The organism is Bacteroides sp. ET336 (genome assembly GCF_024733815.1).
Taxonomy (GTDB): Bacteria; Bacteroidota; Bacteroidia; order Bacteroidales; family Bacteroidaceae; genus Phocaeicola; species Phocaeicola cellulolyticus.
This window is the reverse complement of record NZ_JANRHK010000014.1, coordinates 1-57,671: the sequence shown is the minus strand read 5'-3', so window position 1 is coordinate 57,671 and position 57,671 is coordinate 1. Positions and strand designations below refer to the sequence as shown.

General features: G+C 39.3%; 48 protein-coding genes (1 of these 48 running past the window's edge). 18 read left to right on the top strand and 30 right to left on the bottom strand.

Features of this window, described 5'->3' with window-relative positions; translation table 11 throughout:
- On the top strand, window positions 1–975 hold the 3' portion of the coding sequence (gene glmM / locus NW213_RS12290; protein ID WP_154044627.1) for a phosphoglucosamine mutase. It extends 414 nt beyond the left edge of the window; only the last 975 of its 1,389 coding nucleotides appear in the window; the start codon falls outside the window, past its left edge; the stop codon is at window positions 973–975.
- Window positions 976–1,038: 63 nt separating this feature from the next.
- Here the strand turns inward: glmM and hemW are convergent, their stop codons facing one another.
- Window positions 1,039–2,169: a radical SAM family heme chaperone HemW gene (hemW, locus tag NW213_RS12285; RefSeq protein WP_258322950.1), complete on the bottom strand. Its 1,131-nt coding sequence runs from the start codon at window positions 2,167–2,169 to the stop codon at window positions 1,039–1,041.
- A gap of 463 nt (window positions 2,170–2,632) precedes the next feature.
- Between hemW and NW213_RS12280 the strand changes: the two genes are divergently transcribed.
- From NW213_RS12280 to NW213_RS12270, 3 genes are all read left to right on the top strand, one after another.
- Window positions 2,633–4,792, top strand: coding sequence for a translation factor GTPase family protein (locus tag NW213_RS12280; RefSeq protein WP_204390763.1), 2,160 nt, complete (start codon window positions 2,633–2,635; stop codon window positions 4,790–4,792).
- A gap of 265 nt (window positions 4,793–5,057) precedes the next feature.
- The gene (locus NW213_RS12275; protein ID WP_154044624.1) at window positions 5,058–6,614 is read left to right on the top strand and encodes a sensor histidine kinase KdpD; all 1,557 of its coding nucleotides are present in this window, start codon (window positions 5,058–5,060) and stop codon (window positions 6,612–6,614) included.
- 1 nt (window position 6,615) lies between these two features.
- Window positions 6,616–7,326 (top strand): response regulator transcription factor, encoded by a 711-nt coding sequence (locus tag NW213_RS12270; protein WP_154044623.1) that lies wholly within the window; start codon window positions 6,616–6,618, stop codon window positions 7,324–7,326.
- A 70-nt stretch (window positions 7,327–7,396) separates the two neighbouring features.
- Here the strand turns inward: NW213_RS12270 and NW213_RS12265 are convergent, their stop codons facing one another.
- Together NW213_RS12265 and NW213_RS12260 are read right to left on the bottom strand one after the other, a co-directional pair.
- Entirely contained in the window at window positions 7,397–7,573 is a 177-nt protein-coding gene (locus NW213_RS12265; protein ID WP_204390761.1) for a hypothetical protein, read from the bottom strand.
- A gap of 124 nt (window positions 7,574–7,697) precedes the next feature.
- Window positions 7,698–8,144, bottom strand: coding sequence for a MarR family winged helix-turn-helix transcriptional regulator (locus tag NW213_RS12260; RefSeq protein WP_154044622.1), 447 nt, complete (start codon window positions 8,142–8,144; stop codon window positions 7,698–7,700).
- A gap of 202 nt (window positions 8,145–8,346) precedes the next feature.
- On the opposite strand from NW213_RS12260, the gene rpsF reads away from it, so the two are divergent.
- Genes rpsF through rplI form a run of 3 tightly spaced genes read left to right on the top strand, consistent with a single transcriptional unit; the run spans window position 8,347 to window position 9,427 of the window.
- The gene (rpsF, locus tag NW213_RS12255) at window positions 8,347–8,694 is read left to right on the top strand and encodes a 30S ribosomal protein S6 (protein WP_154044621.1); all 348 of its coding nucleotides are present in this window, start codon (window positions 8,347–8,349) and stop codon (window positions 8,692–8,694) included.
- Between the two features lie 2 nt (window positions 8,695–8,696).
- Entirely contained in the window at window positions 8,697–8,966 is a 270-nt protein-coding gene (gene rpsR / locus NW213_RS12250; RefSeq protein ID WP_154044620.1) for a 30S ribosomal protein S18, read from the top strand.
- A gap of 17 nt (window positions 8,967–8,983) precedes the next feature.
- A complete protein-coding gene (gene rplI, locus NW213_RS12245) occupies window positions 8,984–9,427 on the top strand; it encodes a 50S ribosomal protein L9 (protein WP_258322949.1) in 444 nt (147 codons plus the stop codon).
- Between the two features lie 189 nt (window positions 9,428–9,616).
- Here rplI and NW213_RS12240 read toward each other — a convergent pair whose 3' ends face one another.
- Window positions 9,617–9,823, bottom strand: coding sequence for a hypothetical protein (locus NW213_RS12240; RefSeq protein WP_154044618.1), 207 nt, complete (start codon window positions 9,821–9,823; stop codon window positions 9,617–9,619).
- A 247-nt stretch (window positions 9,824–10,070) separates the two neighbouring features.
- On the opposite strand from NW213_RS12240, the gene mtaB reads away from it, so the two are divergent.
- Together mtaB and NW213_RS12230 are read left to right on the top strand one after the other, a co-directional pair.
- Window positions 10,071–11,387 carry a tRNA (N(6)-L-threonylcarbamoyladenosine(37)-C(2))-methylthiotransferase MtaB gene (gene mtaB, locus NW213_RS12235; protein ID WP_258322948.1) on the top strand — a complete coding sequence of 439 codons (1,317 nt, stop codon included), beginning with the start codon at window positions 10,071–10,073 and terminating at the stop codon, window positions 11,385–11,387.
- Window positions 11,388–11,417: 30 nt separating this feature from the next.
- A complete protein-coding gene (locus tag NW213_RS12230) occupies window positions 11,418–12,440 on the top strand; it encodes a glycosyltransferase family 2 protein (RefSeq protein WP_258322947.1) in 1,023 nt (340 codons plus the stop codon).
- Between the two features lie 16 nt (window positions 12,441–12,456).
- Here the strand turns inward: NW213_RS12230 and miaA are convergent, their stop codons facing one another.
- The 9 genes from miaA to NW213_RS12185 all read right to left on the bottom strand — a co-directional run bounded on the left by miaA (window position 12,457) and on the right by NW213_RS12185 (window position 21,272).
- Window positions 12,457–13,362, bottom strand: a complete 906-nt coding sequence (miaA, locus tag NW213_RS12225; RefSeq protein ID WP_258322946.1) for a tRNA (adenosine(37)-N6)-dimethylallyltransferase MiaA — start codon at window positions 13,360–13,362, stop codon at window positions 12,457–12,459.
- Between the two features lie 91 nt (window positions 13,363–13,453).
- A complete protein-coding gene (locus NW213_RS12220) occupies window positions 13,454–14,005 on the bottom strand; it encodes a plasmid pRiA4b ORF-3 family protein (RefSeq protein ID WP_154044614.1) in 552 nt (183 codons plus the stop codon).
- Between the two features lie 46 nt (window positions 14,006–14,051).
- Entirely contained in the window at window positions 14,052–14,819 is a 768-nt protein-coding gene (gene lpxA / locus NW213_RS12215) for an acyl-ACP--UDP-N-acetylglucosamine O-acyltransferase (protein WP_154044613.1), read from the bottom strand.
- Between the two features lie 7 nt (window positions 14,820–14,826).
- The gene (locus NW213_RS12210; RefSeq protein ID WP_154044612.1) at window positions 14,827–16,212 is read right to left on the bottom strand and encodes a bifunctional UDP-3-O-[3-hydroxymyristoyl] N-acetylglucosamine deacetylase/3-hydroxyacyl-ACP dehydratase; all 1,386 of its coding nucleotides are present in this window, start codon (window positions 16,210–16,212) and stop codon (window positions 14,827–14,829) included.
- A gap of 6 nt (window positions 16,213–16,218) precedes the next feature.
- Window positions 16,219–17,259, bottom strand: coding sequence for a UDP-3-O-(3-hydroxymyristoyl)glucosamine N-acyltransferase (gene lpxD, locus NW213_RS12205; RefSeq protein ID WP_154044611.1), 1,041 nt, complete (start codon window positions 17,257–17,259; stop codon window positions 16,219–16,221).
- 382 nt (window positions 17,260–17,641) lie between these two features.
- Window positions 17,642–18,466: an orotidine-5'-phosphate decarboxylase gene (gene pyrF, locus NW213_RS12200; protein WP_154044610.1), complete on the bottom strand. Its 825-nt coding sequence runs from the start codon at window positions 18,464–18,466 to the stop codon at window positions 17,642–17,644.
- A gap of 32 nt (window positions 18,467–18,498) precedes the next feature.
- Window positions 18,499–19,608, bottom strand: coding sequence for a peptide chain release factor 1 (gene prfA, locus NW213_RS12195; RefSeq protein WP_258322945.1), 1,110 nt, complete (start codon window positions 19,606–19,608; stop codon window positions 18,499–18,501).
- Window positions 19,609–19,631: 23 nt separating this feature from the next.
- Window positions 19,632–19,922: a hypothetical protein gene (locus NW213_RS12190; protein ID WP_258322944.1), complete on the bottom strand. Its 291-nt coding sequence runs from the start codon at window positions 19,920–19,922 to the stop codon at window positions 19,632–19,634.
- A 177-nt stretch (window positions 19,923–20,099) separates the two neighbouring features.
- On the bottom strand, window positions 20,100–21,272 hold the full coding sequence (locus tag NW213_RS12185; protein ID WP_258322943.1) for an AIR synthase related protein: 1,173 nt from the start codon (window positions 21,270–21,272) through the stop codon (window positions 20,100–20,102).
- 899 nt (window positions 21,273–22,171) lie between these two features.
- Here NW213_RS12185 and NW213_RS12180 point away from each other — a divergent pair.
- A complete protein-coding gene (locus NW213_RS12180; RefSeq protein WP_258322942.1) occupies window positions 22,172–23,737 on the top strand; it encodes an ATP-binding protein in 1,566 nt (521 codons plus the stop codon).
- A 15-nt stretch (window positions 23,738–23,752) separates the two neighbouring features.
- Here the strand turns inward: NW213_RS12180 and NW213_RS12175 are convergent, their stop codons facing one another.
- Window positions 23,753–25,426: a glycoside hydrolase family 10 protein gene (locus tag NW213_RS12175; RefSeq protein ID WP_258322941.1), complete on the bottom strand. Its 1,674-nt coding sequence runs from the start codon at window positions 25,424–25,426 to the stop codon at window positions 23,753–23,755.
- 144 nt (window positions 25,427–25,570) lie between these two features.
- Here NW213_RS12175 and NW213_RS12170 point away from each other — a divergent pair, with 144 nt between their 5' ends.
- Genes NW213_RS12170 through NW213_RS12160 form a run of 3 tightly spaced genes read left to right on the top strand, consistent with a single transcriptional unit; the run spans window position 25,571 to window position 28,595 of the window.
- Window positions 25,571–27,001, top strand: a complete 1,431-nt coding sequence (locus NW213_RS12170; RefSeq protein ID WP_258322940.1) for a carbon starvation protein A — start codon at window positions 25,571–25,573, stop codon at window positions 26,999–27,001.
- A 12-nt stretch (window positions 27,002–27,013) separates the two neighbouring features.
- Entirely contained in the window at window positions 27,014–27,334 is a 321-nt protein-coding gene (locus NW213_RS12165; RefSeq protein WP_154044602.1) for a heavy metal-binding domain-containing protein, read from the top strand.
- Between the two features lie 19 nt (window positions 27,335–27,353).
- The gene (locus tag NW213_RS12160) at window positions 27,354–28,595 is read left to right on the top strand and encodes a hypothetical protein (RefSeq protein WP_258322939.1); all 1,242 of its coding nucleotides are present in this window, start codon (window positions 27,354–27,356) and stop codon (window positions 28,593–28,595) included.
- Window positions 28,596–28,722: 127 nt separating this feature from the next.
- Here the strand turns inward: NW213_RS12160 and NW213_RS12155 are convergent, their stop codons facing one another.
- The 14 genes from NW213_RS12155 to NW213_RS12090 all read right to left on the bottom strand — a co-directional run bounded on the left by NW213_RS12155 (window position 28,723) and on the right by NW213_RS12090 (window position 49,394).
- Complete coding sequence (locus NW213_RS12155; protein ID WP_258322938.1) at window positions 28,723–29,979, bottom strand: phosphoglycerate kinase; 1,257 nt, start codon at window positions 29,977–29,979, stop codon at window positions 28,723–28,725.
- A 128-nt stretch (window positions 29,980–30,107) separates the two neighbouring features.
- The gene (locus NW213_RS12150; RefSeq protein WP_258322937.1) at window positions 30,108–31,325 is read right to left on the bottom strand and encodes an acyloxyacyl hydrolase; all 1,218 of its coding nucleotides are present in this window, start codon (window positions 31,323–31,325) and stop codon (window positions 30,108–30,110) included.
- Window positions 31,326–31,340: 15 nt separating this feature from the next.
- A complete protein-coding gene (locus tag NW213_RS12145; RefSeq protein WP_258322936.1) occupies window positions 31,341–32,297 on the bottom strand; it encodes a hypothetical protein in 957 nt (318 codons plus the stop codon).
- A 29-nt stretch (window positions 32,298–32,326) separates the two neighbouring features.
- On the bottom strand, window positions 32,327–33,520 hold the full coding sequence (locus NW213_RS12140) for a hypothetical protein (protein WP_258322935.1): 1,194 nt from the start codon (window positions 33,518–33,520) through the stop codon (window positions 32,327–32,329).
- A 21-nt stretch (window positions 33,521–33,541) separates the two neighbouring features.
- The gene (locus NW213_RS12135; protein WP_204390735.1) at window positions 33,542–34,120 is read right to left on the bottom strand and encodes a Crp/Fnr family transcriptional regulator; all 579 of its coding nucleotides are present in this window, start codon (window positions 34,118–34,120) and stop codon (window positions 33,542–33,544) included.
- 158 nt (window positions 34,121–34,278) lie between these two features.
- Window positions 34,279–35,166 carry a DUF4377 domain-containing protein gene (locus NW213_RS12130; protein WP_258322934.1) on the bottom strand — a complete coding sequence of 296 codons (888 nt, stop codon included), beginning with the start codon at window positions 35,164–35,166 and terminating at the stop codon, window positions 34,279–34,281.
- Between the two features lie 197 nt (window positions 35,167–35,363).
- Entirely contained in the window at window positions 35,364–37,268 is a 1,905-nt protein-coding gene (locus NW213_RS12125; RefSeq protein WP_375338144.1) for a trehalase family glycosidase, read from the bottom strand.
- A 23-nt stretch (window positions 37,269–37,291) separates the two neighbouring features.
- Window positions 37,292–40,453 carry a glycoside hydrolase family 2 TIM barrel-domain containing protein gene (locus NW213_RS12120; protein WP_375338143.1) on the bottom strand — a complete coding sequence of 1,054 codons (3,162 nt, stop codon included), beginning with the start codon at window positions 40,451–40,453 and terminating at the stop codon, window positions 37,292–37,294.
- A 10-nt stretch (window positions 40,454–40,463) separates the two neighbouring features.
- Entirely contained in the window at window positions 40,464–41,066 is a 603-nt protein-coding gene (locus NW213_RS12115; protein ID WP_258322933.1) for a lysine exporter LysO family protein, read from the bottom strand.
- A complete protein-coding gene (locus NW213_RS12110) occupies window positions 41,063–41,344 on the bottom strand; it encodes a lysine exporter LysO family protein (protein WP_258322932.1) in 282 nt (93 codons plus the stop codon). The genes NW213_RS12115 and NW213_RS12110 overlap by 4 nt, the downstream gene beginning before the upstream one ends.
- A 57-nt stretch (window positions 41,345–41,401) precedes the next feature.
- Window positions 41,402–42,928, bottom strand: a complete 1,527-nt coding sequence (locus NW213_RS12105) for a RagB/SusD family nutrient uptake outer membrane protein (RefSeq protein WP_258322931.1) — start codon at window positions 42,926–42,928, stop codon at window positions 41,402–41,404.
- A 45-nt stretch (window positions 42,929–42,973) separates the two neighbouring features.
- On the bottom strand, window positions 42,974–46,096 hold the full coding sequence (locus tag NW213_RS12100) for a TonB-dependent receptor (RefSeq protein WP_258322930.1): 3,123 nt from the start codon (window positions 46,094–46,096) through the stop codon (window positions 42,974–42,976).
- A gap of 221 nt (window positions 46,097–46,317) precedes the next feature.
- Entirely contained in the window at window positions 46,318–47,928 is a 1,611-nt protein-coding gene (locus NW213_RS12095; RefSeq protein WP_258322929.1) for a LuxR family transcriptional regulator, read from the bottom strand.
- A 455-nt stretch (window positions 47,929–48,383) separates the two neighbouring features.
- On the bottom strand, window positions 48,384–49,394 hold the full coding sequence (locus NW213_RS12090) for an aspartate-semialdehyde dehydrogenase (protein ID WP_258322928.1): 1,011 nt from the start codon (window positions 49,392–49,394) through the stop codon (window positions 48,384–48,386).
- A 181-nt stretch (window positions 49,395–49,575) separates the two neighbouring features.
- Between NW213_RS12090 and NW213_RS12085 the strand changes: the two genes are divergently transcribed.
- From NW213_RS12085 to NW213_RS12065, 5 genes are all read left to right on the top strand, one after another.
- Complete coding sequence (locus NW213_RS12085; protein WP_204390704.1) at window positions 49,576–51,723, top strand: cation:proton antiporter; 2,148 nt, start codon at window positions 49,576–49,578, stop codon at window positions 51,721–51,723.
- The gene (locus NW213_RS12080) at window positions 51,702–52,427 is read left to right on the top strand and encodes a ThiF family adenylyltransferase (protein ID WP_154044301.1); all 726 of its coding nucleotides are present in this window, start codon (window positions 51,702–51,704) and stop codon (window positions 52,425–52,427) included. Before NW213_RS12085 ends, NW213_RS12080 begins: the two co-directional genes overlap by 22 nt.
- 13 nt (window positions 52,428–52,440) lie before the next feature.
- The gene (locus tag NW213_RS12075; protein ID WP_204390702.1) at window positions 52,441–53,091 is read left to right on the top strand and encodes an ABC transporter ATP-binding protein; all 651 of its coding nucleotides are present in this window, start codon (window positions 52,441–52,443) and stop codon (window positions 53,089–53,091) included.
- 135 nt (window positions 53,092–53,226) lie between these two features.
- Window positions 53,227–54,066, top strand: coding sequence for a S1 RNA-binding domain-containing protein (locus tag NW213_RS12070; RefSeq protein ID WP_258322927.1), 840 nt, complete (start codon window positions 53,227–53,229; stop codon window positions 54,064–54,066).
- Between the two features lie 126 nt (window positions 54,067–54,192).
- Window positions 54,193–54,990, top strand: coding sequence for a hypothetical protein (locus NW213_RS12065; protein WP_154044304.1), 798 nt, complete (start codon window positions 54,193–54,195; stop codon window positions 54,988–54,990).
- Window positions 54,991–55,147: 157 nt separating this feature from the next.
- Here NW213_RS12065 and NW213_RS12060 read toward each other — a convergent pair whose 3' ends face one another.
- Together NW213_RS12060 and NW213_RS12055 are read right to left on the bottom strand one after the other, a co-directional pair.
- Window positions 55,148–56,476, bottom strand: a complete 1,329-nt coding sequence (locus NW213_RS12060) for a TolC family protein (protein ID WP_204390696.1) — start codon at window positions 56,474–56,476, stop codon at window positions 55,148–55,150.
- Window positions 56,477–56,503: 27 nt separating this feature from the next.
- Window positions 56,504–57,598 carry an efflux RND transporter periplasmic adaptor subunit gene (locus NW213_RS12055; RefSeq protein ID WP_154044306.1) on the bottom strand — a complete coding sequence of 365 codons (1,095 nt, stop codon included), beginning with the start codon at window positions 57,596–57,598 and terminating at the stop codon, window positions 56,504–56,506.
- Window positions 57,599–57,671 lie beyond the last annotated feature (73 nt).

Genomic DNA, 57,671 nt, shown 5'->3' with positions numbered 1-57,671 from the left:
GCCGAAGAATTTACATTTGCCGACATAGACAACCTTGGTAAATATACAGAAAACAATACATACAACCAGCGCCATATTGACAGCGTATTGGCTTTGAAACTTGTTGACGTTGAGGCTATCCGTAAGGCTAACTTCCGTGTGGCTATTGACTGTGTTAACTCTGTGGGTGGTATCATCCTTCCTCAGTTGCTCGAACAGTTGGGCGTTCAGCATGTAGAAAAACTATACTGCGAGCCAACAGGTGATTTCCAGCACAACCCAGAACCTCTTGAAAAGAACTTGAGCGACATCATGGGACTTATGAAGAAGGGTGGAAATGATGTAGCTTTCGTTGTTGACCCTGACGTTGACCGTTTGGCTATCATCAGCGAAGACGGTTCAATGTATGGCGAAGAATATACATTGGTGACTGTTGCCGACTATGTATTGAAGCACACTCCAGGAAATACTGTTTCAAACCTCAGCTCAACTCGTGCTTTGCGCGATGTTACTCGCAAATATGGTATGGAATACAATGCCTCTGCAGTAGGTGAAGTGAACGTAGTAACAAAGATGAAGGCTACAAATGCCGTAATCGGTGGTGAAGGTAACGGTGGAGTTATCTATCCTGAATCACACTACGGACGCGACGCTCTTGTAGGTATAGCATTGTTCTTGAGCCACCTTGCTCACGAAGGCAAGAAGGTGACAGAACTCCGCGCCACATATCCTGAATACTTCATAGCAAAGAACCGTATCGATCTCACTCCTGAAACAGATGTTGATGCTATCCTGCTGAAAGTTAAGGAAATGTACAAGAATGAGGAAATCAACGACATCGACGGTGTCAAGATTGACTTTGCAGATAAATGGGTACACTTGCGCAAGAGTAATACAGAACCTATCATCCGTGTTTATTCTGAAGCTTCTACTATGGAGGCTGCCGATGAACTTGGCAAGCAGATTATGGATATAGTATATAGCCTGGCTAAGTAATAATTGTTACTGTTCATATATATGAAAATGCTCCCTTGATGGATAAATCGGGGGAGCATTTTTTTATTCCACCCAAAGCATGTCACTCATTATTCCGTCTGATATGAAAATCCCGCTTTGAGTCAGTTTCAGAGTATTGTCCTTTATTTCAAGTGTTCCCTGACTGATGTGAGGGCGAGCCATCTTCAGGCAATAGTCGTAAAGAGCGTTCCCGTATTCGGCTTTAAGCTTATCCAGTGGCATTCCCCATGCGGTACGGATTGATGTGATTACGAAATCGTTGTAGCGGGTATATAAGTTCAGTTCTTCTATTTCTGATATATCTGAACCTTTGTTTATGCCTTCTATATACTTATCCAGTGATGAAATGTTCCATTGCCGTGAGTATCCGTCGTATGAATGGGCTGACGGGCCGCATCCAAGGTATTTTATCCCTGTCCAGTAACTTGAATTATGTCGTGAGTGCATTCCGGGACGGCAGAAATTTGAAATCTCATAATGCACATATCCGTTTTCTTTCAGACGTGTGATGAGTGTTTCAAACAGTGAATTGCTCAAATCCTCGTCGGCTTCCCTCACTTTGTTTTCTTCTCTCAGTTTGTATAGCGCGGTTCCTTCCTCGTATATCAGATGATATGCCGAAATATGTTCCGGTTTCAGCGAGATGGCTGTGTCAAGATCTTTGTTCCACGTATCCATACTTTCGCCTGGAAGTCCGTACATAAGGTCGATGCTTATATTGCGGAATCCTGCATTCCTGCATCTGCCAAAAGTCTCTATGGCCTGCTGTGCGTTGTGGCGTCTTTTCAGAAGAGACAGGATATCATCGTTGAATGTCTGTATTCCCATGCTCAGACGGTTGAAAGGAAGGGTAGAGAGCATTCCCACATATTCGTCTGTCAGGTCGTCAGGATTTGCTTCTATTGTGATTTCGGCATTCTGGTTTACGCTGTAATTGTCATATATGGTTCTGAATATATTTGTGAAATCATCCTTTTCCAGTTGCGATGGCGTTCCGCCGCCAAGGTAAATAGTGTCTATGGTTTCACCGCCCAGATAGTCTTTTCTTCCGGCTATTTCCTTGCACAGAGCCTTGATATATTCGTTTTTCTTTTCGGAAGCCGTAGTAGAGAAGAAGTCGCAGTATATGCATCTTCTTTTGCAGAACGGTATGTGTATGTAAATTCCTGCCATTTATATCCTGTTATTGTTAAGAATTTATGCAAAGGTACGAAATTTCTGAATTATAGTATTGCCTGTATGAAAAGAGTATTCTGTGCATTTTTTCTTGTAAATAATAGGATAAAATCTATAAATACAAGTTTGGTTTTTATAAACCACAGTGTGGTTTGTACAAATATCAGTGTGATTTATATAAATATCAGTTATATTTATAGAATATATTTCGAAGGAAATATTTTTTCTTGGACATTACTTTGATTTTAATAATAACAGTATTCTTTTTTATTACATCCTGAAAATATACTCTAATCGTATGATTTAAAGGAATATATTACGTTATGTGTCAGAAAACATAGTTTAGTAACACGAATGTAACAGTTGGATTTCTGAACATAAATTTCTATTTTGCGCCAACTTAAAAATGAGATATGAAAAGCATATCCTTTATTCTATTAATTTTTTAATCTAGAATACCATGAAAGTATATCAGACTAACGAAATCAAAAACATTGCACTTCTTGGCAATGATGGCTCAGGTAAAACCACCCTCACTGAAGCATTGCTCTTTGAGAGTGGTATTATAAAACGTCGCGGCAGAATTACTGCCAAGAACACTGTCAGCGACTATTTCCCGGTAGAGCAGGAGTATGGTTACTCTGTATTCTCTACCGTTTATCATGTAGAGTGGAATGGTAAAAAACTTAATATCATAGACTGTCCGGGTAGTGATGACTTCGTGGGAGCTGCTATAACCGCACTTAATGTAACAGATACAGCCGTATTGCTTCTTAACGGTCAGTACGGACCTGAAGTAGGTACTCAGAATCACTTCCGTTACACTGAGAAGTTGGGTAAACCGGTTATCTTCCTTGTTAACCAGCTTGACTCACCTAACTGCGATTTCGATAAAGTGCTTGAACAGTTGACTGAAAATTATGGTTCTAAAGTTGTTCCGGTTCAGTATCCTCTCAGTACGGGTCCGGACTTCAATTCGTTGATTGATGTACTTTTAATGAAAAAATATTCGTGGGGACCAGAAGGTGGTGCTCCTACTATCGAACCTGTTCCGGCTGAAGAAATGGAAAAGGCTATGGAATGGCACAAGAGACTTGTTGAGGCTGCTGCCGAACACGATGAGACTCTTATGGAAAAATTCTTTGAATCAGAATCGCTTACAGAAGACGAAATGCGTGAGGGTATCCGCAAGGGATTGGCTGCAAGGGGTATGTTCCCTGTGTTTTGCGTATGTGCAGGAAAAGATATGGGTGTACGCCGTCTGATGGAATTCCTCGGTAACGTGGTACCTTTCGTTGACGAAATGCCTGTGGTTCACAATACACGTGGTGTTCCTGTTCCTCCTGTGGCTGATGCTCCAACTTCACTTTATTTCTTCAAGACTGCTGTTGAACCTCATATCGGTGATGTGCAGTATTTCAAGGTGATGAGTGGTGTTGTTCACGAAGGTGACGACCTGAATAATGCTGACCGTGGATCGAAGGAACGTATGGCACAGCTTTATGTGTGCGCAGGTGCAAACCGTGAAAAGGTGGAAGAATTGAGAGCCGGTGATATAGGCTGTACTGTGAAGCTGAAAGACGTTAAGACTGGCAATACACTGAACAGCAAGGATTGTGAAAACAGATTCAATTTCATCAAGTATCCAAATCCTAAATATACTAGAGCCATCAAGCCGGAAAATGAGGCAGATACTGAAAAGATGATGGCTATCCTGAACCGTATGCGAGAGGAAGATCCTACATGGGTTGTTGAGCAGTCAAAGGAATTGAAACAGATTCTTGTTCATGGTCAGGGTGAGTTCCATTTGCGTACACTGAAATGGCGTCTTGAAAATAATGAGAAACTTGCAGTGCAGTTCATGGAACCTAAGATTCCTTACAGAGAAACTATTACTAAGGCTGCACGTGCTGACTACAGACATAAGAAACAGTCGGGTGGTGCCGGACAGTTTGGTGAAGTTCATCTTATCGTGGAACCATATTACGAAGGTATGCCTACTCCTGAAGTCTATAAATTCAATGGTCAGGAATTCAAGATCAATGTGAAGAGTACTGAAACTGTTGATTTGGAATGGGGCGGTAAGCTGGTATTCATCAACAGTGTTGTAGGTGGAGCTATAGATACAAGATTTATGCCTGCTATCCTTAAAGGTATCATGAGCCGTATGGAACAGGGACCTCTGACAGGTTCGTATGCACGCGACGTACGTGTTATCGTATATGACGGAAAGATGCATCCGGTTGACTCAAATGAAATTTCGTTCATGCTTGCCGGACGTAATGCCTTCAGCGAAGCATTCAAGAACGCTGGTCCTAAGATTCTTGAACCTATATATGATGTGGAAGTTTTCGTTCCGAGCGACAAGCTTGGTGATGTAATGAGTGATATGCAGGGACGCCGCGGTATGATTATGGGTATGAGCAGTGAAAAGGGATACGAAAAGCTTGCAGCAAAAGTTCCTTTGAAGGAAATGTCTAACTATTCTACTGCTTTAAGCTCATTGACAGGTGGACGTGCTTCATTCATTATGAAGTTTGCAAGTTACGAACTTGTTCCAACTGATGTCCAGAATAAGCTTATGAAGGAATTTGAAGAGCAGGAAAAGAACGAAGATTGATAGTTAATTAATATTTTAATACATAAAAAAGCCGTATTTCTTAAAAATACGGCTTTTTTTTATTCACTTTTCATGAACTTTTCGCCACTTTTAGTTGTTATATATTTAAAGTTATATTAATTTTGTAAAGTAAGTGCGGAGAGAATGACTTTTACTTGTGATTTTATTAATTAAGAATAGGTGATATTGTTAAATACGAAAAAATCCCGTGTAAAACATGTTAATTGATGATGATTATATTAATTAGCTTGTTAAATTTGTCACCATGAAAAAGTCAACAATATGGATATTAGGAGTCATTATGGCTCTGTCTTTTCTTAGTTTGCTATATTTGCAGGTAAGTTACATAGAAGAGATGGTTAAGATGCGTCGTGGACAATTCGAAGAGAATGTAAACCGCAGTCTTGTTCAGTCCGTGCGTAATCTTGAACTGGTGGAAACCAAGAAGTATCTTGAGGCAGATGTCGCTGCTACTGAAAGGGCGGCTCGTCTGGCTGAGCAGTTTAATCTGAATAAGGGAAAAGGAAGCGATGACATACTCCAGCAGCATCATCAATATACTATAACATCGCCTGATGGAAGTATGTATTCCACTTTCGAATTCAAGACTATTACCAACAGACCGTCAAGTGTCCCTAAAGTGATAATTTCTACAGGAAAGAATATCCCGCAGACATCAAGGACATTGCAGGAGATAATAAAGGAAAGGTATGTATATCAGAGGGCATTGCTTGATGAAGTGATATACAATATTCTATATACGGCAAGCGACAAGCCTCTGAAGGAGAGGATAAATTTCAAGCAGTTGGATCATTTCATCAAATCTGAGTTGCTTAACAACGGATTGGATTTGCCATATCATTTCACTGTTACAGACAGAGACGGAAAGGAGATATACCGTTGTTCGGACTATGCATATGATGGAGAGAAGATTTATTCTAGACTGTTGTTTGAAAATGACCCTCCGGCAAAAATGGGATATGTGAATATATTCTTCCCTACGATGGATGATTATATTTTCAGTTCCGTGAAGTTTATGATTCCTTCCATAATCTTTACCATTGTACTTCTGATAACATTTATTTTTACTATATATATAATATTCCGTCAGAAGAAGCTTACAGAGATAAAGAATGATTTCATAAACAACATGACTCATGAATTCAAGACACCTATCTCTACCATATCACTGGCAGCCCAGATGCTTAATGATCCGGCTGTAGGAAAATCGCCTGTGATGTTCAAGCATATATCAGGGGTGATAAATGATGAAACGAAACGTCTTCGTTTCCAGGTGGAAAAAGTATTGCAGATGTCAATGTTCGAACGCCAGAAAGCCACTCTGAAGAAAAAGAAGATTGATGCCAATGAACTGGTGAACGGAGTGATAAATACTTTCAGGCTGAAGGTGGAAAGTTGTCATGGAACATTGGATGCAGAGCTTGAAGCTACAGACCCGTTTATCTTCGTTGATGAAATGCATTTCACAAATGTGATATTCAATCTGCTTGATAATGCAGTCAAGTATAAACGTGCGGATGTGGATATAAGTCTGAAAGTCAGAACCTGGAATGAGGCTAACAAGCTTCATATATCAGTAGAAGACAACGGAATAGGTATAAAGAAAGAAAATTTGAAAAAGATATTTGATAAGTTCTACCGAGTCCATACCGGAAATTTGCACGATGTGAAAGGCTTCGGTCTTGGATTGGCCTATGTTAAGAAGATAATTACAGATCACAACGGAAGCATTCGTGCTGAAAGTGAACTGAATGTCGGAACTAAATTTATAATTGTATTACCTTTATTTAAAGAAGAATAATATGGACGAAAGAATGCGTATTTTATTGTGCGAAGATGACGAGAATCTTGGCATGCTTTTGAGAGAATATTTACAGGCTAAAGGTTATGAAGCTGACCTGTTCCTGAATGGTGACGAAGGAGTGAAAGGATATCAGAAAGGAAAATATGATATGATTGTAACAGACGTTATGATGCCTGTTAAAGACGGTTTCTCTATGATTCAGGAAATCAAACAGATCAATTCGGAAGTGCCTGTGATTTTCCTTACTGCAAAAACTATGAAGGAAGACATCCTTGAAGGTTTCAAGATTGGTGCAGACGATTATATCAGCAAGCCGTTTAGTATGGAAGAACTTACACTTCGTATTGAGGCAATCTTGCGTCGTGTCAGAGGTAAGAAGGTTAAGGAAAATACTATGTATAATATTGGTAACTTTACTTTCGATACTCAGAAACAGTTGCTTACTATTGGTGATAAGCAGACTAAACTTACTACTAAGGAGTCTGAACTTCTGTCATTGCTTTGTTCTCATGCAAACGAAATCCTTCAGAGAGATTATGCACTGAAGAACATCTGGATTGACGATAATTATTTCAATGCACGAAGCATGGATGTTTATATCACTAAGTTGCGTAAACACCTTAAAGCGGATCCGTCTATCGAAATTATCAATATCCACGGTAAGGGATATAAATTGATTACTCCTGACGAAGAACAGCAGGAAGCTTAATGATAAATGACAAAATAAAAAGAGGTTACCCGAAAGGATAACCTCTTTTTATTTTGTCTGATTTCGTAAATTAATCAGTAATGCGTTTGTTGATCAGGATATAGCTGATAAGTCCAACGATGATAAGAACAAATGATGTTCCCAAAATAGTGTTGTTGTTCACATTTTCAGTTGCAAAACATGCAATCAGGATAACAGCTCCGATAATAATCAATATTACTCCCAGATTCTTTAATAAGCTTTTCATGTGTGTCTTCTATTTTTATGGTTTATTCGTTTATTGGTTACAAATTAAAGCATAATTCTTTATACGTGAAAATTATTTTACGAAAAAAAATGAAATTCGTATAATATCATGCGTCTCTATATTGTTAATCTTTCGTGTTTGTGAATATTTTGCGAAGTACCTCCTGGCTTACGCTTAACTCTTCAAGAGTCAACCCTTTCAATGCTTCTTTAAGTGTGAGGTTGGCAACAAGCCTGGCCTTGTCCTCAAGCTGTTTTCCATCCTTTGTCAGATGTATCAGATTGGTTCTTCTGTCTTTCTTGTCCGATATGCGTACAACCAGGTGTTGTTTCTCCATATTGTCTATTAGTCGGGTCATGCTTGGTTTGTCTTTAAACGTAGCATTGCAGAGTTCCTGTTGCGTCACTCCGTCTTTTTCCCACAGGAAAATCAGTACCGTCCATTGTTCCGGAGTGATATCCAATCCGTTCATCCTGAAATTCCTAATGAGCTTTCTGTTTATTGCTGCTGATACTTTACCATTAAGAATGGCAAATATTAATTGTATGTCGAAATTAAATTGTTCTATCATATAATTATTGTTTATACAACTATGCAAATATACAACTTATTGTCGTAATACGTATTCTTATTACCCATAATAATCACTTATTCGTATATATTAGTAAATAATTATAGAATAAAAACGCTATAAATGTTTGTATATTAGATAAAAAGTTGTACCTTTGCGCCGCGATTGAAATTTTTATTAATAATTTAATTAACGAATAAGTATGAATCAATACGAAACCGTTTTCATTTTAACTCCCGTTTTATCTGACGCTCAGATGAAGGAAGCGGTAGAGAAGTTCAAGGCAATCCTTACTCAGGAAGGTGCTGAGATCATCAATGAAGAAAACTGGGGATTGAAGAAATTGGCTTATCCAATTCAGAAGAAATCTACAGGTTTCTATCAGTTGATTGAGTTTAAAGCTGAACCAGCTGTAATCGAAAAACTTGAGGTTAACTACCGTCGTGATGAAAGAGTTATCCGTTTCTTGACTTTCAAGATGGACAAGTATGCTGCAGAATACGCTGCAAAGAGAAGAAATGTTAAATCAACTAAAAAGGAGGAAAATTAATCATGGCACAGCAACAATCAGAAATCAGATATTTAACTCCGCCATCAGTAGATGTTAAGAAGAAAAAATACTGCCGTTTCAAAAAGAGTGGTATTAAGTATATCGATTACAAAGATCCTGAATTCTTGAAGAAATTCTTGAATGAACAGGGTAAGATCCTTCCTCGTCGCATTACAGGTACTTCATTGAAGTATCAGCGTCGTATTGCACAGGCTGTGAAGAGAGCTCGTCATTTGGCTTTATTGCCTTACGTAACTGATATGATGAAATAAAAAAAGGAGGAATAAGTATGGAAATTATATTGAAAGAAGACGTATTAAACTTGGGTTACAAGAACGATATTGTAACTGTAAAGTCTGGTTATGGTCGTAACTATCTTATTCCGACTGGCAAAGCAGTTATCGCTTCACCAGCAGCAAAGAAAATGTTGGCAGAAGAGTTGAAACAGCGTGCTCACAAATTGGAAAAGATTAAGAAAGATGCTGAAGCTGTAGCTGAATCATTGAAGGGTGTTTCTTTGACTATCGCTACTAAAGTTAGTGCAACAGGTGCAATCTACGGTTCAGTAGGTAACATTCAGATTGCAGAAGAACTTGCTAAATTGGGTCACAACATCGATCGTAAGATTATCGTTGTTAAAGATACAGTTAAGGAAGTTGGTCACTACAAGGCAGTTGTTAAACTTCACAAGGAAGTTTCTGTAGAAATTCCTTTCGAAGTAGTAGCAGAATAATAAGCTTATTACATAAGTATATAAAAAATCTCTTTCATTCGAAAGGGATTTTTTTTGTTTATAATAGTTGGGTAGTGACATTCCTGTTTTTTATAATTAAAGCATTATAGAAAAGTATGGACACAAAAAAAGCCTGTGGGTTTTGTTATCCTACAGACTTTAACTTTTTACCTAAAATTCTACTGATAATTATTCAGCTTTGTCGCAGCAAGCTTTAGCTGAATCGCAAGCTACTGAATCACATGCAGCTGAATCGCAGCATACTGAGTCACATGCTGGAGTAGCTTCTTCAACTACAGCAGCTTCTGTAGATTCTGCATTTGCATTTTTGTTACCACCACATGATGCGAAAGATACTGCAACGAATGCAACGAATAAAAATACTAACTTTTTCATCTTTTTTGCTTTTAAAATTCTGTAATACTTATGTTGTTATCTTAATTGACGCTGCAAAGATATATAGTTTTTTGATACGTTGTTCACTTTTGGTCCAATATTTTCGCTAAAAAATATGTTATGCAGCCTATTTATTGTTTTTTAACAATATCTGTTTTCCTTTTTTTTACACTTCGCCATTGTTCGTTTTTTTATACTTTATAAATCACGAAATATTGCGTAACTTTGTGCAAAATATTTTTATTGTATGATTGATACTACTGTTTTCAAGGATAAGAAAGCTGTTTATTACACATTAGGTTGTAAACTCAATTTTGCTGAGACTTCATCAATAGGGAAGTCTTTGAAAGAAGCTGGTGTTAGAACTGCCAGAAAAGGTGAAAAGGCAGATATCATTGTCGTAAATACATGTTCCGTAACGGAAGTTGCAGATAAAAAGTGCAGACAGGCTATTCATAAACTGGTAAAATCGCATCCGGGTGCATATGTTATTGTTACAGGATGTTATGCACAGTTGAAACCTGAAACTGTTGCCGATATTAAAGGTGTTGACTTGGTTTTGGGAGCCGAACAAAAAGGAGATCTGATGAAATATCTTGTGACTCTTGACAAGTCTGCTCATGGTGAGGCTATAACTACATCAACAAAAGATATACGTACATTCTCTCCGTCATGTTCGCGTGGTGACAGGACAAGATATTTCCTGAAAGTTCAGGATGGTTGTGATTATTTCTGCTCTTATTGCACTATACCATTTGCCAGAGGAAGAAGTAGAAACGGTAAAATCTCCGATCTTGTGGAACAGGCAAGGGAAGTGGCATCAGAAGGAGGGAAGGAAATAGTACTTACAGGCGTAAATATAGGTGATTTTGGAAAATCAACCGGAGAGACTTTCTTTGATCTTGTAAAAGCGCTTGATGAAGTAGAAGGAATAGAGCGTTATAGAATTTCGTCTATTGAGCCTAATTTGCTTACAGACGAGATAATAGAGTTTGTTTCGAAGTCAAAGAGATTCATGCCTCATTTCCATATTCCGTTGCAATCGGGATGCGATGAAGTTCTGAAGCTTATGCGCAGAAGATATGATACAAATCTTTTTGCTTCAAAAATAAGAAAAATAAAAGAGTTGATGCCGGATGCTTTTATCGGTGTTGATGTTATAGTTGGAACTCGAGGAGAGACTCCGGAGTATTTTGAGTCTGCATATAATTTTATAAGCTCGCTTGACGTTACACAGCTGCATGTGTTCAGTTATTCTGAACGTCCTGGTACGCAGGCTTTGAAAATAGATTATGTAGTTTCTCCTGAAGAAAAGCATGCAAGAAGCCAACGTTTACTTGAGCTATCCGAAACGAAGCTTAAGGAGTTTTATTCGCGTCATATAGGAAAAGAAGCTGTAGTCCTGGCAGAACATTCAAAACCTGGAATGCCGATGCATGGATTTACGGATAATTATATTCGAGTGGAATTACAGCCTGATAGTGTTTTGGACAATCATCTGGTAAAAGTCAGACTAGGTGATTTTAACGCTGACGGTTCGTCGCTGTTGTCTGAAACAATTTAAAAGGTTTCAGGTGAATAAATACATATCTGTATGAAGAAAGTATCTGTTGTTATATTGAATTGGAACGGGGCGGAAATGTTACGTAAATTTCTGCCTTCAGTCATTGAGAATACTAATCCGTTGTTGGCCGATGTATGTGTTGCCGACAACGGCTCTACCGATAATTCAGTAGAAATATTGCAATCTGAATTCCCAACGGTAAGATTGATACGTCTTGATGAAAATTATGGCTTTGCAGAAGGATATAACAAGGTGATGGATTTTGTTGATACGGAGTATGTAGTTCTTCTTAATAGTGATGTAGAGGTAACCGACTGTTGGATTGAACCTATACTGGAGTATATGGATGAAAATCCTGAAGTTGCCGCCTGTCAGCCTAAAATATTAAGCTATCGTAATAAAGAGCTATTCGAGTATGCGGGAGCTTCAGGAGGCTTTATTGATAAATATGGTTATCCGTTTTGCAGAGGAAGAGTCTTTGACACAGTAGAGGCGGATAATGGTCAGTATAACGATATAATTGATATATTCTGGGCTTCAGGTGCTGCAATGTTTGTCAGACGTAATTTGTACAAGTCGGTAGGAGGGCTTGACGGAAAGTTCTTTGCCCATATGGAAGAAATAGATTTGTGCTGGCGTTTCCTCAGTAGGGGATATAGAGTGGTTTGTGTGCCGTCAAGTACTGTCTATCATGTAGGTGGTGCAACACTCAAGAAAGAGAATCCGCGCAAGACTTATCTTAATTTCCGCAACAACCTGCTGATGTTGTATAAAAATCTTCCTTCACATGAGTTGAAAAGTGTAATGCGCGTGCGTTGCGCCCTGGATTATATGGCTGCCTTATTCTTCGTGTTGAAGTGTGATTTTGCTAATGCTAAAGCAGTCATAAAAGCCAGACAAGATTATTTGAAACTCCGTGATGAATTCCAGTCATCGCGCCAGTGCAATCTTAAGGAGGCTACTGTTGGAAAAATAAAATACAGATATAATTTTTCCATTATTTTCAGATGTAAGCTTTCAGGCAAGAAGACTTATACCGAACTTGCACGATAATTATAACGCAGTGTTATTATAATTTTGATTCTATGAATTCCATTATTTCCTCTTCCTTGTCAGGATGGAACCATGTTATATCATTATCTCGTTTAAACCATGTCATCTGCTTTCGGGAGTAAATACGCGAATTCTGTTTTATTTTTTCTATTGCAAATTCAAGTGTACACTTACCTTCAAGGTATTGGATTATTTCTTTGTATCCTACCGTGTTAAGTGAATTTAGGTTTCTGTATTCATACACCGACTTGACTTCATCCACAAGACCTTCTTTAATCATGATGTCAACCCTTTTGTTGATGCGTTCATACAGTTCTTCCCTGTCCCTGCATAATCCGATTTTTATGATATCAAACGGTCTCTGTTTTTTGTTTCCAGTTCTGAATGAAGTATATGTTTTTCCGGTCATATAACATATCTCCAGAGCGTGTATCACCCTTTTGGGATTTTTTAAGTCAACTGTCGAGTAGTATTCAGGATCCAACAGTTTCAGTTCGGCACATAATCTGTCCAGACCTTCTTTTTCATACTTCTCCATCATCATCTGTCTTGTCTCGCTGTCAACAGTAGGTATGTCGTCTATTCCTTTACATATAGCATCTATATACATCATGGAGCCGCCTGTCAGAAGAATGGTGTTGTTGCTCTTGAAGAGCTCTTCCAAAAGGCTGATGACCTCACTCTCATATTGTGCTGCGCTGTAGTAATCCGTCAGTTTCAGTGTACCTACGAAATAGTGTTTCACCCTTTTCAGATATTCTTCCGTCGGGGCGGCAGTACCAATCTTCAAGTCGGAGTATAATTGCCTTGAATCGGCAGAAATAATAGGCGAGCCATATTTCTCCGCTATTTTTATACTAAGGTCAGTTTTTCCTACGCCGGTTGGTCCTATAAGTACTATGAGAGTTTTTTTGTTGTCCATCAGATATATAAATTAAGAAAGCGAAGAATGCGGAATATCAACCATTAGTTGAAGCCGTATTCTTCGCTTTTATTCAGTATCGGTATTATAATTAATATTTGTCTTCTTCGTATGGGTTACCTTCACTCATACCGAAACCTTCCATGTCGAAATCTTCCATGTCATAGTCTTCGTCTCCATAGAAGTTTTCTCCCAAGTCAAGCGACTGGCTTGTGTTTAGCTGTTCGTCGAAGTCTATTGTCTGTTGTGGAGCTTCACCTTCCTTGCGTGAGCATATGGCATGTTCAAGATCCTGTCCTGTTATTATTTCAGAAAGTTCGATGAAGAAGATTCTTTCAGCCAGCGGATCGAAAACGTAAATCAGCTTTTGCTTTTCGTCTTCCAGCAGTTCGCTCAGCGGAGTATCTTTCATTATGTAAATGTCCTCGTCAGAACTGCTAGTGCCCATATCTTCAAGGGTGATTTCTGTTTCTTTCTCCCAGTCGTCATCACATATAAAGAAAGAAGTCATCTGGTCATCTTTATAACCTGTACACTTTAGTATAGCTTCATGCAAGTCGTAGAATGAAGCGTCTGAATCGATTTTTATTTCTCTCAAGAAATTATCGACTTCGTCTGATATGAGTCTGAATTTGTAAACCATCTTTGTTTAGTTTTAAATCTTTGTTTTGTAAATATACAAAAAATGATTATCTTATTATACCTCTTTGTGAATTTTCTATGAAGGAGATTATATATTCTATCTCCGGACTCATAGGAACATCTTGTTTCACTTGTTCAAGAGCTTCTGCAGTATTCTTTCCGCTATTGTATATTATGCGGTATGCATTATGTATATTTTCTATCAGTTCGTTTGAGAAACCGCGTCTTCTCAGTCCGACGATGTTGATTCCGCAGTATGCGATAGGGTCTCTTCCGGCTATAATGAAAGGTGGTATATCCTTGCTGAAGCGGCTTCCTCCCTGAATCATTCCATAACCGCCCACTCTACAGAATTGATGCATGAGCACGCTCGCACTTATTATTGAATAATCGTCGATTATTATTTCTCCTGCGAATTTTGTAGAGTTTCCGATAATACATCCGTTTCCGATTATAGCGTCGTGTGCAACGTGAACACCTTCCATAAGCAGGTTATTGCTTCCTACTATTGTTTTTCCCTTTGCTGCAGTACCTCTGTTGATGGTAACATTTTCCCTTATGGTATTGTTGTCACCTATCTCGGCTGTAGTTTCCTCTCCCTTGAACTTCAAGTCCTGAGGGATTGCTCCAATAACTGCTCCGGGGAATATTCTGTTGTTATTGCCAATGCGTGAGCCGTAAAGGATGTTTGCATTTGGCATTATGGTGTTGTTGTCACCTATAATCACGTTTTTGTCGATATACACAAATGGTCCGATTTCTACGTTCTGTCCTATTTGTGCTTCCGGATGTATGTATGCTAATGGACTTATCATATTCACTTTATTTGTTTTTTACAATTTGAGCCATGAATTCTGCTTCACAGACAATCTTTTCTCCTACGAATACATATCCTTTCATTGTAGAAACCCCTCTTCTGATAGGAGCCATAAGTTCTACTCTGAATATAAGAGTGTCGCCCGGCACTACCTTCTGACGGAATTTCACATTGTCAATCTTCATGAAATATGTAGAATATTTTTCAGGATCATCTACTGAGTTAAGAACCAGAAGTCCTCCCACCTGTGCCATAGCTTCTATCTGCAGAACTCCCGGCATTACCGGTTCCTGTGGAAAGTGTCCCTGGAAGAACGGTTCGTTTGATGTAACGTTCTTTACACCAACGATATAGTTTGCTCCCATTGCTATAACCTTGTCAACCAATTGGAACGGATATCTGTGTGGCAATAACTCGCGTATGCGGTTAACGTCCATCAACGGTTCTTCATTACAGTTGTATATAGGAGCCTGTATTTCATGCATACGTATTTCCTTGCGCAACTGTCTTGCAAACTTGTTGTTGATGGTATGTCCCGGTCTTGTGGCGATGATACGTCCCTTTATAGGTTTGCCTATCAATGCAAGGTCGCCTATTATGTCAAGAAGCTTGTGTCTTGCAGGTTCGTTAGGCCATACCAAAGGTATATGGTTGATGTAACCCAAATGGCTTGCATCCATATGAGGAACTTTCATTACATCGGCCAGCTTGTCGAAGTTTTCCTGTGTCATCTGCTTTTCGTATATTACGATTGCATTGTCCAGGTCGCCTCCCTTAATGAGCCCTGCATTAAGCAGAGGTTCGATTTCGCGGACGAAAACAAATGTACGTGCAGATGCTATTTCTGTAGGGAAGTCTGCCATATTTTCAAGTGTGGCAAACTGGTTTGTCAGAATGTGCGAATCGTATGATATAAGCGTATTGATGCTGAATCTGTCGTCAGGCAATACAGTGATACATGAGCCAGTAGCTTCGTCGCGGAATTCTATTTTTGATTTTATTATATAGTAGTCCTTTGGAGCAGACTGTTCTTCTATGCCTACCCTTTCTATGCATTCCACATATGCTTTTGCGCTACCGTCAAGTATAGGGAATTCAGGTCCATCTACTTGTATCAGACAGTTGTCAATTCCAGCAGCATACAAGGCTGCCAATGCGTGTTCTACTGTGCTTACTTTTACATTGTTTTTTGATAACACTGTACCGCGAGTAGTGTCTATCACGTTTTCGGCCACAGCGTCTATGATAGGTTGATCGTCAAGATCAATACGTTGGATTTTATACCCGTGATGTTCCGGAGCCGGATTAAATGTCACTGTCAGTTTAACTCCAGTGTGAAGTCCTTTTCCGTTCAGTGAAAAGCTACCTTTTAAAGTCTGTTGTTTCAACATGGGCTATTATTTGTTTATTTGTTTTTTCAATTCTTCTAAATCTTTCTGCAGCTTGCCTATTTCTGCATACATGTCCGGCAGTTTCTTATAAATGATAGCCGAACGGGCAAACTGTTTGTGGTCTATGGCAGGATAACCCATAATAGCTATATCCGATTTGGTGTTTCCTGGTATTCCGGACTGTGCTCCTACAGTGACTTTGTTTCCTACTTTTATATGACCTGCCACTCCGACCTGTCCGCCGAACATACACCATTCGCCTATTTTTGCAGAACCGGCAATACCTACCTGCGATGCCATTACTGTATTGCTGCCAACCTCTACGTTATGGGCAATTTGAACCATGTTGTCAAGTTTGACACCTTTGTGAATTATAGTTGCTCCCATTGTAGCACGGTCTATACATGTATTGGCGCCAATTTCAACATCATCTTCCAATATAACAATACCAATCTGTGGAATTTTTTCATATCCTTCAGGTGACGGTGCGAATCCAAAACCGTCAGCACCGATTACAGCTCCTGCATGCAGAATGCAATTGTTACCTATGCGGCAATCGTGATAGATTGTGACGTGCGGATAGAGAATGCAGTTGTTACCTATTTTTGCATTGCTACCAACAGTTACGTGTGGATGAATATAGACATTGTTTCCAATAACAGCTCCTTCTTCTATGCATGCAAAAGGACCTACATAACAGCCGTCTCCAATCTTTGCCTTATCCGAAATAAAGGCTAGCGGGTCAATCCCGGTCTTCTTTGGCTGGCTCATTTCATATAATGTCATAAGTCTGGCCAAACTTTCATACGCGTTGTCAACTTTTATGAGTGTTGCTTTCACTTCATGTTCAGGTATGAAGTCTTTGTTCACCAGAACTATTGATGACTGCGTTTCGTATATGAAATTTGTATATTTGGGATTTGCCAGAAACGATAATGCCCCCGGTACACCTTCTTCTATTTTCGCAAAAGTGTGTACTGTCGCATTTTCGTCGCCTACGATAATTCCTTGGATAAATTCTGCAATTTGTTTAGCTGAGAACTCCATAATTATTACCTTTTGTTCCTTTTGTTTTGTTTAATTGTTTTTTCTACCCTTAATAAACGTAAAGTAAGTTCAATTACTTATTTATGCAAATTACGTGTTTTTTTTTTATATATCAGAGAAAAAAGCAAAATATTTGCATCTTTACTCATATAAATAGGGCGATTTCAACAAAAAAACAGTTATATCAGCCTTTTGAGAGGATGATATAACTGTTTTATCTGCTGGATTTATCCGGAATATATGATAATATTGTTTAGCATTCCCATGACATTATTATGAAAAATACAAGTCATTTCGGATAGTAATCCAAGCAAAGTATCAAAATATATATTTCAGCTAAATTTAAGAAAGTTTAATCTGAAACTATTGCTTTTAAAATCAATTAAAGGATTGCTTTTAGTTGTTCAGACATCTGTTGTTGTACTTTCTGTGCCTCTTCGCCTGCCACTTTTGCAAAGTTTTCAGTCTTGTCGGCATAGATGATTGCGCGGCTTGAATTTACAATAAGTCCGCATTCCTTAGTCATACCGTACTTGCAAACCTCTTCCAGCGAACCGCCCTGTGCTCCGATGCCAGGAACCAGAAGGAAGTGGTTAGGAACGATCTTACGGATATCTTCGAACATGCGTCCCTGAGTAGCGCCTACCACGTACATCATGTTTTCGTCGTTAGCCCATTCCTGGCTCTTGCGCAATACCTTTTCGAATAGACGTTCGCCTTCTGTGTCAGTAGTGAGCTGGAAGTCGTGTGAACCCTTGTTTGATGTAAGAGCAAGAAGGATAACCCATTTACCTTCGTAAGTAAGGAACGGAGTAACACTGTCTTCGCCCATATATGGAGCTACCGTTACAGAGTCGATGTTCAGTTCTTCGAAGAATGTACGTGCATACATAGCCGAAGTATTACCGATGTCACCACGTTTTGCGTCTGCTATGATGAACTGGTCAGGATAGTTTGTCTTGATGTATTCTACTGTCTTTTCGAATGCTATCCATCCCTTAACACCCATACTTTCATAGAAAGCCAGGTTTGGTTTGTAAGCGATACAGTAAGGTGCTGTTGCGTCAATTATAGCCTTGTTGAAGGCGAATATAGGATCTTCTTCTTTCAGAAGGTGTTCAGGAATTTTCTTGATGTCAGTGTCAAGTCCCACGCAGAGGAATGACTGTTTCTTCTTGATGTTTTCGAATAACTGTTGTTTGTTCATATCACGTAAGTTTTTGAGTGTTTTTTCTTTTTTTAAAGTTCGCTTTCCTTCAGTCTTTCAGCATTTTCAGCCACAATCAGATGGTCTATACAGTCCTGAATATCCCCGTCCATGAATGCGCCGAGGTTATAGATTGTATAGTTTATGCGGTGGTCTGTAATACGTCCCTGAGGATAGTTGTAAGTACGGATTTTAGCAGAACGGTCTCCGGTGCTGACCATAGTCTTACGTTTCGAAGCTATATCGTCGATGTACTTCTGATGCTCCTTATCGTATATAAATGTACGCAGGCGCGAGAGCGCACGTTCCTTGTTCTTTGGCTGGTCGCGTGTTTCGGTACATTCAATAAGGATTTCTTCTACAACTCCGGTGTTAGGATTCTTCCAGTTATAGCGCAGACGAACTCCGGATTCCACCTTGTTTACGTTCTGTCCTCCGGCACCGCCGCTTCGGAATGTATCCCATTTTATTTCGCCTTCATTGATTTCCACATCGAAAGGTTCAGCTTCAGGCAGTACGGCTACCGATGCGGCCGATGTGTGTACACGTCCCTGAGTCTCAGTGGCAGGAACTCGCTGCACGCGGTGTACTCCCGATTCGTATTTCAGAGTTCCGTAAACCTTTTCTCCGGTTACTGAGCAGATTATTTCCTTGAAACCGCCCGCTGCACCTTCGTTAGCGCTTGATACCTCAAGTCGCCAGCCCTTGGTTTCGCAGTATTTCGAATACATACGGAACAGGTCGCCTGCAAAGATGGCAGCTTCGTCTCCACCCGTACCGCCACGGATTTCAAGAATCGCATTGCGGTCGTCCTGAGGGTCGGCAGGAACAAGCAGAAGCTTGATTTCCTCTTCCAGTTCCGGAATGCGTGCCTCGCAGGCAGCAGCCTCTTCGCGGGCCATTTCCTTCATTTCAGGGTCGCTTTCGTTCATCATCATTTTTGCTTCTTCCAGACCGTTGATACACTGCAAGTATTCCTTGCGTGCATTCATGATGTCGCCCAGCTCCTTATATTCCTTTGTAAGTTTTACATATCTTTTTTGGTCTGCTATCACGTTCGGGTCAGTAATCAGTGTGGATACTTCCTCAAAACGTGATACCAGTCCTTCAAGTTTCTCTAATATGGTGTTATTTTCCGCCATTTAAATCTTTTTGTTTTGTTTTTTTACCACAATCTGCCTTCGAACAGTAATGTTATAGGTATAGCCAATATTAGTAACGAAATTATGAGTAGTATAAAACTTTTCCAGCTATTGAATATAGGCTCCTTGCTATTACCAACAAAATATTTTGAAAATATAGCTCCCGAAAATCCAGCCGCCATATAGCCTAATGTCTTGATGTAGTAGATGTTTTGATAATCTCCTAATCCGATAATAGCTATACTTGCCACAAAAAGTAGTGCTAAAACAGCAGGTTTCAATGACTGTGTATTGTTCTTTTTATTATTGTCCATAAGCATTATATACCATAAAAACATTGTTGCTGTAATTTTTTCCAAAAGCGACAGCAATTATATATAAATCTACATTGATCCTATCATAAACTTTTTTCATTTGAAGGAGTATTATTAATGTCTTTTTGTTATTGGAATAAATTCAAATGTGACTATAGGAATTGTGGCTTTACTATGTTAGTATTTGAATTCTCCGAATTCGCTCTTGATAATCAACTCCTTAGAGCCGTTGCTTTCTTCTATGCGACCAACAATCTGTGCGTCGATGTTGAACGATTTGCTGATTTCGATAACCTGTTCAGCGTGTTCAGGAGAAAGATATACTTCAAGACGGTGTCCCATGTTGAATACTTTGTACATTTCGTCCCAGTCAGTACCGCTCTGTTCCTTGATAGTACGGAACAATGGAGGAACAGGGAAGAGATTATCCTTAACCACGCGGCAGTTGTCGCCTACGAAGTGCAGAACTTTAGTCTGTGCACCACCCGAGCAGTGAACCATACCGTGGATTTCAGGACGGAGAGCATCAAGCAGTTTCTTTACTACAGGAGCATATGTACGGGTAGGAGAGAGAACCAGCTTACCTGCGTCAAGTGGAGAACCTTCCACAGCGTCAGTCAGTTTCAGATTACCGCTGTAAACCAGGTCTTCAGGTACAGCCTTGTCGTAGCTTTCAGGATATTTCTCTGCAAGATATTTTGAGAATACGTCGTGACGCGCACTTGTCAGACCGTTGCTACCCATACCGCCGTTGTATTCCTTTTCGTAAGTAGCCTGTCCGTAAGATGCAAGACCTACGATAACGTCGCCCGGACGGATGTTTGCATTGTCAATCACGTCTGAACGCTTCATACGGCAAGTCACAGTACTGTCCACGATGATAGTACGGACCAGGTCGCCAACGTCGGCAGTCTCGCCACCTGTAGCGTAAACGCCTACACCCATTTCGCGGAGTTCGGCAAGCAGTTCGTCAGTACCGTTGATGATAGCCGAGATAACTTCTCCCGGAACGAGCAGTTTGTTACGTCCGATAGTAGAAGAAACGAGTATGTTGTCAACAGCTCCTACGCAGAGCAAGTCATCGATGTTCATGATAAGAGCATCCTGTGCGATACCTTTCCATACAGACAGGTCGCCTGTCTCTTTCCAGTACAGATATGCCAGTGATGATTTGGTTCCCGCACCGTCCGCGTGCATGATGTTGCAGTATTCAGGGTCTCCGCCAAGAATATCAGGAATTATTTTACAGAAAGCCTTAGGGAAAATACCTTTGTCAATGTTTTTGATAGCGTTATGCACATCTTCCTTAGATGCCGATACGCCGCGCTGCATGTATCTTTGATTACTCATGAGTGATGATATATTATAAATTATAATTTTCTAAATCGATTCGATGTGCAAAAATACTCAAAATCTGATATATATCAAAGTTGGCAGGTGGTAAATAATGGCTCGAAGTATTAGTTTTTAGAACTCCTTTTCAAGTGTATAGCACGTAAAAAGGTAGAGATATTGTTTTATCTGTTCTGACAAAATGAAATCGTTTTAATGGTATTTGGTTGCATAATGTAATTATAAAGTCCTGTTCTGTCATTTATGACCTTTAATATTTTATTCGGAAAAATCTGTAATGTTAATGGTTCTTTCCTTTATGATTGATAATAATGTATGTATAATATTATGAATGGTTAAGAATGTTAATTTAAACGCCTCGGCGTTTTATGTAAAATGTCTTGTTATTGTCTCAAAAACTCCTTGTCTTTTCAGGAAAAACTTCTTTTTCTTCTTCATAAAGTGACGGGTTGTCAATATTTTTTGTAAAAGTTGCCTTGTTTTATTCTAAAAAGAAGATTTTTAGATTTATTCTAGTTTTGATAGAATGATATAAAAAATGCTTTCTTATTGTGTCGGTGTAGGTGAATGGGTGGTTTGTGCGTTATTTTGAAAGTATTAGGTCTCTATTTGTGATAGAATGATTTGGTAAAACTCTCTGAGAATTGATTTTTCCCTGTCTTGATTTATATTGGTATTGATTATTCTATTCTTGGAAATCGCAAATAACAGAATGTCAATTTGACAAAAATATATTTCTGTCAATATTTTGCAATCATGTCATAGGATGTTTTTATTAGTTCTTAGCGGAAATTTTTATGGTGTTGATTTATAGAAATCAGCCTAAAGCTGTTGGTTATAATTTAATATTGTGTTATCTTTACAACATAATATTAAGAATCGAATAAAGTCTGTTTATGAAATACCCGATAGGAATCCAGAGTTTTGACCAGTTGATAGAAGACGGTTATGTGTATATCGACAAGACCGATATGGTATATAGCCTTGTGACCGAAGGTAAAATCTACTTTCTTAGTCGTCCGCGCCGTTTCGGAAAGAGCCTTCTGGTTTCTACATTGAAGAACTATTTTCTTGGTAGGAAAGAACTTTTCAAAGGCTTGAAGATAGACTCTCTGGAGAAAGACTGGAATGTATATCCGGTGTTTCATTTGGATTTCAATGGTACAGACTATACTGTTAGGGGAGGTCTTGAGAAAAAAATAAGGTATTATCTTTTGTCTTGGGCAGAAGAATATTCTTTACCGGAACGAACTAAAGAGCTTGGTTTGGGCGACTTGTTTGCTGAACTTATTCGTGTTGCCCATGAGCAGAGCGGGCGACGTGCCGTAGTTCTGATAGACGAATACGACAAGCCTATTCTTGATGTTCTTGATGTGGACAAAAATCTTGAGGAAGAGCATCGCAATACATTGAAAAGTTTCTATTCGGTGTTCAAAAGCGCTGATGAGCATCTTCAGTTTGTCTTTCTTACTGGAGTTACCAAGTTTTCTCAGGTCAGTGTATTCAGTGGTTTCAATCAGCCTTTTGATATAAGTATGCACGGCAAGTATGAAACTCTCTGTGGTATATCACAGACTGAGCTGGATACAGTATTTCGTGAACCGATAAAAGAAATGTCTGGCAGATACGAATGCTCATACGATGAGATGCGTTCAATGCTTAAGTCCCACTATGATGGTTATCATTTCAGTAAGAACATGACTGATGTTTATAATCCATTCAGCCTGCTTAATGCTTTTGCAACTCTGGATATCTCTGACTATTGGTTCAAGAGCGGAACACCTACCTATCTCATCCGTCTGCTTTCGCACACCGACGAGAATATGGACGAGATAACGGGGCGCTATTATTCGGCTGAGGAATTTATAGATTATAAAGCTACTGTAGAACAGCCTTTGCCGATGATTTATCAGAGTGGTTATCTTACTATAAAAGACTTTAATCTGCGCCGCAATGTCTTTCTTTTGGATTATCCGAACAACGAGGTAAAGAAAGGTTTTCTTTCTCTTGTTGCCAGCAACTATTTCAATACTCGTGAGAACATCTATTCATGGATTCGAAATGCTGCTTTTCAGCTGGAGGACGGAAAGATTGAGGATTTCCGTACAGGTCTGACTTCTTTCCTTGCCGACATTCCATATATAATGCGACGTAAGGAAAACGAACGCGAACGTGAAAGATATTTCCAATATACTTTCTATCTTATTATGCGCCTTATCAGCGTATATACGGTTTATATTGAAAAGCTGCAAAGTCAGGGTAGAGTGGATTGTATTGTTGAAACTCCTGATTATGTCTATATATTTGAATTTAAACTTGATGGTACTGCAGGTGAAGCTCTGCATCAGATAAATGAGAAAGAGTATGCTCTTGAGTATTCTTCCGATAAAAGAATAATATACAAGATAGGTGCTGTTTTTTCATCCGAAACAGGTACCATTGCAGATTGGCTCTGCGAGTAGCCTCTCTGCATATTTTCATTGATCTCTTTCTGACATTATCAGAGTTATATTCTCCTGTTTCCCGTCCGGGAGTAAATATTGAATAGAATATACTCCTTTCTGGAGTTTCTTTATCAATTCATCAGAAGCGCTTTTCGTTCTGAAAAGTTCCATTCCGGTGATGTCGTTTACGACAATAATGCATCCTTCAGGTGCTTCCGGCAGTTTGTTTACGGAAATTATTCTTTCGTCGTCTGCCGGACGGTTTATTTCCAATGGAGAACTTTCATTGCCGTAGCGGTCGGTAGCCGTGATAGCCCAAAAGCGTTTGATTTTTCCAGCCTTGAGGCTATAACAGAAACTGTTGGAACCATGCTTCAGGCAGATAATGTTTTTACCGTCGTTTATATCTACCGGATAGAAATCTGAGGCGTATATGTGATAGCTTGCTTCTTCTGTTTTCGAAGAGTCCGCTTTATCCCAGTTAATCATCACACTGTCATTCCTGAATGATATTACTCCGTTTACAGGTTGAGCTGGAGCAATGCTGTCCTGCCATACCATTGGAGGTACGGCAGCCGGATATGTATAGAATTGGCATTTCAGGCTGTCTGTAAGACCACACGTGTTTTTCATCAGAAATTCGTTTCTGAAGAAAGCCTGTCCGTCAAGTCCGTTGCGCCTTGTGAAATATATCTGTCTCATTATCTCATTTATGTCCCATTCGTGGGCCTTTTGTTTCAGGAAATATATTCCCAGTCCGGGAACCACGAATCGCCCGTGTTTGTTCTCTTCCCAATCGAGCGCAAAAGGGTAGAAATGGTTGTCGCGGAAATACATCATCGGGAATATGGCATCGTGTATCCCTGTTTTCAGCCATAGTTTTGCATCCTGATATACGGCGTTGTAGGCGTTCCATCCTTTCGAGCTGTAGCGGCGTGTGTCGTCATATTTGCCTACAGGCGAGCTGCTTACTTTTACCCATGGCTTTATGAGCTTGACGTCATTATATATTTCTCTCACTATTGATGTGATGTTGTCCCTACGCCATTGCGAGATAGTTTTCCCTTTCCCATATTTGCGGAACGTCTTTCCGTCAGGAAAGTTTTCCGCGTTCTCCGGATATCTTATATAGTCCAGATGAATTCCGTCGATGTCGTAATTCATGCTTATTTCCTTTGCTATTGCTGCCAGATATTTTGCTGTTTCAGGATTGCCCGGGTCAAGATACCAGGCTCTCTTGAAATGTATGCACATCGTTGGCTTTTTCTTTACGACGGATTGTTTTCCGAGCAGTTTTACCTGTCTGTCATTTCCTGCAGGGATGCATACCATCCACGCGTGAATTTCCATTCCGCGCTTATGGCATTCTTCAATTGCGAATTTTAGTGGGTCGTATCCCGGATTGCGGCCTGTCTTGCCTGCCAGCGATTCTGCAAATGTTTCATAGATTGAAGGATATATCACGTCACCTCTTAGTCGTGTCTGGAACAAAACAGTGTTGAAGTTTGCTTCTTTCAGCATATCCAGCTGCTTGCACAGTTCCTCTTTCTGACGCTTTATTCCATATGCTGATGTCGCTTTTACTGTAGGCCAGTCCAGTCCTCCTATGGTTGTAATCCATGCAGCCCTTATTTCATATTTGGATGAGGCTTTTATATTGGCTGAGAATATAGCCAGCATGGACAGTATTATTATGATTCTTTGCATATTACTGATATTTTGGCTGCAAAGATACTAAGACTTTGCCGAAAAATCTTTATAATGAGAGTAATCTGTAGTTTTATGTTTTATTTCTGATTAAATAACATTACTTTTGTAACTTAAAATAAGGAAAATCAAACAAAAAATATTATGATAACGTTTAGTTTAGCTTTAGTATTACTTATTGTAGGCTATCTGGTTTACGGAAAATACGTTGACAGACTTTTCCAGCCGGATGCTTCGCGCAAGACTCCTGCCGTTACTATGGCAGATGGGGTGGATTTTATTCCTCTTCCTACGTGGAAGATTTTCATGATTCAGTTTCTTAACATTGCCGGTCTTGGCCCTATATTCGGAGCCATAATGGGTGCGCAGTTCGGTACGGCATCTTATCTTTGGATTGTTTTCGGTACTATTTTTGCCGGAGCAGTGCACGATTTCTTTTCTGGAGCGCTTTCCATACGTAATTCCGGCGAGAGCCTTCCTGAAATTATCGGAAGATATTTGGGATTGACCACTAAGAAAGTGGCATGTATATTTACCGTACTCCTTATGATTCTGGTAGGTGCGGTGTTCGTGTCGGGGCCGGCAGAACTACTTGCTGGCATGACTCCTGATTATATGGATATGTATTTCTGGATGATAGTGATATTCGTATATTATATTCTTGCCACAATGCTTCCAATCGACAAAATCATAGGACGTATATATCCGCTGTTTGCGTTTGCCCTGCTGTTTATGGCAGTTGGAATTCTTGTTATGCTTTATGTAAAATCTCCTGAACTTCCTGAAATGTGGAACGGTTTCGGAACAAAATATGAGAAGAACCCTATCTTCCCTATGATGTTTATCTCAATAGCCTGTGGAGCAATCAGCGGTTTCCATGCCACACAGTCTCCTCTGATGGCAAGATGTATGGTCAACGAGAAGCATTGTCGCCCTATTTTCTACGGAGCAATGGTGACAGAAGGTATAGTAGCTTTGATATGGGCTGCTGCAGCTACATATTTTTTCCATGAAAACGGAATTGTGGATCAGGCTACAGGTATTGCTTATTCGGGTGCGAAGGTGGCTACAGATATTTCCAATCAGTGGCTTGGTACTTTTGGTGGGATACTTGCCATTTTGGGTATAGTTGCAGCTCCTATCACCAGCGGTGACACTGCACTCCGTTCAGCTCGACTTATCGTTGCCGACTTCCTCGGTATCGAACAGCGCAGTATCGCAAAACGTCTGCTGATATGTATTCCTATCTTCCTTCTCACTGTTGGACTTCTGGTATTCAGCTTCAGCAATGCTGAAGGTTTCAAGATTATCTGGCGATACTTTGCATGGTGTAACCAGACACTTTCGGTGTTTACACTTTGGGCAATAACTGTATATCTTGTGAAGGATAAGAAAAACTATTGGGTGACTCTTATTCCCGCCTTGTTTATGACATGCGTATGTTCTACATATATATTGATAGCGCCGGAAGGTTTCAGCCTTTCGCCTGTAATATCTTACTGGGGAGGAATGGCATGTGTCATAGTGGCTGCAATATGGTTTGTGGCATGGTATAGAAAATCTGTTAAACACTAAAATATAGATAATATGTTAATGACAACAACCAATAATGTGGAAGGCAAGCGTATTCTGCATTATTATGGAATAGTCTCTGGTGAGACTATAATCGGTGCAAATATGTTCAGAGACTTGTTTGCAAGTATTCGTGATATCGTGGGCGGACGTGCAGGGTCTTACGAAGAGGTTTTGCGCCAGGCTAAGGATAGCGCGATGAAAGAAATGTGTGATGAGGCTATGCGTCTTGGAGCCAATGCAGTCATAGGAATAGATCTTGATTTTGAGACTGTAGGTGGAAACGGAAGTATGCTAATGGTTACAGCTTCGGGGACTGCTGTATATTTGGAATAATATTTTTTATAGGGTAGAAATGAAGAAGAGTTTAGTTGCGGTAGCCTTTATGGCATTACCGGGGTTGATGATGGCCCAGAAGAAAGGTTTTGATTACAAATTTTACGGTCAGGTTCGTACTGATTTGTTTTATAACTCAAGAGCAAATTCGGAAACTGTTGACGGATTGTTCTATATGTATCCGAAAGATATATCTCCTGATGCAGATGGTAAGGATCTTAACAGTTTTGCCAACGGTGGATTCTATACACTGTATTCACGTCTTGGAATTGATGTGAAAGGCCCTGAACTGATGGAAAAGATAAAGACTTCTGCAAAGCTGGAAGTAGATTTTCGTGGTTCGGGTACCACTTTCTCATTGTTCCGAATGCGTCATGTATATTTTAATCTTGATTGGGGTAAATCAGCTTTGCTCGTAGGTCAGACATGGCATCCTCTGTATGGTGATGTGGCTCCTGACATCCTGAATCTGAATATGGGTGCTCCATTCCAGCCTTTCAGCCGTGCCCCACAGGTGAGATATAGGTTTACTACACAAGGAATGGTGCTTACGGCTTCGGCTATATGGCAGTCGCAGTATCTTTCTGTAGGTCCGGCAAATAATATTCCGGGAACTACATCGACAGCAAAGAGCCAGAATTTCATAAAGAACAGTTGTGTGCCTGAATTCTATTTCGGGGCTGACTATAGAACACTTGGTATGATTCTTGGTGCCGGCGTGCATGTTTCTTCTATGACTCCACGTACGCAGTCGGAAACGGAAGGTAAAATCTTTAAGGTGAACGAACGTATAACAGGAGTTTCCGGCGAGGCACATTTTAAGTATGTGAAAGATGAATTCTCCATAGCTGCAAAGACATTGCTGAGCTCCAATCTTACAATGACAAGTACAGTAGGAGGATATGGAGTGACATCTGTTGACAGTCGTATAGGAGAGCAGGAATATGCTCCTTTGAGAGTCTCTCATTCGTGGATAAATATGGTTTATGGAAGTAAGTTGCGTTTCGGTGTTTTTGCCGGCTATCTGAAAAATCTTGGAGCAAAGGAAAACGTGACCAGTCTGATAGGTACCGGTACAAATTTGGATCAGCTGACAAATGCATCAGCCGAGCTTACATATAATATTCCTAACTGGAAATTCGGTGCGGAATATTCGTGGGCAGGAGCATGGTACGGAAACAATGACTCAAAGGGAAAGGTAGTTGATACACATCTTGTAAAGAACAACCGTATAGTGTTTACTGCGATGTTCCAGTTCTGATTATTGACAGACAATAAAATAAAAACTCCATATGAATGTTTGCAAATTGTTCATATGGAGTTCTGACAAAAAGAAAAGGAGACCTGAACGGCCTCCTTTCTTATTATGGTATGAAATAATTCTCAAATTATTTGTCACCACGGATAGCTGCGATACCCGGAAGGATTTTACCTTCGATAGCTTCAAGCAAAGCACCACCACCAGTAGAGATGTAAGATACCTGGTCAGCCATACCGAACTTGTTGATACAAGCAACAGAGTCACCACCACCGATGAGTGAGAATGCACCTTCTTTAGTAGCTTCAGCGATAGCTTCAGCGATTACTTTAGAACCACCTGCGAAGTTGTCCATTTCGAATACACCTGCAGGACCGTTCCACAAGATAGTTTTTGCACCCTTGATAGCAGCTCTGAACTGTTCGCAAGTTTTAGGACCTGCGTCAAGTCCCATCCATCCGTCAGGAATATTGTTGTCATCGCAAACTTGAGTGTGAGCGTCGTTTGAGAAAGCGTCAGCAGCTATACAGTCGCAACCCAATACGAGGTTAACACCTTTAGCTTTTGCTTTGGCGATTATGTCAAGAGCCAACTGAAGTTTGTCGTCTTCTACCAATGAGTTACCGATCTTACCACCTTTAGCTTTAGCGAAAGTAAATGCCATACCACCGCAAAGGATCAGGTTGTCAACTTTATCCATCAAGTTTTCGATGATACCGATCTTAGTAGAAACTTTAGAACCACCCATGATAGCAGTGAAAGGACGTTTGATATCTTTCAATACGTTGTCAACAGCCTTAACTTCTTTTTCCATCAGGTAGCCCAACATCTTGTGGTCTGCATCGAAGTAGTCAGCGATAACAGCTGTAGAAGCGTGTTTACGGTGAGCTGTACCGAATGCATCCATTACGTAGCAGTCAGCGTATGAAGCAAGAGTCTTAGCGAATTCTTTCTGAGAAGCTTTCATTGCTTTCTTAGCATCTTCGTAAGCTGGATCTTCTTTTTCGATACCTACTGGTTTACCTTCTTCTTCAGGATAGAAACGGAGGTTTTCAAGCAAAAGAACTTCACCTGGTTTAAGAGCTGCAGCAGCTTCAGAAGCTTTTGCACAGTCTGGAGCGAATTTTACTTCAACACCAAGAGCTGCAGAAACAGCGTCAACAATCTGGCTCAAAGAATATTTAGCGTTTACTTTGCCTTTTGGTTTACCCATGTGTGACATGATGATCAAAGCACCACCGTCAGCAAGGATTTTTTTCAATGTAGGAAGGGCACCGCGGATACGAGTGTCGTCTGTAATTTTACCTTCTTCATTCAAAGGCACGTTGAAGTCAACGCGAACGATTGCCTTTTTACCAGCAAAGTTGAATTTGTCAATTGTCATCATAATCGTAATATTTTTAATTAAAGAGTTTTTTCTTTATTAGACGTTCGCAAAGTTAACAAAAAAATATTACAGATGATAAAATGTGATAATTATTTTCATTGGTACTACAATTACAAGATATAATTTTGTCAGTATCTGTTTTTCTTTGCATTAAATCTGTAACCTATACCTATCATAAGGTTGTTCGGATTCTTGAATTTATATAGTTGATAGCCTACGTGAAGAAATACATTTTCTGTAATGCTTGTTTTCAGGACAAATGTCTGATAAAAGGAATTTGTGTCAGCGCCACGGCATACAAAGTTTTTTCCTATACCAAAATTGATAGAGAATATAGGCATTACCACTTCAGCTCTGGCTGACAGTCCGAGTGAGAATTGTTCGATAAAAGGCGGTCTGAAAAATTTCACATCATCAGTTGGCGTATTTGTATTTGCCACGTGGTCGGTTAGGTTTGCGCTCTCGTCATATTGAGCGTCAAGAGATAGCCCGGCGCGGAAAAACCTGTTGAAGTTGTACATAGGATTGAAATTAAGTCCTGCTACAGCAAATTTACCGGGGATTAATATTCCGGAACCGTCTGACCAGAAAATACCTTTCTTTTTTGTCGCGCCATATACTATCAGGTCATAGCTTACGTATGGTTTGAATCCTTGTTCCGGTATAACAGTCACTCGGTCATTATTGCTAAACTTTGATTTGGGATCATCTTGCGGACACCACATCAATCCTATACGCCCGTCAAGTGTGTTTACGCCATAGTTGGGGTAATTTGTGTTACCGTTTGAATAGTGTGTAAGTCCTATGCCTGCTCTTAACGCCACTTCATGAGTCATCTGCCAGTTGAGCAGCAAACCTAAATTAATATAGGCATTAGTCTTTGAGCCGACGATAGTGTTAAACGGATTCTTTTCTTCATCGTATTTCTTCCATCCGAATGAAGCTCCGAAATTCCATTCGTAGTCTAATGACAGTTTTTTTGTTAGTGATGCTATTCTGGATGTCTGGAATACATAAACGGCGAGTGGGTTTCCTACTTCTTTTGTGTTATTGAAAGTATTGTAGCCTATGCCTATACCCTGAATGGTATTGGGATACATTTTTCCCACATAGCTGTCAGGACCAAATTTAAAACCATACTTTATGTGTCCGGAGAGGTTGGTGCGTATGGGAGATTGCGCCAGATTATCTCCTCTGAAGAAACTTTTTGTCGGGAATGTGTATGCTGGTTTGAAGTCAATACCTATTACGTGTATTATTTTTCTCTGGACACTGTCCTGCCTTTCTGCGTTGAGCTTTGCTGCTACAAGGCATAGTAACAGAATTACGGTAATATATTTTTTCATTATTTATAGTCTAATTTAGGGGATGAGGTAATCGAACGGGTCTTTACTGCTTAGTCTTCCTGTAAAAACACATTCTTCTCCTGTGTCAGGATTTGAGGCATGTACTTTATAGTTTACATGGAATTCTTCAATATTGTTATATACTTCTATCTTTTTTGTCTCTCCTGGTTGAACTGTTGTGGAAACAACAAAGTCCTTGTCAAGCCTGCCCGTCCAGAAACTTTGTTCCTTCAGTCCGAATTTAACTTTAGTATTTCCCATTACGGGTTTACCGTCCACAATGTCCGGTATTGGTATTTCAGCAAGATTTTCTCCGAGAATCTTATCCAGATTGTTGAAACTATCATAGTCATCAGGATAGAACTCGATTTTTCTGAGTGAGTTCTTGAATGGATAGAAGTTTAATGTAACAGGTCCTCCTTCTGAGCCGGAATTGTTTACGGTTATGCCATCCACTTGTTCCACGACGTAGTCACTATAATAGAAATCATTCTCGAAATCGTATTCCACTTTGTCTATAACGAATTTGCTTGTTGGTTTCAATGATACATTTATTTCCTTGTGGTAATATTCGTTTCCTACTATTATACTGAAAGCGATAGGATGATTGACAAGATTTTTGACACATATAATCTCTAACTCACGATTATTCCTTTTTTCTATGCGGAAAGCGTAATATGTACTTTCGTAGTAAATGATTCCTGTTTCTCCTTCATACAGCAACGGAAAATAATTATATATTGGGTTACCCTGAAGATCATATATGGTATAGTCAAAAGTGTTTATCGCAACACCTTCCATACTTGATATGTTCCAGTTGTCTGAATCAAAATTCAGTTTAAATGGTTTGCCGCTTTCTACACGACATGTATCAGGGTACTCAGAAATGAAATTGTCAATAAAAACATCTGAGTTGCAGCTGGTAAACAATGTGGCAAAGAGAATGGATAAAATTGTAATTTTTGTTCTCATGATTGTCTGTGTGTGTTGTACTGATTACGTTAGAATTCTTCTTTATAAGTGACTTTGAACGGTAAAACCTGAAAAACTCTTCTGTCTGCTGTAGTCAGTTCTAGTTTATATGAGATGGAACTTCCGTTTCCCTTTTCGATAAGTGTCTGCAATGTCTCTTTGGGAAGAAGCTCTTTCAGATAGAGTCTGCCGTTCTGTAAATGTATTAGTCTTGCTTTCTTGCCAGTATCGACAACGAGCATGTACGAACGGTTATAATGGCTTATAGTACTTCCGGCATATCCATCACGGGTGGTAGTTTCTATGCTTGAGTTTGCATAGCTTAGTGGCCTGTTTTCAGTTGGCTCAATGAATTCCATATTCTTGTTGAATATCACTTCATTATAGCTCAAGTCGTAGATGTCTGTTCCCTTGGGTTCCATATCTTCGTCTGTTGAGAAAAGACTGAATTCAAAATGTCTGAACCTGTCGGATACGGTTATGTAGGCTCCGTTTGTAAGCAATTTTATTTTGACGTGGTCTCCGTCGCATGTTATTTCGCATGATTCTTCGTTTCTTGCTTTTACGGAATATAAATCGTTGTAAGAAAGGACGTCAAATTCAAATTCATTACCGGAGATGATATTGACTTCATCGTTTATGGATGTAGTGAGGCTCTTTATATTTGATAAATCATCAGGATAAGCATTCTGTATTTCTTTCAGCTCTTTACTGCTTATACGTTTGTAGGTGGAGTAACCGTAAATTTTTACTCCGTCAGCACGAATGCCAAGAAAATCAATGATTTTCATAATGTCTCCTTTTAAAGATACGATACGCATTACCAGATAACCATTTTGGCTGACTCTGTTCCCATCCTCATAATCATAGGCATATGTCTGATATCCATGAGCCGGAAAAGCATCTACATACATGTATTCTTTTAGTGATTCAGATGACTCGAAATAATACTGGCTTGGTCCTCTTCCCACCAAATCTTCATAATAGTCTTTGGTAGAACATTTTCCGTCGCTGCTAATTTCATATGTAATAACGTGCTTCCAGCCATATCCTACGACTGACGATTCAAATTCTTCTGTTGAGATATTGGCGGCATCAGGTATATAGCATTCTCCGTTAGCATCGAAAGAAAAAGTAGGATAAATATCTTCCTTGTTGCACGATGCAAAGAAAACAACAGATAAAATCGCTATGATGAATGAGTGAAGTTTCATGGTTTTCATATCTTTGGTCTTTATAGTTTATTATTTTATCCCTAGGGTTTGTTTCCTTCTTATTCTGCTCAAATGTATAGGAGTTATTTTCAGATAAGAAGCAATTTCCTTCAGAGGAATAAGTTGGATAACGTCCGGATATCTTTCTATAAGTTGAATATATCTTTCTTCCGGAGTGTAACGATACAAGTTGATGTATCTCAGATATATCTGGTTGAATAGTTGTTCGGATGTAGTACGTGCCAGTATTTGTCCGTTTACTGTGTTTTCATACTCGTGGTTTAAAACGTCTGAATGGCAAAAAAGAATTTTACAATCCGTTACAGCCTGAATACTTATTTCTGCTTTCATTCCGTAAAGGCAAAAGGGATAGTCTGCAACAAATTCACCGGGAAATGAGAACCCTATGTTGTAATCCTTTCCCTCTGTTACATTCCGGCAAGTGTATTTTACTATACCTGATTCAAGTAACCCGCAAAACGGAAATATATCTCCTTCTTTCTGTATATATTCATTCTTTTTGTATTGACGCAATTTCCCTTTCCTATGGCATAAGTCAATGTAGAAATCTGCGTCAATCCCCGCCATGTATGTGTTGAATTTAGACATTGTTTGAATCATGTTTAGATTATAACATGATATAAAGGTAATTATTTATTTTTATACAATGTTTTTTTTATAATTTATTCTGATATAATATCTATTGTTTACTTACAGGTTGTTTTTTTGTAATGCTTAAATTGTCTTTGTTTTAATGGAATCAATGTTTATTTTATGCTATGGCTTACCGCTACAGCCTTTACTCCGGCTTCAGGATATTTCTCCTGATAATACTGTGTAAAATCTTTATAGAAATATGGAACAGGTGTAGGACCGGCAGATTTGCTTTTTGAAGGATTGCAAATGAATACATCATATTTTATTGCATTTTCTTCATTTTCAGGATCATTGCCTATAATGAAAGTCCATTCCATAGTTCCTGCTACCGTTCCTTCAGGTTTAAGATTTTTATATGATTCCGGAAAGTCAGCACCATCTATGTTCATTTTCTTTATAAAACCAAGCATACCTATTTCCTTCTTTTCGTTTACAAGAAGCCATCTGGTCCAGTCGTTTTCTATATAGCAATTTAGACCGCCGAATGTAATCATAGGATTTGAGTTTATATCTTCTTCTATGATATCTTTATTTTCCGCATCAATATAATATCTGAAATCAGTATCAATACTGCTACAGTATTCAGTGTAGAACCATTCAGGGATAAAATTGTTTGGAACGTCATCAGATGTTTTTTCTTCCTTGGAAATCAGTTCCAGCTGCTCATATTCCGTCCACGTCGGGTCTCCCATGCTATGATCCAGATAGTTGGTCTCGCTGATGCGTAAAGTATATTCATATCCAGGTTCGTATTCAAATCCTTTTATACTTCCAAGTTGTTCCCATTCGGCAGAATGTTCCCTCATTACTGCATATACTTCAGATAAGTGATTCTCTCCGGATGAAAATAACAGCCCTGGCACTTTCTCAGACGCTATAGTGATGGTATATTCTTCATAACCAGTAATTTTCCTGCCTTCTTCTTCCTTTTGACAACTGGCAAGGATTGATGTACAGATTAATAACACCAGCGTTTTAAATATTTCTGAAGATTTCATATAGATTTCAAATTTTGGTTCCCTTAAGCAAATGTAGATTTTTATTTTTTGAAAAACAAAAAGATTATTTTCAAATCCATATCAATAGCGAACGTTCTTAATATAGGTTTATTGTTATATCATAAAGAAAAAGAGTTGCTCATCATGACAAACACGACAAACAACTCTTTATAGATTGATATGCAGCTAGTTATGGTTTATTTACCAAAATCCTCGTATAACATAAGCAGATGCGATGCGCTCCAGCTGAAATGAGGAGCCTGCAGGCATTTGCCAGTATGTGTTCCGTAATTCTCGTGGATAGGTGATGTTCCGGTCAGACCTTCGCACCTGTCGAATACTTGCATCGTATATTTGTCCGCAAGTTCGCTATATCCGTAGTTCCTTAATCCTTTTATCGCTTGATATGTCTGATCCAGCCATATAGGTCCTCTCCAATATCCGTTAGGGCTGCATTTAGGATTATCCGCAGCAGCGGTAGGGAAGGGGATATAAGTAGAGAATTTTGCTGTATCTGTCAGCATAACCAATGCTTTTTCCATCTGTTCCTTGCTGGCTATTTCAGTCCAGAAAGGAGTATATCCTTCACAGGCAGCTTCCTGTACGAATTTTCCGTCAGGCAATTTTCTGTCGCAGAAGAATCCCATATCTTCATTGAAGAAATAATCTGCCACCTGATTGCTATAGTCAGGACCATCGAATTCATAACCCGTAATATCGGCAAACTTCTTGAGAAGTTTACATTCGTATGCCAGATATGCGTTCAGGTCAACACTTTCCTGGTCGAAACTCCATGCGTCATCGGCGTTTTTCAGCATCTTGCAATTGTCGAACCTTATGGCATTGTCCATTCCGCTTTCCCATCCTGCAGCTTCCAGTGTTCCGTCTGTACATCCGAATTCGCACATACCGTTCTTGTTGTGGTCGCGTTTGTTGAACCACCATTTATAGTATGACAGCAATTGAGGATACATCTCTTTCACGAAAGCCGTATCGTTGTTGAATTCAAGAATTTCATCCACAGCCCAGCATACCAAAGGTGGTTTGCTGTCTCTTGCATTATTCTCTTTCGGGTCAGTGTATATACAGTCAATAATCATTCCGTCAGGTAGCTGATAGTCGAACATTGCACGTATGTTATTTTTAGCCAGTTCAGGCTCGAACCTTGCCAGTGCAGCCGAAAATCTCCAGCTGTCCCAAGCCCAGAAACCTATGAAATAGTTTACTGCGTGGCTCGGTATCACTCCGTCGTGCAAAAGTCCTTCTCTATGTGTCCTCCAGTTCGAAATCAGAGTTACAACAGATTTTGCCGCTATTCTGTTGTATTCATGTTTCATATCATTTCTTATGATTTTGCTCAGATATCCTTCCCATCTGGCATTGTTCTTTTTAATGGCAGGTTCAGGATTGTTAAGCAATGCAATGGCTTTCTGCTCTCCGGACATGAGTTCGTTTTCCGAAGCATAGAAAGAAATGGCAACATACGTGTTGCTGCTGTTTGATGTAGCGGTATAGTTGCTGTCATTGTCGATAACCTCAAAATCCTGTGGCAAAGTAATCTGTACGGTTTCGCCATTCGTATGGCTTGCTGTAATAATGTTATTGCTTTTTTTCAAAGTAACATCTTTGTTCCAATCTTTACCTGTTATTGAAAACTTGTTGCCCGTATTGTTCTTTATATTCAGCAGTGCAGTATTGGCCGATACAAAAAACATTCTCTGTTCTATTGAGCCGTTTTCTGAATTTGCAGTCATGTATATTTCGCCCGGGAAATACGAAATAGAGTCCGGAGTCATTTCTGTTCCGTCAATATTTACCGAAACAGCGGATTTTGCGAACCAGACTCTGTTGTCTATACTGAACGGACCGCAGAAACCGTTTATCCATTTATCCTTTTCAGGAATTGTAAATCCCATCCATGAACCGGCATCAGTGAAACATCCTACACGTCTCATATTGTGTTCGGGAGTGACTGATATGTTCAATATGTTTGGATACTGATACCTCAGACAGGTGTCAACATCTGCGTTATTTTTCATTCCGCATGATGTTCCTGCCAGACAGAGGCATGCCAGTGTGAGTGCTTTTATTGATTTATTCATATAAGTTCTGTTTTTATTCAGTTTTAAAACCATTTTTTGTGTGACATTTCTACAGGGTCTTTACCCATTGGAATATACTCAATAGTATAGCTGTAGCTTCTGTCCTCAGGAGTGATGGTATATTCAGGATGTACTTGTGCTCCCCAAGTATTGTCACCGCCTACACCCATGTTTATATCATCAATGTTAATCCATACCATATCTTTCTTTTCGATGCTTCCGCCATGTCTTCTTTCAACGTTGAACGGACGATAGGCGATGTCGTCTATCGGGAAATTCCATGCGCTAATGTTCAGAGGATTTTCACCCTTGATCAGGATACCTTCACCCTTATCATTACGGAATGCGCTCCATCTTACATCGCATTTATTTGCAGTCTCTTGAGCTCTAACGTATGGATGATACTGTTCCCAAACATCGGCGTTGTATAATCCTATCATAGCTCCGGTCTTACGGTCTATATAGTTTTCATGAGGACCTCTTCCCAGCCATGTCATCTGTTCGTATTCGGCAGGTATAACCAATCTCATTCCGAAACGTGGAATTTCAGGCAGCTGTTTTGTTCCTACACTGTAGCTCATCGTAACGTTAATCGCTCCGTTTGATGCAACCTTATAAATCGTAGTCAACTCTGATTCAGTCTCTTCCAAAGAGTATTCGGCTGTTACTACTATGATATTCTTTGCTGCATCCTTTTCAGCTTTTATGTTCATGAGTTTTTTATCCTTGCCGGCATTGTCCCATATCTTGCATCTGGCAGGAGCACCGTTGGCTACATCGTTGTCTGTCCATGCGCGTCTGAAGTTCGGACACGGACCTTCTTTTATGAATTCTTTTCTGCCATAAACCAGTGATGTGATTTCACCGTTTGCTTTGCTGAATGAAACGTTGAAATTGTCACCATTGATATTATAAGCCTCATTGTTGTCGTTCATGTTCAGATTGCCATTCAGCTTTTCTGCTTTCATTTCAGGCATATCAACCGGAAGTTTCCATTGTTCTATGGCAGCTATATGACCTTTTTCTACCAATGGCGAATTGTTTGTTGTAACAGCTTCCAGTCTCAGGAAATATTCCCTTCCGTCGGCATTCAACTCCTTGAACGGTATTTCTACCATACCGCTTTCGCGTGGAGCCAGGAAAGGCATTTTCATGCTTCCGCTTTCAATGCTTTTTCCGTCAGCTTCTACATACCATTTCAGCTCATAATTATCCAATGAAATGAAATCATGCCAGTTGGTTACCTTAATCTTGTTTTTAGTGAAGGCAACAGGAACGAAATGTACATATTGGTAAACTTTCTTCACTTCCCAGATGTGCGGATGCAAGCTTCTGTCTGAAGCAACCAGACCGTTGGCGCAGAAGTTAGAGTCGTTAGGAATACCGGCATATCCCATGTCGCCGCCATATGCCCAGATATTGTTCCCTTTTTCATCTTTCTTTGCGAATGTCTGATCTACCCAGTCCCATATGAATCCGCCCTGCAACTGGTCGTATTTATATATCAGATCCCAATAGTCCTGAAGATTACCCACACTGTTACCCATGGCATGAGCATATTCGCACATAATCATAGGTCTTGCGTCACGCTGGTTGATATGTCTTCTCAATGACCATATTCTGGCATACATAGGGCAGTAAATGTCGCTCACGCTGTCATATCCTCCACCTTCGTACTGAACAGGACGTGTCTTGTCAATGTTTTTTGTCCAGTGGTATATAGTTTCAAAGTGTTTGCCATATCCCGACTCATTGCCTAGCGACCATGTAACGATTGATGTAAAATTGCGGTCTCTCATAACCATTCTGCTCATTCTTTGCATGAAAGCACCTTCCCAATCAGGATAATTGGCAAGAGTACCGTCTTTGTGCGACATCATTCCATGACTCTCAATGTTAGCCTCATCCACCATGTAAAGGCCGTATTTGTCGCATAGATAATACCATGCATAATTGTTAGGGTAGTGGCAGTTTCTGACAGAATTTATATTGAAATGTTTCATCAGTCTGATGTCCTCAACCATGCTTTCCACAGTTATGGTACGTCCCTTCACGTTGTCATGCTCGTGTCTGTTCACACCTTTGAACAGAACGGCTTTTCCATTTATCAGTTGCATACCGTTGAACATTCTTACATTTCTGAAACCGAAAGGATGGGCAAACGATTCCAGACAATTGCCTTGTCCGTCAGATGTCGTAATCACCAAAGTATATAAGTTTGGAGTCTCGGCATTCCACGGCAAAACATCTTTAAATTGTTTTCTGATGCTGATAAGCGTATCGTTTTCATTCTCCAGTTTTTCTTCTGAGGTGAAAATTTCCTTGCCCGCATTGTCAAGAAGTCTTACGGTTACGTTGCTTCCGCTCACCGGAGAATTTACTATGGCATCAAGACTGAAATCACCGTCTTTATATTCGTTCACAAGGTCAGCGTTTAGCTTGAAATCCTTTATTCTGGTGTGTGGACGGGCATAGACGTAAACATTTCTTTCTATACCGCTATATTTCCAGTAATCCTGGTCTTCCATATACGAACCGTCGCTGAAGCGGAACACCTTTACAGCAAGTTTGTTTTTCCCTTTTTTCAGAAGTTTGGTGATGTTGAAATGTGCAGGCAGACGGCTATCTTCACTATATCCTGCCAGTTCTCCATTCACCCAGCAGTAGAAAGCGGATTCCACTCCTTCAAAATCGATATAAATATCCATTCCGTTCCAGTTTTCAGGAACTGAGAATTCTCTCACGTATGCTCCTACCGGATTATAGTCTTCCGGTTGTACTGGCGGATTGGTTGGGAAAGGATATGACACGTCCGTATATATAGGAGCGTCAAAGCCTTGAAGTTCCCAGCTGCCCGGTACTTCAATGTTTTTCCATTTTCTGGTGTTGTAACCAATCTTATGAAAGTCGGCAGGACATTCATTGTTGTTTCTTGAATATAAGAATTTCCAAGTTCCGTTTAGCGAAATTCTTCTTTCTATCTTCGGATTGACATCGAATCTTGTCACATCATCCAGTAATATTTGGTTCAAGGCAGCCTTTTCGCTTATGTATGGGATGAAATGTGCGTGCATAGGTTCGCGGTTTATCTCATTCACAAGAGGATTTTGCCAAGGCTTGTCCGAATGTGCAAAAGAAGTAAAAGCAGTAAACGACAGTATTGAGTATATAAATAGTTTCTTCATGATATCAGTTTTAAATAGAACAGAAAAAAGTAACAAGGAAAGGAACGCTGAAGTCAACCACAAATCCGTGGAAGATTGAAACCACCACAAATTCCTGTCCGCTGCATCTTGTAATGATCGGCAGTGTGGTATCCATGGTTGTAGCTCCACCTGATGATATTGGAGCCAGATTGCCGAACCATCTTACCAGTAATGGCGCAGCCAGCAGAGTTATTATTTCCCTTGTAATATTCGACAGAAGGGCTATAGTTCCTAGTTCGGCTCCTTTGTATTCGGTTATGAATATACTTGATAACGAATAATATCCGAATCCGCTACCTACAGCCATACATTCAGCCATAGTTCTGTGTGTCAACACGAAACTGGCTAAAGCTGTTCCTGCCAATGTTCCCAGTATTGTCATTACCGGTAGGAATACCAGTCTTGGATTTAATGCCCGGAAGTTCTTTATAGTTTGCGGATCATTACCGATGCTTAGCCCTACACTGAACATAAGGGCACATAAAGCATAAAAACTTATGTCTGTTTCAGCAATATTGAATGGAACAAGATTGAATAATCCTGTGAGACATCCCAACGCGAAAAAACCTACTATTATCAGACTTCCTTTCATGCTTTTCCTCCTTTCTTTCTTTTATATAGTGCATACCATAATAACCATGCTGCCACACAACTGCCTAGGATAGCGGCTATTGTTATGACAATAGCTTCCATTCCCAGAGTGGCAAGACCGTTGATGATTTGTTGGTTGCTCCCTACCTCTATTCCAAGAATGAAAAGTAATACCCAAATAAGCGTAGTAATGATAGAGCCTAGGAATTTCAGGCGATAGTTTTTTATTGCATAGCCTAAAAGAATTCCTCCGAACATTATTCCAATGACTGTGAACATAACATCATATTTATTAAGCAAAGTTCTGCATAATATTATGCAGAACTTGTATTTATATTATTTAGATGAAAGACTTTCGTTAGAATTTATTTCAGTAAGAGGTGTTGGATAGAATGATTTACTTTCAGTGAAACCGCTTCTTCCAGCACTTTCCAATTCTTCTGAAAGTTTACCCCATCTTCTTAAATCATACCATCTCATATTTTCAAGAGGGAATTCTATCATTCTTTCATGTTCAATTTGTTTTTGTACTTCATCTTGTGATGTTCCTTTCATGGCAGGCATGTCTCCATGTTTACTTCTTACTTCATTTATTAATGGAATAGCCTGTTCAGGAAATCCTTGTTTATTTAATATTTCGGCTTTCATGAGCAATACGTTGGCATATCTCATTAATGGAACATTGATAGCACAATAATTAGCTTCAAGTTCTTCAAGGGTAGAAGGTAAGAATTTTCTGAATACAGGTTTGTTATATGTAGTACCATTATTATTGAACCAATCATCATAGTTCATTCCGTAAACGTTATTGTTGTTGAAATAATCACATTGGTAAAATATTGTTTCATATAATCTACTATCGTAATTTCCTTGTTCATTAGTACCTTCTTTGGTGAATTCGTTAAGTAATTTGTTGGTAGGAAGAATTTCATCCCAACCTCCAAGTTCGGAACATGCCATCCATTTGTGGAACTGAGTTCTGTAAGAAGCACCATTCGCGGTATTCATAGAGAATTGTATTTCAAAAATCGATTCTTTTGAATTTTTGTTTGTTCCGTCGAACATACTTAAAAAGTTTTCTTCTAGTTCATAACCTTTTACGTTGTTCAAAGCCTGAAGAGCATTATTCAAATACTCTTCTTCTTTTTCCGGATATTCATAAGCCATGGTTAGGTATGCCCATCCAAGATATGAGTATGCAGCTCCACAAGTAGCTCTACCTATATTGTTGCTATCATATTCTTGTGGAAGATTAGTTGCAGCTTTAAAATCTTCTACTATAAATTTCCATGCTTCTTCTCTTGATGAAAGATTTTTATTCAAATCATTAGGGTCAGTAATATATTTGTCACGTATTATTATTTCTTCCCAATTCAATAAGAGTTGCATATGGTAAAAACCTCGCATGAATCTTCCTTCATTTATGTATTTATTTTTTTCTGTTTCCGATATAATATCATTACTGATTTCTTTTGTTTTCTCTATAATTTGGTTGGAGAAGCTTATACCTCTATAATATGATTGCCAGTAAGATGCTATTTGTGAATTACCATTTGAGTATGTAAATAAGTAAAGTTCTACCCAGTTAGGATAGTTCATAGCATCGCTACCTAATGAAACTATATCTTCTCTGTAAGCTTCTACAGGCCATTTTACTTCTGCAAAAGACCATTTATCACTGCTGTATGTCATTAAATACATTTGAGAATAACATGCTGCCAATCCGGCTTCTACGTCAGAAGCGTTTCTCCAAAAATTTTCAGAGTTTAATTGGTCTGGTGATTCTACGGTAAGAAAGTCATCACAAGAAACAAAAGCCAGACTTCCTAATAATCCAACTATAAACGAGTATATCTTTTTCATATTTTTATTCATTAATGAAGTAGTAATTTGATTATAATATTTAATTTAGAAAGTAAGCTGAGCACCGACTGTAAATGATCTGGTAAAAGGATAGATCAGTTTGTCGATACCTGTATTCAATACGTTACTTCTTGAGAATTCTGGATCAATTCCGTCGTATGCAGTTATAGTAAACAAGTTTTCTCCACTAACATAGAATCTAAGTTTTTCTATATAAACTTTTTTAGTTAATGATGAAGGTAACGTATAGCCTAACTGGAGTTGTCTTAATCTGACAAAATTTCCATTTTCCAAGAAACGGTCAGATTCTCTTGTATTTCCATTAGAGTCCTGATATATTGCACGTGGCACGTCAGTATCTGTATTTGTTGGGGTCCATGCATTAAGTGTTGATTTAAGCATATTTGAACTGGAATTCATTCCTTCATAGAAATATTTATTTCCATTATATAATTTATAGTTCCATGCACTACCTAAAACTAATGAAAGGTCAAATCCCTTATAATCTGCCGAGAAATTTAAGTTTGCTTCTAAGGCAGGTATACCAGAACCGCAGTAAACTTTATCATCTTCGTCAATAGTTCCATCATTGTTCATATCAAGGAATTTTATATCACCAGGTTTAGCTTCCGGCTGTAATAACTCTCCCTCATTGTTTACATATTGGTTTATTTCCTCCATGCTTTGGAATATTCCGTCAGTTTTGTATAAATAGAATGCTCCTATAGGTTTTCCTACTTTTGTTTGTGTTGGGAAATGTTCTGTTCCATATTTTAAACCTTCTCCGTATATCGTTTGGCCTTCGTTTGCCAATTCTAATACTTTATTTTTGGTTGTTGTTAAATTGGCACCAATAGAATAGTTGAAATCATTTATTTTGTCATTCCAGTTTAATTCTATTTCGATACCTTTATTACTCATTTTTCCAACATTTAATATAGGGTTATCAAGACCTGCTGATGGGGCCAGAACTTTTGTAATAAGTAAGTCTCTAGTTTGGCTGTAATAGTAATTGAAACTACCGTTGAGTCTGTTATTGAATAAGCCGAAATCTATACCGATATTTTTTGAATCAGTAGTTTCCCATTTTAAGGACTTGTTTTCAAGTGCACGGGCAACACTTCCAGTCCAAGCATTATCACCATTACCTCTTACATATCCTTGATACATTGTGTTATAAGTACTGATTAATGCTAGGAAGTCATAGTAACCTAAAGCATTCTCGTTTCCTAATTGTCCCCAGCTTGCTCTAAGTTTTAGATTATTTATAAAACTGTCTTTTGGGAAAAATTCTTCTTGACTTATTCTCCATCCTAAAGCAACTGAAGGGAAAAATCCCCAACGGTTGTTTACACCAAATTTAGATGAGCCATCCCATCTAACTGTAGCTTGAATTAGATATCTGTCATTATAGTTATAGTTTACGCGACCGAAGAATGATGCTCTATTATAATCCCATTTACTTCCACTGCCATCGTATGTTCCTCCAGCACCTGCATCAATAGTTGCAAATGATTGATCAAGGAATCCTGCAGGTATTTCATTAGTAACCAAATTGCCATCTTCAACTTTATAGACTGTTGTTTTACCTTCAACACCAACTGAATTCCATGTATATTTTCTGGCTGTAACAGATGTTCCTGCCATAAGATTTAAATTGTGCTTTCCGAATTGTTTATTAAAGTTCAAAACATTGTCGAATACTTGTTCTTCCCAATATGCTGTGGTTTCGGAATTATATGGGTATTCTTGTTTTGATTTAGGATCGGCTGTATAGCTAGGGGCGTGACTTGTTTCTCTTTGATGTTCTCCTCTGTAAGAATAACTTGTTTTAAAATTGAGATAGTCTGTGAAATTTATTGTTATTGCAATATTTCCACTGGTATGATATTTTTGGTCTGTTGCTTTCTGGTAATAATGGTCTGCCATTACGTTTCTATTGTTTGGCAGTCCATCAAAATTAGTTAATCCAAATCCTGATTCTTCATTCTCATTGTAAATAGGTACAAGAGGAGAAATCATATACATTTCTTTAAGTGAATATTGTGGTTGATTGCTGTTTGTATATTTGAAATTGAAGTTTGCGTCGAAATCAAATATACTTTTCTTCATATGTAGTTTCATCCTTGCATTATCTTGTTTATAGTCGTTTCCTAAGAAAATACCTTTTTCATCTGCATGATTATAGGAAATAGAGTAAAGTGCATTATCTGAGCCACCTCTTATACTAATCATATAGTTTTGGGATAAACCTTTTCTCATCATGGCATCTTGCCAGTCTGTGTCGACACTACTTTCGTTTGTGACAAATGCAGGTATTGTTACATCTGTTCCAGGGTTATCTGCAATATAGTTTTCAAACATCTGTTTGTGTACTTGTTTGTATTCTGCTGCATTTAACAATTCAAGCTTCTTAGCAACATTTGTAAAACTTATGTACGTATTAAAGTCTATTTTTGTATCACCTTTTTTACCATTTTTAGTTGTTATAATTACAACTCCGTTTGCGGCTACTGAACCGTAAATAGCTGCTGCGGCGCCATCTTTTAATACTTCCATTGATTGTATATCTGATGGATTTACATTATTGATATCTCCAGGAAAGCCATCAATAATATATAAAGGTTCATTGTCACCAAATGATTTTACACCACGTATTTTAACAGAAACTCCTGCTCCTGCATTGCCACCTGCTTTCATAATGTTTACACCGGCAATTTTTCCTTGTAAGGCTTCTGCTGGGTTTGTTGTCGCTCTTTTAGTAAGTTCTTCTACATCTACAGATGATATAGCACCTGTCATGTCACTTTTTTTCATTGTACCGTATCCTACTACGATAACTTCATCTAGCAATTCATTGTCTTCTTTTAAGGTTATATTGAATACAGTCTTTCCATTTATATGAATTTCTTGTGTCTGATATCCTACATAAGAAATGGAAAGTGTTCCATTTGGAGAGACTGAAAGGGTAAAATTACCATCAATATCTGTTATAATTCCGTTTGTTGTCCCTTTTTCTAGGACACTAGCACCTATAATAGGAGTTTTTCCACTGTCAAGTACTGTACCTGAAATTTCTATAGTTTGGGCATCTCCCAAAACTGGAAACATAAAAAAGAATAGCAACACTAGTTGCTTTACTTTTGAGTAAACTCTTGTTCTTTCCATTTTATTCATTTTTAAGTTATTAATAGTGGATAATAATTATTTGCTGTTACTACAAAAATATTTTTATTAATCTATTAAAACAAAAAAATGATATTTATAAGTATCTACAAAATGCTTTGTAATTAAACTTAAATAATCTACAAGTATATATATAATGTCTTGTTTATTAGATGTTTAATATCGTCAATACTATATACAAATGTACTTATATTGTTATCTTTTTATATTTGTTTTATATATTCTGTTAAATCGGTTTCGCTGTTTAAATTTAAAGCTTTTCTTAGTCTATATCTATTCATATTGATAGTTTTAGGTGTCGTTCCGGTTAAAATTGCAATTTCTTTTGCCGACATGTCTGTTCTCAATAGGCATGCTAGATGCTTTTCTCCATTAGTTAGTTTTGGGTGTTTTTTCTCGAGTCTTTCTAAAAAATCATTATTGATGTCATTGGTTGTTTTCAATGTTAAACTATTTGTTTTGTCGTTGTCTTGATATTGCGTAATAATTGCATTAATTTTTTTTAGATGTATTGTAACTTCGTTGCCATTTAATTTATAGCCTTGTTTTATAAGTTCTTTTATTTTTTCAAGAAGTTCATTTCTACTTTTAAGAAATGCAGCCATATTTGTCATTTGCTGTTTATTATTTTCTAAAGTCAATTGTGCATTCATTAATTCCATATTCTGCAAATTTACTTTTTGCCTTGCTATTTCATGTTGTGATTGTTCCAGTTTATATTGCGCTTTAATCAGTGCCAATTTTTTCTTTCTTTTCGATCGCTGTGTTAATAGGATTGTTATTATTGTTACTAGGCTGGATATTATAATTATTCCATATATATTTTTTTCTAGTCTTTGAATTCTGTATTCTTGTTTTTTTATTTCGTTTTCCCTTATAACCTCATTTAATTTTTCTTCTGCTATATTCAATTCTATTTTTCTTAGATTGTTTTCGCTAAGCAGTTCTTGCTTTAATGAGTTAAGTTTTGATTGGTATTCAAATGCCTTTTGGTAATTACAAGATTGATCATATAATATAGAATAATATTCGTAGTTATCACATATAATTCCTTTTGCACCTATTTCATTAGCAATTGTATATGCTTTAGCTAGAGCTTTTTGGGCATTGCCGTAATCATTATCATAAATATATAGTCTTCCCAGATTATTATAGTTTTCGGCTAAAGACCATTGTGCGTCAAGATTTTTGTTTATTATTATGGCTTCCTGAATATATTCTTTTTGTTTTTTCAGATTTCCATGATATAGACACAGATTATTAAGATTGGCCGATATCCCTTTAAAATTTTTTATGGCTCTGTTTATTTTCAGTGCTTCCAATAGGAACTTTTCAGATTGGACATTTTCATTCATGTGATTGTGAATCAAGCCCTTATTGTTGTAAGCAGATGCCAATTTAGTGGAATCATTGTTGGCTTTGAATATAGATACAGCATTGTCATTTAATTCAATAGCTTTTTGAAAATCAGATATGGCACAGTAACATATAGACATAAGATTATATATTTCACCTTTTAGGTTTGATTCTTGGTTGAATGAGTTAAGGTCTATCTTATATAAAGAGTAAAGGCTTTCGTCATTGTTTCCAAGTAATCTTTCTGCCAGTGCTTTAATAAACAATAGTTTGACTATATCGTTTTTATCATCCGTTTCTGTAAGTGCCTTTGATGCAAGGAAAACTGTTTGTTGTGGATTTGTGTATAATCCATTTTCGGCTTTTCTTATTATATCTTTAATATCACTATTTGAAGCAAAAATATTGCATAATGAACTTATATATATAAATATTGTAATAATTAGATAGCTTTTCATGTTTTGAAGTGTCCTTTTAGATTTGATATTGCACAAATATAATACATATTTGTTATTAAACATTGTTTACTTCTTTGATATTTCCTTAATAAAGGCTTAAATATTTCAATTTGTGTTATAAAACATGCTTTTTCTCTTGAAAAATTTGCAGATTAAAATTTACTCCTTACCTTTGTACTGTGTTTTTCATAGTATTAGATTTAAGGTTAATAAAGGTTGGAGTACAGCGGTACTCCTTTTTTTATGTCCGTATTTTTGGCTTTTAGAACTCAATATAAAGCGTGCGCACGTTTGACCTTAAATGTGCGCACGCTTCAATTAAGACGCGGGCACGTTTTACTTAAAACGACAGTGCGTTTTTTTATAGAATTATTACTCGGAATTTTTATATACAAAAAGGAGGTTTCAGCCGAATAAAACTGAAACCTCCTTTGTCGTTTATGAGGTATAATCTATTATCCTATATTTTTAACTTTAATCAGATATTCTGCTATTTGTACGGCATTCAGTGCGGCACCTTTCTTGATCTGGTCACCCACAATCCAGAATGTAAGTCCGTTTTCGTCTGCCAAATCCTTACGGATGCGACCAACGTAAACTGGATCCTTGCCTGCAAGGAACAATGGCATAGGATATTCTTTTTCAGCAGGGTTGTCCATAAGAACAAGTCCTTCGCCTTTTGAGAAAGCTTCGCGAGCCTCTTCTACTGATACAGGACGTTCTGTTTCAATCCAGATGCTTTCAGAGTGTGAACGAAGAGCAGGAACACGAACACATGTTGCGCTTACCTTAACGTCAGAGTGCATGATCTTGCGTGTTTCGTTGTACATCTTCATTTCTTCCTTTGTATATCCGTTTTCAGTGAACACGTCAATCTGAGGAATCAGGTTGAAGGCAAGCTGGTAAGCGAACTTTTCAACTTTTACAGGTTCGTTTGCCAATACCTGACGATACTGCTCATAAAGTTCGTCCATAGCTGCTGCACCTGCACCGCTGGCTGCCTGGTATGTTGATACGTGAACACGTTTGATATGTGTCAGGTTTTCGATGGCTTTAAGTGCCACAACCATCTGTATAGTAGTACAGTTAGGGTTTGCGATGATACCGCGAGGGCGGTTCAATGCATCCTCTGCGTTAACTTCAGGAACTACCAATGGAATGTCGTTATCCATACGGAAAGCACTTGAATTGTCTATCATTACCGCTCCGTACTTGGTGATTGTTTCCGCAAATTCTTTTGAAGTACCAGCACCGGCAGAAGTAAAGGCAATGTCAACACCTTTAAAATCATCGTTGTGCTGCAGAAGTTTGACTTCGATTTCTTTTCCACGGAATGTGTATTTTCGTCCTGCACTACGTGAGGAACCGAACAAAACTAATTCATCTAAAGGAAAATCTCTTTCTTCGAGCACTCTCAGGAACTCTTGTCCTACGGCTCCGCTCGCACCAACAATTGCTACTTTCATGTCTTTATAAATCTATTAAGTTAATATTTCCCTAACTATTATATATTCGTAAATTTTAGTCGTATTGTATCGTTTGTTATTATTTAGACTGCAAAAATAAAACATTCTGACTGATAAATATTGAAACTCGGAACTTTTTTTCTATTTTTGTTCAATAAATGAAAAATTACGATACGAATTTATGAAAGATTTGCTCAATTTACTAGACCTTGATTTTCATTTCCCCATAACAGACCCGACGTGGATTTTCTTTTTGGTGCTGGTAATCATATTGCTTGCTCCTATTATCTTGGAAAAACTGCATATTCCGCACATCATAGGAATGATATTGGCCGGAGTCGTTATCGGTGAGCATGGATTTAATATCCTGGCGCGCGACAGCAGCTTTGAACTGTTCGGGAAAGTAGGACTGTATTATATCATGTTTCTTGCCGGTCTGGAAATGAATATGGAGGACTTCAAGAGCATACGTGGAAAAGCGATGGTATTGGGGTTGTTGGCCTTCGTCATTCCGTTGGGCATCGGTTTTTGGACCAATGTAAACATCTTGGGCTATGGAGTCGTCTCTTCGGTATTGCTTGCCAGTATGTATGCGTCGCATACTCTTATCGCTTACCCCATTGTCATCCGTTACGGCATAAACCGCCATCGGGCTGTAGGTATCGCGGTAGGGGGTACGGCGGTGACAGATACCCTTACTTTGCTTGTGTTGGCAGTCATCGGCGGCCTGTATAAAGGCGAGACTTCGGATATGTTCTGGGTATGGCTGGTGTTGAAAGTGTTAGTGCTTGGAGCCATCATTATGTACACTTTCCCGCCTATAGCCCGCTGGTTCTTCCGCCGTTATAGTGACAATGTGGTGCAATATATTTTTGTCATGGCGATGGTGTTCCTTGGTGCCGGACTGATGGAAATCGTTGGCATGGAAGGTATATTGGGAGCGTTCTTGGCCGGATTGGTATTGAACCGTTTGATTCCTCACGTGTCACCGCTGATGAATCATTTGGAGTTTGTGGGTAACGCGTTGTTCATCCCTTATTTCCTTATAGGTGTCGGCATGCTGATAAACGTAAACGTGTTGTTCGGGCATATAGATTCTATAAAGGTAGCTTCTGTGATGATTGTGGTGGCATTGGTCGGGAAATGGATAGCTTCGTGGTTGACTCAGAAGATTTTCCGGATGCGTGCCGTGGAGCGTGAGTTGATGTTCGGGCTGAGCAACGCGCAGGCGGCGGCCACTCTGGCGGCGGTATTGGTGGGTTACGACATTATCCTTCCCTCCGGTGAGCGGCTGTTGAACGAAGATGTGTTGAACGGGACGATTTTGCTTATATTGGTGACATGTGTTGTCAGTTCGTTCATTACCGAACACACGGCCAAGCAGATTGCCACGAGCGACGATGTAGGCTTGGATGAAGGCAAAGAGCATGAAAAAGAGCGTTTCCTGGTTCCTATAGCTAATCCGGAAACTTTGGAAAGCTTGATGAGTTTGGCGTTGGTCTTGCGCAACGAAAAGATAAGCGACAATTTGGTTGCGCTTAGTGTCATCAACGACAACAACGATTCGGTGAAGCAGGAAATGCGAAGCAAGCGTAACTTGGAGCGGGCGGCCCAGATAGCAGCGTCAACCAATGTGCGGATGAAGACTGTTAGCCGTTTTGATTTGAACATAACAACAGGCATTCTTCATACGGCAAAGGAATGTGATGCGACTGACATTATCATAGGTTTGCATTATAAGGCGAGCATCGTTGACTCTTTTTTCGGTAACATGACAGAGAATTTGTTGAAGAATACATATTTGCAAGTGATGATTGTGCGTTTCCTGATACCTGTCAATACGTTGCGCCGAATAATTGTGGCGGTGCCTCCAAAAGCCGAGTTCGAGCACGGTTTTACCAGATGGATAACATATATGTGCCGTTTGAGCAGCCAGCTTGGGTGCAGGGTGCATTTTTATGCTCCTTTGCGTACTTTGGGATACATCAGCGGTTTTATACAAAAGAAATTCAAGGACACGCGCACCGTTTATTCCGAACTTGAGAATTGGGAAGACTTGTTGTTGTTGACCGGGCAGGTTAATTACGACCATCTGCTGGTTATTGTAAGTGCGAGGTGCGGGTCTATTTCTTACGATTCTTCTTTCGAGAAACTTCCGACGCAGGTCTCCAAATATTTCAATAACAACAGCATCATGCTGCTCTATCCTGAACAAAAAGGCGATCCTAACGAGAGTCTTTCTTTCTCCGACCCGCACGGATGGGCAGAGACGCAATATTATGATAAAGTAGGTAATTGGATTTATAAATGGTTCAAAAAGAATTCGTAAATTGGCAGCAGCGCACGGAACTGTTGCTGGGAAGAGAAAAAACGGAGCGGTTACGCCGTGCCCATGTACTGGTGGTAGGTTTGGGAGGAGTAGGGGCGTATGCTGCCGAGATGTTGTGCCGTGCAGGCATAGGGCACATGACTATAGTAGATGCCGATACCGTGCAGCCTACCAATATTAACCGTCAGCTTCCGGCACTTCATTCCACGTTGGGGCAATACAAGGCAGATGTGCTTGCCACACGTTTTCGCGATATTAATCCCGATATACGATTGGATGTATTGCCTGTATATTTGAAGGATGAAGCTATTACGGAGTTGCTGGACAGTGAAAGGTTTGATTTTGTTGTTGACGCCATTGACACCGTGGCTCCGAAATGTTATCTTATATATAATGCTTTGAAGCGAGGGCTAAAGATAGTCAGCAGCATGGGGGCAGGTGCCAAGAGTGATATTACGCAGGTCAGATTTGCCGATTTATGGGAGACTTACCATTGCGGACTTAGCAAGGCTGTGAGAAAACGTTTGCAGAAAATGGGGATGAAGCGGAAATTGCCGGTGGTGTTCAGTACAGAGCAAGCAGATACGAATGCCGTCGTATTGGTAGATGACGAGCAGAATAAAAAATCGACTACAGGCACTGTGAGCTATATGCCGGCGGTGTTCGGGTGTTATCTGGCTGAATATGTGATAAAGAGAATCTAAACATTCCTGAGATATGATAGAGATAGAAGGAATAACGAAAAGTTTTGGACAACTTCAGGTGTTGAAAGGTATAGACTTGAATATTGATAAAGGTGAGGTCGTGAGTATTGTAGGACCGAGTGGAGCGGGAAAAACCACGCTTCTTCAGATAATAGGCACTCTTGACAGAGCTGATTCGGGTAGGGTAATTATAAACGGTACTGACGTAAGCCGCATGAAAGAGAAAGAACTGTCTGCGTTCAGGAATAAGGAGATAGGTTTCGTTTTTCAGTTTCATCAGTTGCTGCCTGAGTTTACTGCATTGGAGAATGTCACTATTCCTGCCTTGATTAAAGGAGTTTCAGCTACAGATGCTCGCAAGCAGGCACTTGAAATGCTGAACTTTTTAGGATTGTCAGACCGTGCATCACATAAGCCGGCAGAACTCTCGGGTGGAGAGAAACAGCGTGTGGCTGTGGCAAGGGCTTTGATAAACAATCCGGCTGTAGTGTTGGCTGATGAACCTTCGGGAAGCCTTGACACTAAGAATAAGGAGGAACTACACAATCTGTTCTTTGAATTGCGCGATAAGCTGGGGCAGACTTTCGTAATAGTAACTCATGATGAAGGACTTGCCGGCCAGACTGACCGGACTATTCACATGCTGGATGGAAGGATAGTTTAATTAATAATGAATAATTAAAAATTAATAATTATGAGTTGACAAGGCTACAGTTACAAGTTAATAGAAAGGCTCTCCATCCGTATGGCAACCTTGTCAACTTGTAACCTTGTCAACTAACTTAAAAACTTAAAATATATGAGTCATATTAGATTGGGAGAATACAACCTTCTGGAAGTCGTAAAGGAAGTTGATTTCGGGGTTTACCTTGATGGTAGCGAAGATGGAGAAATATTGTTGCCTACACGTTATGTACCTCAGGGATGCAAGCCTGGTGACGTACTGAATGTGTTTATTTATCTCGATATGGACGAACGCCTGATTGCAACTACATTGCAACCTTACGTTAAGGTGGGCGAGTTTGCATGTCTGGAAGTGGCATGGGTGAACCAGTATGGTGCTTTCCTTGACTGGGGACTTATGAAAGACCTTTTCGTACCTTTCCGCGAGCAGAACATGAAGATGATAAAAGGAAATTCGTATGTAGTTCATGTACATCTTGACGAGGACAGCTATCGTATAGTGGCATCGGCGAAAATAGAAAAGTTCCTTTCGAAGGATATGCCGGAATATAATCCTGGCGATGAGGTGGAGGTCCTTATATGGCAGAAGACAGATTTGGGATTCAAGGTAATTGTTGACAATAAGTTCAGTGGTATGATTTTCAAGAACGAGATATTTACCGATGTGCGTACAGGCATGAAGATGCATGCATACATAAAGCAGATACGTCCTGACGGCAAGATTGACCTTGAACTTCAAAAGGGTGGAGTGAAAAAGGTGGAAGACTTTTCAGATACTCTTTTGGAATATATCCGTAGTAACGGTGGTTCTACACCATTGAACGACAAGACTGACGCAGACGTGATATACAGCACTTTCGGGGTAAGCAAGAAGACCTTCAAGAAGGCTGTGGGTGACTTGTACAAGAAGCGCCTGATTGTTCTCGAAGGTGAACAGGGAATACGTCTGGCCTGATAATAGCAGTATGTAGGATTTATCCTATGTCATGTAGGAACATTCCTAAAAACGTTTGGGAATATTCTGTTGTAGGGGGATTTTTATCCTCCTATTTTTGTATCAGGAAATTAAAACGGTAAGATTATGAAGAGAAGATTTTGTTTAATGATTATGGCAGTTGCAGCCTTTATGTTTGTGTTGCCTGCCGGTGCCTTCGATTTGGGCGACGTCAGGGTTAATGCCCGCTTCCTGACTGACAGGATGGCATTCGAACTGAAGTTGAACGAACGTCAGTATAATGATTTGTATGAGATCAATTTCGACTTTTTCAGTAATGTCGATCCTTATCTGGCGGCTTTGTCAAGGGCGGATGCCAGAGCCATGGATGCGTACTACAGGTATCTTGACGAGAGAAACGATGACCTGAGATGGATATTGTCGAATACGGCATATGTGAAATTCATGTCGATAGACTATTTTTTCCGTCCTATATATGCAATGAATAATGTATGTTATGTACGTGTATATAAAGTTTATCCAGACAGACGTTTTTACTATTACGGATTGCCTCCGCACTATTATACTTACAGAGGAGCACACGCACGTGCACATTGTGGTGGAGTAAGTTATTATAAGAAGAATTTCAGAAAGTATTATAACCACAAGGTATATGCGGGACATTATCAGTGTCGCCCGGAACACAGACCGCATGATTTTGGAAGACCTGAACCTCCGGTACGTCCGCCACGTCAGGTGTGTCCGCCGTCACGACCTATTCCTCCGTCAGTGTCACGTCCGCCAAAGCATGACAATGACAAGCATGACAGATACGAACGACGCAACGAAAGAAAGGAGAAAAGGAGCAATGTCAGAAAACCGAATGACAGGAACTTTTCACGTAGCGCAAATGAAAGCACCCGTAGAATAATGCGGGAAATTTGAAACAGCATCAATTAATTCTTTTTATTATATCTCTCTTGTTACAGTTAGTATTTTTTTTCTAAGGAAATGTTTTCAGGATAATAAAAGCCGACCATACTTACTTGTGGGTAATAAACTGGTATGGTCGGCTTTTTATATAATTGTTTATATATCCGTATTATTTCAGTGTCAGAGGTACTCCTTTATAGAAATCAAGAATCTTCGTACGGAATATATAGTCGTATTTGGCCTGAAGCTTTTCCGAGATTGCTTTCATCCAGCTTGTACGGCTTTCGTTGTATTCGGTGGCATTGGCCTTACCTTCTGCATATTTTTCTTTCATAAGGTTGAAAGATGCTTCTGCAGCCTCGTCGGCTGTCAAGCTGCTTTGGTATCTGCTTTCGGCGCCAAGTGCATTGTAATATGCTTGTTGTATTTCTTTGTATAAGGCTTTTTTGCTGTCTTCAAGTTGCCAGTTCAGGGTGTTCTGCTGTATTCTGGCACTTCTTACCTGGTTTCTTGTGCCGAAGCGGTTGAATATAGGAACACTAAGCTGGAAACCGAAATACTGGCTGAAATTGTCCCTTAACTGTGAACCGAATACAGGATTCTTCATGCCTGCTACCTTGTAATAGTTTGTACTAAGGCCGGCTCCGAAGCTTAATTGAGGGAAATAAGCGCTTTTGGCTATTTTCACTGACTTGGCGGCTCCTTCAAGACGGTATTGTGCCGCTTTAATTGATGGTTTGAACAGTATAGCCTGATTGTAAATGTCAGTAGGTGAGGTTATGCTGCTCATATACTCTTCCATCTCGGCTGTTGGAGACACAATGGAAAAGTTGTCCGGTGATGGAAGTTCCAGCAATTGGCTCAAATCCAGTAAAGCCAATTTGTAGTTGTTGTCTGCCTGTACAGCCGACAACTGGTCCTGTGCCACTCTGGATTTTGCTTCAAGCCATTCTGCTTCAGATGCCTTTCCGGTTTTGAAATACGCTTCCTTTTGCTCTAGCATTTCTTTGCTGAGTTCAACCTGTATGTGTGCCACCTGGGCAAGCTCGTCGTTGAAGAGTACTTGCAGATAGGCTGACGCAACCTGTATGCTGATGTCTTCTTTTGCTTTATTCAGGTCTTCGGTTGCAGCCTGCAGGTTAAGTTTTGCAAGGGCTATGTTGTTAGTTATCTTCAGTCCTGTGAAAAGCGGTATGCTTGTATTCAGGCTGAATGCCGTGTTTTGGGTGTTAAGGCTTTGATACGTATTGTCTGCCTGGATGCTTCGTCCGAAGTTGAAAGAGTGCGATGCACTGCCGTTCAAGTCCGGCAATCTGCTCCATTTGGCTGTATTAAGCTCTACTTCGCTCTGCTCTTTTGACGCTTCCTGCTGTTTGATATTGAGATTGTTCTCTATGGCATGTCTGATGCATCTTTCTAGGTCCCATTTTTCCTGTGAGTATGCATTTGCCGATAGCAGAATCATCAAAGCCGAGGTTATGATTATGTTGTTCTTCATTTCAGTTTCCGATTAAACTGTTATACATTATTCTTTCTTTAGTCCGCGGACAAACTCGTTCTCTTTCAGTCCTGATTTTATTTCAACGTTAATTCCGTCGCTGACTCCGGTTATGACACTTTTGCGCTCGAATTTCTGACCTGACACGCTGTCGGTGAGCAGGAATACGAAAGTGGAGTCTCCCTTGAATTCCAATGCGCTTTCGGGTATGCTGAGCACATCGTTTGCTCTCTGAAGTTCCATTTCGGCATTTGCACTATATCCTGAACGGATTGTAACACTGTCGGGCACTGTAATGGCAGCTTTGATTTCAAACTGGTTGGCCCCGTTGTTTTCCACGCTTTTAGGTGAAATGTATTCCAATGTTGCGTTGAACGACATATCCTGTAGCGCACCTAAAGTAATCTTTACAGGTATTCCTACGGTTATTTTTCCAACTTCTGTTTCGTCAACGTTTCCACGGAAAATGAGGTCGCCCATGTCGGCAACGGTTGCAATTGTCGTACCGTCATTGAAAGTGTTACTCATGATTACCGAGTTACCCACTTTAATAGGTACGTCAAGTATCAGTCCGTCGATAGTGGAACGTATCAGTGTGCTGCTGAATGAAGCACTGTTCTTGGTTATACCTTCCTTGATGATTTCCAGATTGTCCTTTGCTGCCTGTATCTCTTCGCGTGCCTGTTTGGTTGTGAGCAATGTCTTTTCATATTCTTCGCTGCTGACCAGTTTCTTTTCGTAAAGTTTTTCCATTCTTTCAAGGTCAATTTCTGCCTGGCGGCCATTCATCTCGGCCAGACGCACACGGCTTTCTGCAGAATTGAGCTGTCCCAATTCAGGAATAACTTTCACTTTGGCTATCACTTCTCCTTTTTTTACTGTTTCTCCGGCTTCTTTATATACTTCTGATATGATACCTGAAATCTGTGGCTTTATCTGTACCTCGTCTCTAGGTTCTATCTTTCCTGTAGCCACGGTTGTTTGTACGATGTTTGATTTTACTACTTTCAATACGTTGTATTCAACGTCTTTTGGCTGTGATTTCTGGTAAAGGAATACGAAAGTTCCGATGAACAGCAGTGCTATGACTACCATTATACCGATTCTGATAAATTTCTTCATATGATTTGTTTTTTTAAGTTTCCTGTTTTTATGTGTTATCTAGCTATAAATGACTGACAAATAACTCTTAATT

Coding starts and splice junctions, on each gene's coding strand:
- hemW (WP_258322950.1), bottom strand. CDS start 2,169: ATGGCAGGAATTTACATACACATACCGTTCTGCAAAAGAAGATGCATA.
- NW213_RS12280 (WP_204390763.1), top strand. CDS start 2,633: ATGAAAGTATATCAGACTAACGAAATCAAAAACATTGCACTTCTTGGC.
- NW213_RS12275 (WP_154044624.1), top strand. CDS start 5,058: ATGAAAAAGTCAACAATATGGATATTAGGAGTCATTATGGCTCTGTCT.
- NW213_RS12270 (WP_154044623.1), top strand. CDS start 6,616: ATGGACGAAAGAATGCGTATTTTATTGTGCGAAGATGACGAGAATCTT.
- NW213_RS12265 (WP_204390761.1), bottom strand. CDS start 7,573: ATGAAAAGCTTATTAAAGAATCTGGGAGTAATATTGATTATTATCGGA.
- NW213_RS12260 (WP_154044622.1), bottom strand. CDS start 8,144: ATGATAGAACAATTTAATTTCGACATACAATTAATATTTGCCATTCTT.
- rpsF (WP_154044621.1), top strand. CDS start 8,347: ATGAATCAATACGAAACCGTTTTCATTTTAACTCCCGTTTTATCTGAC.
- rpsR (WP_154044620.1), top strand. CDS start 8,697: ATGGCACAGCAACAATCAGAAATCAGATATTTAACTCCGCCATCAGTA.
- rplI (WP_258322949.1), top strand. CDS start 8,984: ATGGAAATTATATTGAAAGAAGACGTATTAAACTTGGGTTACAAGAAC.
- NW213_RS12240 (WP_154044618.1), bottom strand. CDS start 9,823: ATGAAAAAGTTAGTATTTTTATTCGTTGCATTCGTTGCAGTATCTTTC.
- mtaB (WP_258322948.1), top strand. CDS start 10,071: ATGATTGATACTACTGTTTTCAAGGATAAGAAAGCTGTTTATTACACA.
- NW213_RS12230 (WP_258322947.1), top strand. CDS start 11,418: ATGAAGAAAGTATCTGTTGTTATATTGAATTGGAACGGGGCGGAAATG.
- miaA (WP_258322946.1), bottom strand. CDS start 13,362: ATGGACAACAAAAAAACTCTCATAGTACTTATAGGACCAACCGGCGTA.
- NW213_RS12220 (WP_154044614.1), bottom strand. CDS start 14,005: ATGGTTTACAAATTCAGACTCATATCAGACGAAGTCGATAATTTCTTG.
- lpxA (WP_154044613.1), bottom strand. CDS start 14,819: ATGATAAGTCCATTAGCATACATACATCCGGAAGCACAAATAGGACAG.
- NW213_RS12210 (WP_154044612.1), bottom strand. CDS start 16,212: ATGTTGAAACAACAGACTTTAAAAGGTAGCTTTTCACTGAACGGAAAA.
- lpxD (WP_154044611.1), bottom strand. CDS start 17,259: ATGGAGTTCTCAGCTAAACAAATTGCAGAATTTATCCAAGGAATTATC.
- pyrF (WP_154044610.1), bottom strand. CDS start 18,466: ATGAACAAACAACAGTTATTCGAAAACATCAAGAAGAAACAGTCATTC.
- prfA (WP_258322945.1), bottom strand. CDS start 19,608: ATGGCGGAAAATAACACCATATTAGAGAAACTTGAAGGACTGGTATCA.
- NW213_RS12190 (WP_258322944.1), bottom strand. CDS start 19,922: ATGGACAATAATAAAAAGAACAATACACAGTCATTGAAACCTGCTGTT.
- NW213_RS12185 (WP_258322943.1), bottom strand. CDS start 21,272: ATGAGTAATCAAAGATACATGCAGCGCGGCGTATCGGCATCTAAGGAA.
- NW213_RS12180 (WP_258322942.1), top strand. CDS start 22,172: ATGAAATACCCGATAGGAATCCAGAGTTTTGACCAGTTGATAGAAGAC.
- NW213_RS12175 (WP_258322941.1), bottom strand. CDS start 25,426: ATGCAAAGAATCATAATAATACTGTCCATGCTGGCTATATTCTCAGCC.
- NW213_RS12170 (WP_258322940.1), top strand. CDS start 25,571: ATGATAACGTTTAGTTTAGCTTTAGTATTACTTATTGTAGGCTATCTG.
- NW213_RS12165 (WP_154044602.1), top strand. CDS start 27,014: ATGTTAATGACAACAACCAATAATGTGGAAGGCAAGCGTATTCTGCAT.
- NW213_RS12160 (WP_258322939.1), top strand. CDS start 27,354: ATGAAGAAGAGTTTAGTTGCGGTAGCCTTTATGGCATTACCGGGGTTG.
- NW213_RS12155 (WP_258322938.1), bottom strand. CDS start 29,979: ATGATGACAATTGACAAATTCAACTTTGCTGGTAAAAAGGCAATCGTT.
- NW213_RS12150 (WP_258322937.1), bottom strand. CDS start 31,325: ATGAAAAAATATATTACCGTAATTCTGTTACTATGCCTTGTAGCAGCA.
- NW213_RS12145 (WP_258322936.1), bottom strand. CDS start 32,297: ATGAGAACAAAAATTACAATTTTATCCATTCTCTTTGCCACATTGTTT.
- NW213_RS12140 (WP_258322935.1), bottom strand. CDS start 33,520: ATGAAAACCATGAAACTTCACTCATTCATCATAGCGATTTTATCTGTT.
- NW213_RS12135 (WP_204390735.1), bottom strand. CDS start 34,120: ATGTCTAAATTCAACACATACATGGCGGGGATTGACGCAGATTTCTAC.
- NW213_RS12130 (WP_258322934.1), bottom strand. CDS start 35,166: ATGAAATCTTCAGAAATATTTAAAACGCTGGTGTTATTAATCTGTACA.
- NW213_RS12125 (WP_375338144.1), bottom strand. CDS start 37,268: ATGAATAAATCAATAAAAGCACTCACACTGGCATGCCTCTGTCTGGCA.
- NW213_RS12120 (WP_375338143.1), bottom strand. CDS start 40,453: ATGAAGAAACTATTTATATACTCAATACTGTCGTTTACTGCTTTTACT.
- NW213_RS12115 (WP_258322933.1), bottom strand. CDS start 41,066: ATGAAAGGAAGTCTGATAATAGTAGGTTTTTTCGCGTTGGGATGTCTC.
- NW213_RS12110 (WP_258322932.1), bottom strand. CDS start 41,344: ATGTTCACAGTCATTGGAATAATGTTCGGAGGAATTCTTTTAGGCTAT.
- NW213_RS12105 (WP_258322931.1), bottom strand. CDS start 42,928: ATGAAAAAGATATACTCGTTTATAGTTGGATTATTAGGAAGTCTGGCT.
- NW213_RS12100 (WP_258322930.1), bottom strand. CDS start 46,096: ATGGAAAGAACAAGAGTTTACTCAAAAGTAAAGCAACTAGTGTTGCTA.
- NW213_RS12095 (WP_258322929.1), bottom strand. CDS start 47,928: ATGAAAAGCTATCTAATTATTACAATATTTATATATATAAGTTCATTA.
- NW213_RS12090 (WP_258322928.1), bottom strand. CDS start 49,394: ATGAAAGTAGCAATTGTTGGTGCGAGCGGAGCCGTAGGACAAGAGTTC.
- NW213_RS12085 (WP_204390704.1), top strand. CDS start 49,576: ATGAAAGATTTGCTCAATTTACTAGACCTTGATTTTCATTTCCCCATA.
- NW213_RS12080 (WP_154044301.1), top strand. CDS start 51,702: ATGGTTCAAAAAGAATTCGTAAATTGGCAGCAGCGCACGGAACTGTTG.
- NW213_RS12075 (WP_204390702.1), top strand. CDS start 52,441: ATGATAGAGATAGAAGGAATAACGAAAAGTTTTGGACAACTTCAGGTG.
- NW213_RS12070 (WP_258322927.1), top strand. CDS start 53,227: ATGAGTCATATTAGATTGGGAGAATACAACCTTCTGGAAGTCGTAAAG.
- NW213_RS12065 (WP_154044304.1), top strand. CDS start 54,193: ATGAAGAGAAGATTTTGTTTAATGATTATGGCAGTTGCAGCCTTTATG.
- NW213_RS12060 (WP_204390696.1), bottom strand. CDS start 56,476: ATGAAGAACAACATAATCATAACCTCGGCTTTGATGATTCTGCTATCG.
- NW213_RS12055 (WP_154044306.1), bottom strand. CDS start 57,598: ATGAAGAAATTTATCAGAATCGGTATAATGGTAGTCATAGCACTGCTG.